Annotated in this window: 45 protein-coding genes, 8 tRNA genes, 1 other RNA gene and 2 pseudogenes (1 of these 56 running past the window's edge); 30 read left to right on the top strand and 26 right to left on the bottom strand. The window is 69.7% G+C overall.

Translation table 11 applies throughout. The features are described from left to right. Positions 1-613: tetratricopeptide repeat protein (locus ACFYOP_RS31320; protein ID WP_356898506.1), on the top strand; the 613-nt coding region annotated here is incomplete at its 5' end. 33 nt (positions 614-646) lie between these two features. Here ACFYOP_RS31320 and ACFYOP_RS31325 read toward each other — a convergent pair. Then, the gene (locus ACFYOP_RS31325) at positions 647-1,537 is read right to left on the bottom strand and encodes a serine/threonine-protein kinase (RefSeq protein ID WP_356898507.1); all 891 of its coding nucleotides are present in this window, start codon (positions 1,535-1,537) and stop codon (positions 647-649) included. A 78-nt stretch (positions 1,538-1,615) separates the two neighbouring features. Here ACFYOP_RS31325 and ACFYOP_RS31330 point away from each other — a divergent pair, with 78 nt between their 5' ends. From ACFYOP_RS31330 to ACFYOP_RS31345, 4 genes are read left to right on the top strand one after another with little or no spacing between them, the layout of a single operon-like run. After that, positions 1,616-3,205: a PD-(D/E)XK nuclease family protein gene (locus ACFYOP_RS31330; protein ID WP_356898508.1), complete on the top strand. Its 1,590-nt coding sequence runs from the start codon at positions 1,616-1,618 to the stop codon at positions 3,203-3,205. Next, positions 3,202-4,260 carry a hypothetical protein gene (locus ACFYOP_RS31335; protein ID WP_356898509.1) on the top strand — a complete coding sequence of 353 codons (1,059 nt, stop codon included), beginning with the start codon at positions 3,202-3,204 and terminating at the stop codon, positions 4,258-4,260. The genes ACFYOP_RS31330 and ACFYOP_RS31335 overlap by 4 nt, the downstream gene beginning before the upstream one ends. Continuing rightward, on the top strand, positions 4,253-7,816 hold the full coding sequence (locus ACFYOP_RS31340) for a hypothetical protein (RefSeq protein ID WP_356898510.1): 3,564 nt from the start codon (positions 4,253-4,255) through the stop codon (positions 7,814-7,816). Before ACFYOP_RS31335 ends, ACFYOP_RS31340 begins: the two co-directional genes overlap by 8 nt. Further along, positions 7,804-10,530 carry a pPIWI_RE module domain-containing protein gene (locus ACFYOP_RS31345; RefSeq protein ID WP_356898511.1) on the top strand — a complete coding sequence of 909 codons (2,727 nt, stop codon included), beginning with the start codon at positions 7,804-7,806 and terminating at the stop codon, positions 10,528-10,530. Before ACFYOP_RS31340 ends, ACFYOP_RS31345 begins: the two co-directional genes overlap by 13 nt. Before the next feature lie 25 nt (positions 10,531-10,555). Here ACFYOP_RS31345 and ACFYOP_RS31350 read toward each other — a convergent pair whose 3' ends face one another. The 7 genes and pseudogenes from ACFYOP_RS31350 to ACFYOP_RS31380 form a co-directional block, all read right to left on the bottom strand. Beyond that, positions 10,556-11,554: a thiopeptide-type bacteriocin biosynthesis protein gene (locus tag ACFYOP_RS31350; RefSeq protein ID WP_356898512.1), complete on the bottom strand. Its 999-nt coding sequence runs from the start codon at positions 11,552-11,554 to the stop codon at positions 10,556-10,558. After that, positions 11,536-12,768, bottom strand: a complete 1,233-nt coding sequence (locus ACFYOP_RS31355) for a lanthionine synthetase C family protein (protein WP_356898513.1) — start codon at positions 12,766-12,768, stop codon at positions 11,536-11,538. The genes ACFYOP_RS31350 and ACFYOP_RS31355 overlap by 19 nt, the downstream gene beginning before the upstream one ends. Beyond that, positions 12,765-15,830, bottom strand: coding sequence for a lantibiotic dehydratase (locus ACFYOP_RS31360; RefSeq protein ID WP_356898514.1), 3,066 nt, complete (start codon positions 15,828-15,830; stop codon positions 12,765-12,767). The genes ACFYOP_RS31355 and ACFYOP_RS31360 overlap by 4 nt, the downstream gene beginning before the upstream one ends. An 85-nt stretch (positions 15,831-15,915) precedes the next feature. Further along, positions 15,916-16,107, bottom strand: coding sequence for an FxLD family lanthipeptide (gene fxlA / locus ACFYOP_RS31365; protein ID WP_356898515.1), 192 nt, complete (start codon positions 16,105-16,107; stop codon positions 15,916-15,918). A gap of 55 nt (positions 16,108-16,162) precedes the next feature. After that, on the bottom strand, positions 16,163-17,398 hold the full coding sequence (gene fxlM / locus ACFYOP_RS31370) for a methyltransferase, FxLD system (protein ID WP_356898516.1): 1,236 nt from the start codon (positions 17,396-17,398) through the stop codon (positions 16,163-16,165). A 218-nt stretch (positions 17,399-17,616) separates the two neighbouring features. Continuing rightward, positions 17,617-18,036 (bottom strand): DUF6415 family natural product biosynthesis protein, encoded by a 420-nt coding sequence (locus ACFYOP_RS31375; RefSeq protein WP_356898517.1) that lies wholly within the window; start codon positions 18,034-18,036, stop codon positions 17,617-17,619. A gap of 121 nt (positions 18,037-18,157) precedes the next feature. Next, positions 18,158-18,457: pseudogene (locus ACFYOP_RS31380) on the bottom strand (ATP-binding protein); the annotation flags it as partial. 618 nt (positions 18,458-19,075) lie between these two features. Here ACFYOP_RS31380 and ACFYOP_RS31385 point away from each other — a divergent pair. From ACFYOP_RS31385 to ACFYOP_RS31395, 3 genes are all read left to right on the top strand, one after another. Further along, on the top strand, positions 19,076-19,948 hold the full coding sequence (locus ACFYOP_RS31385; RefSeq protein ID WP_356898518.1) for an XRE family transcriptional regulator: 873 nt from the start codon (positions 19,076-19,078) through the stop codon (positions 19,946-19,948). After that, positions 19,945-20,472 carry a GNAT family N-acetyltransferase gene (locus ACFYOP_RS31390; protein WP_356898519.1) on the top strand — a complete coding sequence of 176 codons (528 nt, stop codon included), beginning with the start codon at positions 19,945-19,947 and terminating at the stop codon, positions 20,470-20,472. The genes ACFYOP_RS31385 and ACFYOP_RS31390 overlap by 4 nt, the downstream gene beginning before the upstream one ends. Before the next feature lie 232 nt (positions 20,473-20,704). Beyond that, positions 20,705-21,748: a hypothetical protein gene (locus ACFYOP_RS31395; RefSeq protein WP_356898520.1), complete on the top strand. Its 1,044-nt coding sequence runs from the start codon at positions 20,705-20,707 to the stop codon at positions 21,746-21,748. 802 nt (positions 21,749-22,550) lie between these two features. On the opposite strand, the gene ACFYOP_RS31400 is transcribed toward ACFYOP_RS31395, so the two are convergent. Both ACFYOP_RS31400 and ACFYOP_RS31405 read right to left on the bottom strand, forming a co-directional pair. Then, positions 22,551-23,339 (bottom strand): HNH endonuclease, encoded by a 789-nt coding sequence (locus ACFYOP_RS31400; protein WP_356898521.1) that lies wholly within the window; start codon positions 23,337-23,339, stop codon positions 22,551-22,553. Positions 23,340-23,504: 165 nt separating this feature from the next. Further along, positions 23,505-23,592 (bottom strand) — tRNA-Ser (locus ACFYOP_RS31405). Between the two features lie 119 nt (positions 23,593-23,711). Here ACFYOP_RS31405 and ffs point away from each other — a divergent pair. The 6 genes from ffs to ACFYOP_RS31435 all read left to right on the top strand — a co-directional run bounded on the left by ffs (position 23,712) and on the right by ACFYOP_RS31435 (position 32,175). Further along, positions 23,712-23,810, top strand: an RNA gene (gene ffs / locus ACFYOP_RS31410) — signal recognition particle sRNA small type. 64 nt (positions 23,811-23,874) lie between these two features. Continuing rightward, positions 23,875-26,175 carry a DNA polymerase III subunit gamma and tau gene (locus tag ACFYOP_RS31415; protein WP_356898522.1) on the top strand — a complete coding sequence of 767 codons (2,301 nt, stop codon included), beginning with the start codon at positions 23,875-23,877 and terminating at the stop codon, positions 26,173-26,175. Between the two features lie 60 nt (positions 26,176-26,235). Beyond that, positions 26,236-27,486 carry a phosphoribosylamine--glycine ligase gene (gene purD / locus ACFYOP_RS31420; RefSeq protein WP_356898523.1) on the top strand — a complete coding sequence of 417 codons (1,251 nt, stop codon included), beginning with the start codon at positions 26,236-26,238 and terminating at the stop codon, positions 27,484-27,486. A 316-nt stretch (positions 27,487-27,802) separates the two neighbouring features. Continuing rightward, positions 27,803-29,458, top strand: a complete 1,656-nt coding sequence (locus ACFYOP_RS31425; protein ID WP_356898524.1) for a hypothetical protein — start codon at positions 27,803-27,805, stop codon at positions 29,456-29,458. 220 nt (positions 29,459-29,678) lie between these two features. Continuing rightward, a complete protein-coding gene (locus tag ACFYOP_RS31430; RefSeq protein WP_356898525.1) occupies positions 29,679-31,139 on the top strand; it encodes a N,N-dimethylformamidase beta subunit family domain-containing protein in 1,461 nt (486 codons plus the stop codon). A gap of 136 nt (positions 31,140-31,275) precedes the next feature. Then, positions 31,276-32,175, top strand: coding sequence for a phosphoribosylaminoimidazolesuccinocarboxamide synthase (locus ACFYOP_RS31435; protein ID WP_356898526.1), 900 nt, complete (start codon positions 31,276-31,278; stop codon positions 32,173-32,175). A gap of 127 nt (positions 32,176-32,302) precedes the next feature. On the opposite strand, the gene ACFYOP_RS31440 is transcribed toward ACFYOP_RS31435, so the two are convergent. From ACFYOP_RS31440 to ACFYOP_RS31470, 7 genes and pseudogenes are all read right to left on the bottom strand, one after another. Next, positions 32,303-32,375, bottom strand: a tRNA-Gly gene (locus ACFYOP_RS31440). Between the two features lie 22 nt (positions 32,376-32,397). Next, positions 32,398-33,034, bottom strand: a pseudogene (locus ACFYOP_RS31445) (response regulator). 16 nt (positions 33,035-33,050) lie between these two features. Further along, positions 33,051-33,413, bottom strand: a complete 363-nt coding sequence (locus ACFYOP_RS31450) for a hypothetical protein (protein WP_388453655.1) — start codon at positions 33,411-33,413, stop codon at positions 33,051-33,053. Between the two features lie 60 nt (positions 33,414-33,473). Continuing rightward, entirely contained in the window at positions 33,474-33,764 is a 291-nt protein-coding gene (locus ACFYOP_RS31455) for a histidine kinase (protein ID WP_388453658.1), read from the bottom strand. Positions 33,765-33,969: 205 nt separating this feature from the next. Beyond that, positions 33,970-34,042, bottom strand: a tRNA-Gly gene (locus tag ACFYOP_RS31460). Positions 34,043-34,123: 81 nt separating this feature from the next. Further along, a tRNA-Gly gene (locus ACFYOP_RS31465) sits at positions 34,124-34,195 on the bottom strand. Between the two features lie 118 nt (positions 34,196-34,313). Beyond that, positions 34,314-34,652 carry an Lsr2 family protein gene (locus tag ACFYOP_RS31470; protein ID WP_356898527.1) on the bottom strand — a complete coding sequence of 113 codons (339 nt, stop codon included), beginning with the start codon at positions 34,650-34,652 and terminating at the stop codon, positions 34,314-34,316. Between the two features lie 290 nt (positions 34,653-34,942). Here ACFYOP_RS31470 and purS point away from each other — a divergent pair, with 290 nt between their 5' ends. From purS to purM, 7 genes are all read left to right on the top strand, one after another. After that, a complete protein-coding gene (gene purS, locus ACFYOP_RS31475; protein ID WP_356898528.1) occupies positions 34,943-35,188 on the top strand; it encodes a phosphoribosylformylglycinamidine synthase subunit PurS in 246 nt (81 codons plus the stop codon). Continuing rightward, on the top strand, positions 35,185-35,865 hold the full coding sequence (purQ, locus tag ACFYOP_RS31480; protein ID WP_356898529.1) for a phosphoribosylformylglycinamidine synthase subunit PurQ: 681 nt from the start codon (positions 35,185-35,187) through the stop codon (positions 35,863-35,865). Before purS ends, purQ begins: the two co-directional genes overlap by 4 nt. Then, complete coding sequence (gene purL / locus ACFYOP_RS31485) at positions 35,862-38,144, top strand: phosphoribosylformylglycinamidine synthase subunit PurL (RefSeq protein ID WP_356898530.1); 2,283 nt, start codon at positions 35,862-35,864, stop codon at positions 38,142-38,144. Before purQ ends, purL begins: the two co-directional genes overlap by 4 nt. 126 nt (positions 38,145-38,270) lie before the next feature. Further along, a complete protein-coding gene (locus ACFYOP_RS31490; RefSeq protein ID WP_356898531.1) occupies positions 38,271-39,062 on the top strand; it encodes a sterol carrier family protein in 792 nt (263 codons plus the stop codon). Between the two features lie 77 nt (positions 39,063-39,139). Beyond that, positions 39,140-39,958 (top strand): META domain-containing protein, encoded by an 819-nt coding sequence (locus ACFYOP_RS31495; RefSeq protein ID WP_356898532.1) that lies wholly within the window; start codon positions 39,140-39,142, stop codon positions 39,956-39,958. Between the two features lie 316 nt (positions 39,959-40,274). After that, positions 40,275-41,792, top strand: coding sequence for an amidophosphoribosyltransferase (gene purF, locus ACFYOP_RS31500; RefSeq protein WP_356898533.1), 1,518 nt, complete (start codon positions 40,275-40,277; stop codon positions 41,790-41,792). A gap of 33 nt (positions 41,793-41,825) precedes the next feature. Then, positions 41,826-42,929: a phosphoribosylformylglycinamidine cyclo-ligase gene (gene purM, locus ACFYOP_RS31505; RefSeq protein WP_356898534.1), complete on the top strand. Its 1,104-nt coding sequence runs from the start codon at positions 41,826-41,828 to the stop codon at positions 42,927-42,929. A 144-nt stretch (positions 42,930-43,073) separates the two neighbouring features. On the opposite strand, the gene ACFYOP_RS31510 is transcribed toward purM, so the two are convergent. Both ACFYOP_RS31510 and ACFYOP_RS31515 read right to left on the bottom strand, forming a co-directional pair. Next, complete coding sequence (locus tag ACFYOP_RS31510; protein WP_356898535.1) at positions 43,074-43,328, bottom strand: DUF3073 domain-containing protein; 255 nt, start codon at positions 43,326-43,328, stop codon at positions 43,074-43,076. A gap of 278 nt (positions 43,329-43,606) precedes the next feature. Further along, positions 43,607-44,698, bottom strand: coding sequence for a Glu/Leu/Phe/Val dehydrogenase dimerization domain-containing protein (locus ACFYOP_RS31515; RefSeq protein ID WP_356898536.1), 1,092 nt, complete (start codon positions 44,696-44,698; stop codon positions 43,607-43,609). Between the two features lie 180 nt (positions 44,699-44,878). Here ACFYOP_RS31515 and ACFYOP_RS31520 point away from each other — a divergent pair, with 180 nt between their 5' ends. After that, the gene (locus tag ACFYOP_RS31520) at positions 44,879-45,718 is read left to right on the top strand and encodes a hypothetical protein (RefSeq protein WP_356898537.1); all 840 of its coding nucleotides are present in this window, start codon (positions 44,879-44,881) and stop codon (positions 45,716-45,718) included. 479 nt (positions 45,719-46,197) lie between these two features. Further along, a complete protein-coding gene (gene bldC, locus ACFYOP_RS31525; protein ID WP_003949541.1) occupies positions 46,198-46,404 on the top strand; it encodes a developmental transcriptional regulator BldC in 207 nt (68 codons plus the stop codon). A 361-nt stretch (positions 46,405-46,765) separates the two neighbouring features. On the opposite strand, the gene ACFYOP_RS31530 is transcribed toward bldC, so the two are convergent. The 3 genes from ACFYOP_RS31530 to hrpA form a co-directional block, all read right to left on the bottom strand. After that, positions 46,766-47,032 (bottom strand): DUF6274 family protein, encoded by a 267-nt coding sequence (locus ACFYOP_RS31530; RefSeq protein WP_356898538.1) that lies wholly within the window; start codon positions 47,030-47,032, stop codon positions 46,766-46,768. 248 nt (positions 47,033-47,280) lie between these two features. Beyond that, positions 47,281-47,355, bottom strand: a tRNA-Asp gene (locus ACFYOP_RS31535). A 94-nt stretch (positions 47,356-47,449) separates the two neighbouring features. Further along, on the bottom strand, positions 47,450-51,409 hold the full coding sequence (gene hrpA, locus ACFYOP_RS31540) for an ATP-dependent RNA helicase HrpA (protein ID WP_356898539.1): 3,960 nt from the start codon (positions 51,407-51,409) through the stop codon (positions 47,450-47,452). A 142-nt stretch (positions 51,410-51,551) separates the two neighbouring features. Here hrpA and ACFYOP_RS31545 point away from each other — a divergent pair, with 142 nt between their 5' ends. The 3 genes from ACFYOP_RS31545 to ACFYOP_RS31555 all read left to right on the top strand — a co-directional run bounded on the left by ACFYOP_RS31545 (position 51,552) and on the right by ACFYOP_RS31555 (position 53,607). Then, positions 51,552-51,956 (top strand): hypothetical protein, encoded by a 405-nt coding sequence (locus ACFYOP_RS31545; RefSeq protein WP_356898540.1) that lies wholly within the window; start codon positions 51,552-51,554, stop codon positions 51,954-51,956. A 62-nt stretch (positions 51,957-52,018) separates the two neighbouring features. Next, positions 52,019-52,786, top strand: a complete 768-nt coding sequence (locus ACFYOP_RS31550) for a thioredoxin domain-containing protein (RefSeq protein ID WP_356898541.1) — start codon at positions 52,019-52,021, stop codon at positions 52,784-52,786. Then, positions 52,783-53,607, top strand: coding sequence for a cytochrome c biogenesis CcdA family protein (locus ACFYOP_RS31555; RefSeq protein ID WP_356898542.1), 825 nt, complete (start codon positions 52,783-52,785; stop codon positions 53,605-53,607). Before ACFYOP_RS31550 ends, ACFYOP_RS31555 begins: the two co-directional genes overlap by 4 nt. A gap of 639 nt (positions 53,608-54,246) precedes the next feature. On the opposite strand, the gene ACFYOP_RS31560 is transcribed toward ACFYOP_RS31555, so the two are convergent. The 4 genes from ACFYOP_RS31560 to ACFYOP_RS31575 form a co-directional block, all read right to left on the bottom strand. Further along, positions 54,247-54,320, bottom strand: a tRNA-Phe gene (locus tag ACFYOP_RS31560). 22 nt (positions 54,321-54,342) lie between these two features. Next, positions 54,343-54,417 (bottom strand) — tRNA-Asp (locus ACFYOP_RS31565). A 38-nt stretch (positions 54,418-54,455) separates the two neighbouring features. Then, a tRNA-Glu gene (locus ACFYOP_RS31570) sits at positions 54,456-54,528 on the bottom strand. Between the two features lie 80 nt (positions 54,529-54,608). Continuing rightward, on the bottom strand, positions 54,609-56,240 hold the full coding sequence (locus ACFYOP_RS31575) for a metallophosphoesterase (protein ID WP_356898543.1): 1,632 nt from the start codon (positions 56,238-56,240) through the stop codon (positions 54,609-54,611). Positions 56,241-56,314: 74 nt separating this feature from the next. Between ACFYOP_RS31575 and ACFYOP_RS31580 the strand changes: the two genes are divergently transcribed. The 4 genes from ACFYOP_RS31580 to ACFYOP_RS31595 all read left to right on the top strand — a co-directional run. After that, positions 56,315-56,665 (top strand): metallopeptidase family protein, encoded by a 351-nt coding sequence (locus tag ACFYOP_RS31580; RefSeq protein WP_356898544.1) that lies wholly within the window; start codon positions 56,315-56,317, stop codon positions 56,663-56,665. Next, entirely contained in the window at positions 56,662-57,165 is a 504-nt protein-coding gene (locus ACFYOP_RS31585) for a CrcB family protein (RefSeq protein ID WP_356898545.1), read from the top strand. Before ACFYOP_RS31580 ends, ACFYOP_RS31585 begins: the two co-directional genes overlap by 4 nt. Further along, positions 57,162-57,524 (top strand): CrcB family protein, encoded by a 363-nt coding sequence (locus tag ACFYOP_RS31590; protein WP_356898546.1) that lies wholly within the window; start codon positions 57,162-57,164, stop codon positions 57,522-57,524. The genes ACFYOP_RS31585 and ACFYOP_RS31590 overlap by 4 nt, the downstream gene beginning before the upstream one ends. 105 nt (positions 57,525-57,629) lie before the next feature. Next, a protein-coding gene (locus tag ACFYOP_RS31595; protein ID WP_356898547.1) for a hypothetical protein crosses the window boundary here: on the top strand, positions 57,630-57,671 show its beginning. The gene runs 594 nt beyond the window's last position; the window shows 42 of its 636 coding nt (coding positions 1-42); its start codon is at positions 57,630-57,632; its stop codon lies off the right edge, out of view.

Here is a 57,671-nt window from a genome sequence, read left to right on the forward strand (position 1 = left end):
GGCCCTCACCATGCCCAAGCACCGAAACCGCGTCCCCTACCCGAAAGCTGACGACCAGCGACGTCTCATCATCCCAACTGAAAAGCGGAGGCTAGGTGCTGCCCTCGGGAGGCACATCCTGGGCGTTCTACTCCGTGAGAGCGGAGCCCCGGGTGAAGCGTTGGAGCATTTCATCGCTGCTCTGTCCGCCTTCGAGCAACTTGGTGATCTCCTCGGCCAAGGAGCCGCGCTGAACGGCATCGGAAGTGCCCGCTACGACCTCGGTCAGTACGACGCGGCTCTGGAGTACTGCCGGCGTTCGCTGACGCTGTTGGAAGGAACGGACGATCTCAACGGCCTGGCGCATCTGCTGTTCAGCATGGGCCGAGTTCGGCTCGTATTGAGAGATCACGAGGCCGCCATTGCCGACTTCGAGCGCGCTCGTAATCTGTACCGCTCCTTGACCTACGGCAGTAGAGAGGCCCGGACGCTGGTCTGGCTTGCGGCCGCCCTCCGCGGAGCCGGTCGGCCTCTGGAAGCCGAGGAGGCGACTCAGCGAGCCCAGGCACTGTTACGAGAACTGGGTGAGAGCGACCTGGACGCGGCTGTCGAGCGTATGAGGTGCCTCCCGTGACGGCCGTTCGACAAGGTGCTGGCTCCGTCCCGGTTACGGCAACGACAAGCCAAGCCGGTATGGGGTGGTCGGGTCCGGCCGGGTGGCCTTCGGGGAGGCGGGGCAGCGGGGGGTGGGCAGCATTGGCCGCAGGTAGTTCCGCAGCGCAGCCAGATCGGGGCGTTCACCTGGGTCGATGGAGACCATGGCGAGCGCGAGGCTCTGAAGCGTATCGGACATGTGAGCACGAAATCCGTTCGGGAAGGCTGGGGTGGTGGCATCTGGCGGGCCTTCCAGGCCGCTGTAAGGAAACTCGGCGCCGACCATGGCGAACAGCATGGTGCCGAGGGAGAAGACATCGACCTGCGGAGTCAGTAGTGCTTTATTGTCGTACTGCTCCGGCGGTGCATAACCCGGAGTGCCGCGAGGATCTGAGTTGATTTCCCCGATCGGCCCGGAAATGCCTACGTCTAGCAGTCTGACCTTCCCATTGGGCTGCATCATGGCATTCTTCGCGGAGACATCCCGATGTACGTAACCCTCCTTATGTACGCCGTGCAGAATATCGCAGAGCTGCGCGACGACTGAGACCGCCGCAGCCGCTGGAACTGGATGGTGGTCGCTGATCCAGGACGCAATCGTATCGCCTTGGACCAGTTCCATCACAATGTACCGGCCCCGGTGCCGCCCATAATAGCCGTCTCCCAGTACCTCAGGAATTCCTGGTACATGCCGCATGAATGTGAGCCGTTCAAGCTCGTCTTCCAAAGCGAAGGCGGCAGATGCATAGGTCTTCGTTGATTCGAAGGTGCGGGGGAATTGGGCTTTGACCGCCACTTCGCAACGGTCCAACTCGTCCCGGGCGACGAAGAGCTCACCCTCGCCGCCGTGGCCGAGCTTCCGCAGCACCCGGTAACGCCCGTCGAGAAAAGTCCCGGGAAGCACTTCATTCGCTCCGTAGTCAAAAGAGGATCACCAGCAGGTTCGACAACCTGTTCCGGGGCCTAGAGAAACGAGAGGATTATGGCAGAGACCTGGCCACCCGACGGACTGATCGGGGGATCCACCACCGTCACCCTGCGGCTAAGCATGTTCGGCCCGGAGCGGTACCGGTGCCCGGCATCCGACGTGCTGAAGGCACGAGGGATGCGGCCTCGCGTACGGCCCGCCTGGAAACCTGAGGTGCTGGATCCGTTCCCCAACGGCCCGTTCATGGCTGCGGCCGGCGAGCTCGATCGGCCAGCGGACGAATCGTCGTCGAACCCGCCGAGCGGAGGTCGACAGCGTCCGCTGCACGATGGGGTGCGCCAGTGGACCGAGCATGCGCTACTGATGTACCGGAAGGCTTTTCCCACCGACTCGGAGCCGAATTCTGCCCTGCGCCTCGCTCCCAACCCCTGGGTCTACAAGCATCAGCGAGCGGCCGGCGACGGTCAGGCCGCCGTGGAATACCGGATCACGGCTTGGGGTCGCTGCTTGGAATCCCCCGACGGTCGCCGGCGAGAGCTGCGCCTGCCGGTGGTCAAGCGCCTCCGTACGCGCAGCGACACAGAGCGCGCGATAGCCGCCCTCGTCGCGGCCGAAGGGAACCCTGATCCACGACTGGAAGAAGTCAGGGTCGTTCAGTTCGCCTTGTCCGACGGTCACACGGCTCCGATCTTCGAAGGCAGCCGGGCCGAGGCACTGACCTTGTACCGGAAGGACGGGGCGCCCGCTGTCCGCGCTCTGCTCGGCAGCCAGGAATACCGCCCCGGTACCGCCTGCGTCTCGTGTGCTATCGCGCCAGTGTGCCCGACGCTTCCGAAGACCGCGGGCTTATTGGGGACGGCCGACCGAAGTCAGCCGCGGCGCAGTTGGTCCTCGACCACCGGGCGTGGCCACCAGAGTTGCCCGGCCCGCGGCTACCTGCGCGGTCTGCGGCTCCCAGCTGACGACACCGTGGAGCGGGGCGCCGCTGCCGAGCGTGGGCGGGCGTTGCACGCCTTCCTCGCCGAGCGGCACGACCGGCAGTCGCGCACGCCCTGCACACCTGAGATCCCGACGGACTGGGTGCCCGAGGGGTACCGGCTCCCCGATGAGGAGCGGCAGCTTGGTGCCGATCTGCTGCGGCACCATGCTGAGGTCTGCCCGCTGCACACGGCCGAACCAAAGTCGGAGATCCGGATCGAGCCCAGGATGGCCTTCGACGACACCGCAGCCGACCTACTCGTCCTGGCGGAACCCGACCTGCTCTACAGAAGCGAGGGTTCATGGGTCTGGCGGGAGACTAAAACTTCTGCCAGTGACCGGCCTCGCCGCGACCTCTTGGCTGCCTACCCTCAGTTGGCCCTGGCCGTGAAGATCATTGGCAGCGGCGTACTTTCCGGCCCGCAGGCCCGGGGGCGGGTCGAACTGGAGCTGCTGCGCCCCGCCGGAGCCGATCTGCGCACCATCGATCCCTTCGCACCCGCGACCCTTGCCGTCGCCGAAGCGGTGCTGCGCGAACAGGTCGAAGGCTGGCATACGGAGACGCTGTTCGAGGCAGTGCCCGGCCCGGAGTGTGCCCACTGCGAGGTGGCGAGGTGGTGCTCGGTGCGGCAGTCGCAGCAAGTGGGCTCAGAGGAGGGCCAGTGACCGAGGACAGACAGGCCATTGCTTTGCTGGCCGCAGTGACCCGTGGCGTGCTCGAACTGACCTCGATCAACCGGTCCGCAGCACTCCGGCTCCCTTACCCACCAGGAATTCAACTTGTCTTGGACCAAATGGTGTTGTCGGGAATGACCCGCAGCCATCCGATTCCCGCCGGAGTACCGGACCTGATGCGTTGGTGTCGAGAACGAGGGCCGGAAGAATGGGTGCCAGGGTTACCGGACGAATTCCTGACCGTTGGCACCCGCCTGATTCACCCCGAGGCGGGTGAGCCTACGCGGACCTGCGTCGAGCTGGCCTCCCTCGGCCCGTACGGTGTGCCGGAGCGGGAAGCCGAAACACTGCTCGCCGAACTCGCCGCTGCCTGCGGCACCGTGGAGCGATTCGCGGTGTGCCGAGACTTCCTCATCGACCGGCCGGTCATGCTCCGTCCTGATCCGATGCAGCTGATGCAGCCGGCCGTGGCTCAGGTCTGGAATCTGGTCAAGGGACTCTACGGTCCTGTGCCCGACCGCTTCCCGGACGCCGGGCTGGTGCACTGCTGTCGCGATTGTGGGCTGCTCGCCAAGTACACCACGGCCGGGCGCCCTTGGTGTGAGGGCGGCTGTTCATCCGGAGACCGTGAACTCGAAACGTCCCAAGACTCCCAGTCGGCCCTTGCTCTTCCCTTGGCGCTCCGGCTTTTCCTGGCACTTCCCGGTCGCACCGAGCAGACAGTCCGCTCCCGGCTCACAGATCAGGTCCAGCTGCTCCCACTGGGTCTGGGCGTCCATCGCGTCACCAGCCCGGACGGAACTCTCCGGGTCTTCCAGGTCTATGACCGAGAACAACCGGGCCTGGCCGCTCTGCGGGCGGCGGAGATCGCCACGCTGCTCGACGGTCCCCTGGACATCGTGATGCCGGACGCCATGGCAGGGCGCCCCGGATGTCGCCGGCGCTTCGACCTTGCCCTACCGGTGGGAGCTCAGGTGCGCCTCGTGGCCGCGAGCGATTTCACAACACCGGGACCAGCCCATCGATCGAGGAGGAACCGTGCGTAGTACTTCCCAGTCCCTGCGCGAGGTGGTCGTCCCACTGTCGGATGCCGCCCCGAAGATGAAGACTGCCCGGATCGTCTCCTTGTGCGAGATCGAGGTGGGGCTCCTCCTCCAAGAGACATTCGCGGCAGAAGCTCCGGCAGAGGACGCCTGGACACTGTTCAGCGGGTACCCGTTCGCACGGGCTTGGCGAGCCGTCGATGCTGTTGGCGAGCGGACTCTCCGCACAGCCCGGCACACGGTGTGGACCTGGGGTCGGCGTAGGGCGTGGACCGAGGCACTCCAGGATTACCAGCTGCTCGACCGGCAGCTCAGAGGCTATGAGGTCGCCGACCTGAGTCTTCCAGCCGTCCGTCGGCGTTCGCTATCGGTGGCGCCGGACCGCTGGGACGCCTACGAACGGCTGCTGCGCGAGGCACCTGCTTTCGCCGGACGGCCCATGGTGATCGCGGCGGCCGGAGGGCACACCTTCCCGATCGGACGGCATCAGGCCACCGTTCAGCTGCCCGAGTCAGCCCTTCCCTCACCGGTCGAACATGATTTCGCGACACTGCCGGAGAACGGCGGTAAGCCACTGTCCTTCCTGTGGGGCAACCTGCTGGAGACAGCGGCGTTCATGGATTCCGTGAAGTCCGAGAACTGGGCAGGGCGGCTTGGGGCGGTCCACCTCTTCACCCGCCAGGCGGACGCGTTCCGGTGCGCGGACCGCTTTGAGGTGCGACGGATCCAGCACCTGCTGGGCATCGTCGGCGCCGGTAAGAGCACCCTGCGAGACGTGCTGGCGGTGCACATGGCCCGGCAGGGCATGCGGGCGACCATCGTCGTCGGGGACGTCGCGGAACAGCTCAAGATGGTGGAGCGGTACAACACATACGTGCCCCGATCTGCCGCGCCGGTTCTTGGCGCTTCGGGTCGCCAGCGGCACGCCGAGCGACTGCACCGGCGGTTGGCTGGCCGTGGCAGACGCAACCTGCTCGCGCACGACGATCCGGCGTTCGCATACCTGAGCACGTCCTGCGCTCTGAATGCACTCCGATACGCAGAGGGGCAGCTCGCCGACGATCTGCTGGGATTCGGCGAGGCGCCTTGCGCCCGATTGCAGAAGCCCAGCCGCCGCGATCTCGCCGGTGACCTTTGGGAACGGCGGCAGTTGGCCTGTCCTTTCTGGTCCGCCTGTCCCCGCCACCACGGAGCCCGAGAGCTGGTCGGCGCTGCCCTATGGGTTGCCACACCGCCCAGCCTGGTGGATTCCAAGGTGCCGCACCCACAGAACCCGGAACGCGTCCGGTACCTCGAACTCGCCTGTCGGCGCAGTGACCTGGTGATCATCGATGAGGCGGACCGGGTCCAGATGCAGTTGGATCGGATGTTCGCGCCGGCCATCCCGCTGATCGGCGGCGGCTCCGACACACGGTCCTTCCTGCACGATGTCAACCAGCACCGTATCCGTGAGTTGGCCGGTGCCGGCGGTATCCAGTTGTCCGACCGCGACGTGGAGAACTGGTCGGCGGCCGTCAACACCACGCAGACCGCCGCCGACCGCCTGGTGGCCATGCTCGTCCGCGATGTGGAACTGCGGAACTGGGTCAGAACTGGGTACTTCAGCGCGTGGACGCTCCAACTCCGCCTGGTGGAGGAGCGGTATCCGCTCCCGGAAGATCGTGAGGGGACGCCGGCCGAGGCATTGGGACCTGCGGTCGGGCATCGGCACCGCGCTCCGCGGCTTCGACTCACCGAGATCCTCGACGCCTTCCGGGAGAATCCGTTCGGCGACCGGCAGCGATACACCGAGGACGGCGTGGAACTCACCGCCTTGCTGGGCGAACTCCTGCACACCAACCGGCGCGAAACAACCCGCGAGCGGCTGGAGGAGATGGTATGCCGCCTTTTCGCCCTGGACCCGCTGCTGGAGCCCACGGCCGAAGCCTCTGAGCAGTACGAGGAGCTGCGCCACCTCGCGGCCGCCGAGCGGCCCCGGGCGCCGCAGCCTCCTGGAAAGAGCCGCAAGAGGGCGAGGCGGCTGAAGAAGGAACCTCTTCCGGAGAACTCTGACGACTGGCTCAAGCTGCTCGTGACCCGCTTCGAGTTCACCATGCTCCTCAGCGCCCTGGAGCCCAGACTTGCCCTGATCAACGCCATGTGGCCGCGTGTCGCGTCAGCACTCAACCTGGGCTTCAACGAGATGTACCGCAGGCCGCTCGACTACGGACCCATGGTGCCCGAGGCGCCGATGGGCAATGTGATCGGCTTCCAGTTTCTGATGGACAGCCCGGATCACGGTGGAGTGCGCACCGGGGAACTCAGGTTCTTCCGGTGCAGCGGGGTCGGCCGGGAACTACTTCGGGAGATGCCCGACCTGCCGACGGTGGATGGTCGCCCCGGTACCAACGTCCTGTTGATGTCGGGTAGCAGTTGGGCAGGCAAGTCCAGCCGCTATCACATTCCGGTGGAAATAGGCGTGATCATCGAGCCAGGCCCGGAGGACCTGGACCGGATCGCCGAACAGAGTGATTTCCGCTTCGAGTTCATTCGCAGCGGCTGCGGATGCCGCGCGGGCTGCACCTGCGATGGACAGTACGACGCGCAGCGACTCTCCGGCGAGCCACTCGATCAACGGCAGGAGATCCTGCGCCGGATGGCCGTCGCCCTCGGCGACGAAGACGCCGGAATCAGCCGTCTCCGGGAGGAGTTACAGCGCCTTCCGGAGAGTCGCCGCCACATCCTGCTGCTCGTCGGCAGTTATGAGGAATCCAAAGTCGTGGCGGACACCCTGCACACCCTCAATAGGCGGTGGAAGTGCAGGGTCCGCCGGCTGGTGTCGGACGACGATCCCGAGGCCGGCGTTTTGGGGGAGGGCGACGAGCACCACGCGCCCATCCTGCGCCGTGGCGACGTCGAGACGCTGGCCAGTACCCGCGCCGAGATCCTGGTGGCGCCACTACTAGCTGTCGAGCGCGGACACAACATCCTCGACCTAGACCGCGAGCACGCTGCGATCGGGTCGATCTACTTCCTCGCCCGACCCAACCCGCGCCCCGACGACCTCGGCCTCGCGGTACACGCGATCAACGACTGGATTGTGCGGGCCATGAGGGGCGGGGCGTTCGACGAATGGGTACGAAGCGAGCCCAGCCTCGGTCTCGGTGCCCGCAAGGTCAGGGATCTCGCTCGATCTCAGTGGTACCGGGTGCTCGCCCGGAGCATGGCATGGAGCTCCCTCGGAGATGACCGGGAAGCGATCACCTGGGACCTGCTCGTACTGATCTGGCAGGTGATCGGCCGTTCCGTGCGTGGTGCGGTGCCTACCAGGGTCGCCTTTGTCGACGCCGCATTCTCCCCCCATCTGGCCGCTGGAGGGGCGTCCCAGGAACCGGACACTCCCAAGAGCAGCCTCCTGCACAGCATCCACTCCGTCCTTGAGCCCTACTTCACCCCCGGGACCGACGTGCCTGCCGACGATCGTCACATCGTCCGGGCGCTCTACCGCCCGATGTGGACAGCCCTCGACCGCTGCCTCCATCCATCCCCCACTGAAGGGAACACCGCGTGTATCACCTGATCAGTACCACAGCCTATGAACCGGATATGGACAGGGAACCCTGGGCTGAGCAGTACCGGGTCATCAGCTTTCCCGAAGAGTGGCGGGCCGAGTTCATGGACCTCTACCGGCGGCGATGGCGCCGCCGGGAACAGCCGACGGCCTTGCCGATCAGCAAGCTCAACGACCTACTCCGAGCCACCGCTCCGGGCCTGGTGGCCACGGGCAGGGGGGCCGGCAGCAACGCCGAGGTCCCGTGGTTCTATGCGTCCGAGAAGATGCCCGCGGAGCTGATCTCCCCGCTGCTGGCTTCCTGGGCGATGACCCTGCCGCCCGGCACCGATCCCGACCCTGAGCGCATGGCCGACCATCGGGCAGCCCTCGACCGGGCCCTTGCACTGATCGACGACCACACCCCGCAGTGGCGCACTGAGTCGGTGGACCTCACGGCTGCGGATCACTCTCTGGGCGGCACCGCCCACCCCGACCGCAGGCTCTATCAACTGCTGCCCGAGCGGATCGGCGCCAGGCTTGCCTCCTCCCCGCTTCGCCTCAACGGCGTCGACCTGTCCTTCCGGCTGGTCACCCGCGACCAAGGAGTTGAGCTGGTCAGCTGGCCACCACGGTCGTACACGAAGGGAAAACGCACATGGTTCTACTCAGGACTGGTGACCGTCACCGTTCAGACGGTGCCCTTCGCCCCACGGTTCCGCGTACATGTCTCATACGGGATCCGTCGCTGGGCCACAGGATCGCCCGTATGGCTGCCGGAAGGGCATAGTGCGACCGTACTGCTCGACGCGCCGCTGCCGTGGCCAGGTGTCCACGGCCCGCGCCGACGGCTCACAGCCAATTCCCTTGCCTACGACCGCAGCCTCGGGATGCTCGCCTGGAGTCGGCAGAGTCTGGTCGGCCTGCTGCCCGAACTGGACGTGACGCGCGCCTACCCCAAGCCGTCTGATCTGGTTGCCGAACCGGTCGGGTGGATCGAAGGACAGAACGGGGTTGCAGCTGGCATCCTGCACAGCACCGCGATGGGGCGGCATGGTGTCGGCGCCGGGCTCATGCCGTTGGAACGCTCGCTGCTCGACCACTGGGTCGAGGAAGGCATCAGCCCCTTCCTGCGCCGGGTACCCGAGCTTGAACGCGTGCACCGGAAGTCCAAGCCCGTCCTGCTGCCCACCTCCCCGACGAAAGACCAGGCGGAGCAGGAGAAGCGGGCCCGGAACCGAATCCAAGCCCGCCGGGACGCGGTGCGCGCGACCCTCGACGGGCGGCCGCTGTTGGTGGACGTACTCTGGCAGACCGAGGAGACCCGGGACGCTTTGGTCGCGGCGCTTCGTGAGTGGCTGGGCCTCTCTGCCGGATCCTGCGGAGTGGATGGTGAACACGACTGGCAGGACGGCGAGCTGCGAGTCAGGTTGCGTACCCGTCCGCTCGGGACCCTGGGCGCCCCACTTGAGGTCATCCGGAAGTCCGGCCACAAACGAGCGCAGGCGCTCGCTCAGGCCGTACGGGAGCGCGCTGCACGGACGGCTGGCCACTTCGTCCCCCCATCGGCCTCGGAAGGGCTGGTGATCGTGGAGACGCTCGGTCCCGAGCGCTTCCCAGTCCGGGACTCCGATCCCAAGTCTGCACTCCGGCTCGGTTGCGCCGTGGCCCGTCGAGTCAGCCAGTTCATCGTGGTTCCGGAAGACTCTGACGGGGCCGTGGCCCATCGCGCCAAGTCCGCCGTAGCCGACGGGATGCGCCAACTCGGTGCTGTGGTCCCGCCGGACCAGCGGCTGGACGACAAGCTGGCGGATGGCCTTCAGTACCTGGAGCTCTGGTACGTCCGGTGCCAGGCAGACGGTCCGACCCGACAGGCGGGACAGCGCTTGGTTGCTCTCCGCATCCGGCCACGCGATCCTGTACATCCGGTGTGTGGCTGGGACGACACCCGCAAAAAGTGGCTCCCATACGCCCAACTATTGCTTGCCCTCGCTGCTGACGAGTTCACGTCGGACCACCCGACGCAGACCCGATCAGCCCGGGCCTTCTCCACCCAGGATGAGTGGCGTGACGAGGTCGAGCGCCAGGTCAGGTCACTGCTCTACCAAGTACGCGATCGACCGACCCTGCTCCTGATAAACAGCGGCAACCTACGTGGGGTATGGCCCGGCCTGAACAACGGACAACTGGTCAGGGACATGGTGACTTTGCACGGGGAACAGCTGACGCGGCTCGCGCTCTATGGAGGCGGCTTGCGAGCGGTGTTGATTCGGGACGCCAACAGTCGTGGCGAGACGCCCGAGTGGTATGCGCCCGGCGAGACCGACGAGGAGCCGCCAGGGTTCTCCGCTGGCCTCTGGGCCGCCCGCGAGGCGAGCCCGGACAACCGTGTGTTCGTCAGCACCGTCGGTAAACCGCCGACGGCAGGCACGGTGCGGCGCGACCTACGCAAACTGGTACCCGACAAGGACTGGCCCCACGGCCCTGCGGCTACGGCCTGGAATCCACAGGCATTGGAACTCACCGTGCTGGGATGTCTGTCGGAGGCAGCTCTGGCTGCGGGGGGAAGCCCCGGCGCGACGCCAGAACGACCCGCAGTAATTGCGGCAGCCGTCCACCAGCTGCGCTTCCACGACGAGTACCACCCGCTTGCCCGGCCGCTCCCGCTGCACCTGGCGAAACTCGCCGAGGAGTACTTCTTACCACTGGCTCCAGCCCCGGCAACCGAGCAGGTCGACGAATAGACGTTGCTGAGCCGGAGGTGCCGTGCTAGCCCTCCTTGTGCCCATTGCCGCACAGAATCGCTGCTCTGGCTGCCCAAGCCAGAATGCTCTGCCCTCGCATTGATAGCCCGAGTCGATTCCAGTGAAAAATCACGTGGTAGCTGAGCACCTGTCGCAGCCCGCGGTCGAGTGTTCCGTCTCGGACGCCGTCGGCGAGGGCTTGGCCGGCGTTGTGAAATGCGGCGACCCACTCGGCGACAGGTTCCAGTGGGCCCCCGGGGCGCAGCAGGACGTCACTGTGGGCGAGAAGCAGAGGACGGATCTCCTGGACTCGGGCGTCGAGCTGTTCCGGCGGAACGTCGCTGACGGCCGAGCGGTGCTCCGTCGTAATGACGCGGTCCCAGACATCGCCCTGCTCGTACCACTCCAGTCGGGCGGCGCGCATCATGATCGTGCACAGGAGGACGGACAGTTCCCTGGGCCCGACGGTGAGATCGTCGCGCTGGCGCAACAGCTGGATCTCTCGGCTATCGGTGACGAACAGGGCGTGCGCGGCCGTCATGCTGGTCTTCCCGCCGAACGCTGGAGTCTCCGGTTCGTAGATGCCGGGCCACCAGCGCTGAAGGTGTCCGTCGGAGACGAGGCGGTCGAAGCCGTCCCCGATCGTCAGCTTGGCGCCGCCCGCAGGCTGGACCCGGAGGCGCAGCCGCCAGCAGGGGTGCTTTCTGGTGTACCACCAGTCGTCGATCGCGCGGGCGGCTTCCGCCTCGCGCAGGATGGGCAGGACGTGCGTGGTGAAGGTGGTGTCGGCGTTCGGCCAGTCGGTGAAGTGGAGGTACGTCTGCCACCAGTCGGTGATGGCTGCGTGGCGGGCCAGGGCTTCTCGGCCGGCCTGGTCGTAGACCGCGACCGCGTCGGAGAGGACCACAGGGTCTATCCGGTACTGCTGCGCCGCGTCGGCGAGCGGCAGGCCGGTCAGGACGGCGAGGACGGCGTGCTGCGTCGGACTCGGCTCGGTTGTCTGGATCAGTTGATCAAGAGACATGTGTCCCATCCAGTGCTCGGCGCCTGCTGCGAGGCGAGCGTGGTGAGGGCGAGTGCGGTGCCGGCGGCACCGTTGATCAGGCCGGGATCCGAGAGGGAGCTGGGCCGGCCGGATGCGGCGAGGGCGTCACCAAAGCGTTCCGGGAGGGCGTGAAGCCGCGGGTCGAGAGCGTCTGCGGCTGCGCGGTGAGCGGTCTGGTAGATGCCCGCCCATCCATGGCAGAGACCGCTGTCGGTGACCAGGGCGAGTTGCGCGGGATCGGACAATGTCCGGTACAGGGCGTCCTCGTAGAACTTCTGGAGCGTGGGTGAGCGCAGGGCGATCCCCGCGAGCTGCCCTGCCCGTGCGATGCCTGTCGTGCCGTAGCACCAGCTCGGACGGGCGGGGGCGTCGTGATGTGGCTGACTACGGTCGAGGTCGCGCCGGCAGATGTGCTCTGGCCACCACGGGCCGGAAGCGCCGTGCTGACACCAGGCGTCGAGGTGGGCGCAGATGGTGAACATGGCGTCCCGGTGGCCATGGACGGTGACGCCTCGGCGCATGGCCTGGGCCAGGAGGAGGAGCGGGCCTGCGATGCCGTGGGCCGCGCCGAAGTTGCCGTGCCCGCCCGGGAAGTGGGGCGACTCGCCGCGCGCCGGGTCATGGCGGACCCACCAGCCGGGCAGCCCGCGCCCGTCAGCGGCGAGCGGCCGGGTAAGGGCGACGAGGTACTGCAAGGTCCTCTCCAGGGCTGAGCCCTCGGGCTCGGTGCGCAGGAGGTAGGCGCCGATCCCCGTGAGGCCGTAGAAGAGGTCGTACTCCGCGAAGGTCGGCAGGTCTCCCTTGCCGATGCGGGCGAGCGCGGCGTCCACGCGGCGGTTGGCGAGGTCGGTGATGTGCTGGTGCAGGGTCGTGCGCGCCGAGGCGTACAGATGCTGGTATGCCGGAGGAACGGCGGTGAGGACGAAGCCGACGGCCGGGGCGCCGAGGAACAGGCCCGTCTGGTCGTCCGCGCTGATGGGTCCGGAGGCCGCACTCGTGATCCACCGGTGGGCGGAACGCCAGGAGCCGCCGTACCTGCTGGCGATCTCGATGTGCAGCAGGCTGATTCCGGCAGCGCCGTCGGCGAGCGACTGCACTGTCCAGGGCTCCTCCGGGGGCGGGGGAGGAGGCTCAGCCAGATCAGCTGTGTACTGCTCCAAGATTGTTGCGGCGGTGGTTGCCAGCGTGGTCATCGGTCCGCCATCCGGTGCTGGAGGGCGGCTGTTCGCACGAGTCGAATCGTGGTCTCCTCGGCGCGCGGATTGACGCCAAGAGCTCGGACGTGGTGTTGGTGCAGCAGTGACCGGGCGACGTCGAGCGGATCGCGCTTACCGACCAATGCCGTCCGGTAGGCGTCCACGGCGGCGGCGCGGGCCCGCCACGCATCGGTGACCTGCCTGCCCCCGGGGAGGGACGCGAGCGCAGAGGCACCGTTCGGCCCGGTGAGTTCGAGCACTTGGCCGCGCAGGGTCCGGTCCAACCGTCCGGTGCCCTGGGGAAGGTTGCCCACCAGCCACTCTTCGGCTGCCGCAGCGTTCGATGCCAGGCGAGTCACGAGGTGTAGGGCGCTGGCGGCAGCGAGGGCCTGTGGGGCGAAGGCATCGGTGCGTTCGGCGAGCTGAATCTGCGCAAGGGCGGCGGCGGAGTCTGCGGCGAACACCTGGTGCGCGGCATCCATGGCCGGCCCGTGGCCGAAGCGTCCGGTCTGCGGCTGGTACGGGGCCAGGGCGAGTCCGGACGCGAGTCCCATCGTGTGCAGGCTGTCGGCCCACGCACGCACGTGCCGTGCGCCGACTCCGTACGAGTCCGGCGACAGGAGCAGGGTGAGGTCGAGGTGCTGATCGGCGTCCGGCCGGGCCATCTTCCGGTGGCGGGTGAACCACCAAGTTGGCGGCTCCTCCCCGAACGCGGCGAGCAGGTGCGGGAGATGGTGGCTCAGGATCTCGTCGTGGCGGCCCGGATGGGAGTGGAGCTGTGCGTGAAGAGCGTCGCCGCCGCCCGGCAGATGCCGCTCGGCGCCCGGCGACGTAGTGGAGCGCGGCCGGGGCACGTACGGGGTGTCCGGCTCGGAACGGCGCACCGAGAGCCAGATCTCGTGTGCCCGTCCGATCCAGCCGTGGGCGTCTGCGTCCGGTACCTCGCGCAGCTCCACGCGCCGGGCGTTGTCGAGGTGGGCGCGCAGGACCCGGAGGTGGACCGGGTGGGACAGGTCGAGCGGGAGGCGCTGGTCGTACTCGATGACGGCGACCTGCATCGGGACCCGCAGCCGGTCCCGCCAGGCAGTGAAGGCGTCCTCCCACTCCTGCCTCGGGGCTTTCCGGGCGGGCAGGTCTTCCGCCACCAGTAGCCATCGCGCCTGCGTGAGGATGGTACGGCGGTAGCGGACCCGAGGGAGGTACGGGAGCCGAGAACCGGCGCCGAAGTCGAACGGCTTGTATGCGGCGTACCGTCCGTTGGCCACCTCGGCCAGGAACCGGGCCAGCGGCGGGGTCTGGGTTCCGCCTTCCAAGGCGTGCAGGACCCGCACGTCGATGAGCCGGCCGGTGGAGAGCTGCACGAGATGGAAACTGCGCGGGTCGGCGGTGACGGCGATGTCGGCGAGCTGGATCGTCGTCTCGTCGCGCTCCTGGGGCCCGGACAGCTCGATGATGTGCGGCAGGAGTCGCGATGTGCGGGTGACGTTCTCGTTGCGGTGCCGACGCGGTGGGAACACGAGCTGCGCCGTGAGGCGGTCCGGTGCCCCGCGATAGCTGGTGGCGAGGGCGTCTTGGTGCTCGGGCGGCAGGACGTGGGCGAACCGGCCCGCCATGCTGCTGCCGGGGCGGGGCGCCGCCGTGAGAAGGAGGTCGAACGTGCCGCTGGACAGCGCCCGGGTGCTGGAGGCGTGGATCTCGAAGGCGGCCTCCACTCGGGGCACGAACAGCCGCTCGTCCGTTCCGGCGGCCTTCTCCAGGGCGTGGACCATGTCGTCTGTCAGCCGCAGTTCGTCGCGGCCGTCGAGGAGGACTTGCTGCATCAGCGAGAGCAGCAGCTCGTCGCGGTCGGTGCGCACCTTCAGGGAGGCTCCGCGTTCGGAGCCGACGTATCCGGCGGGCAGCCCGAGGCCGCTGTCGGCGACCAGGTCCATCACCGGCACCAGGGCGCCGACGCCGTACCGGGCCCGGAACCGGCGATGGTAGTCGCGCCAGTGCTGATAGCCGTAGGGCTGCGGGGTGGTCCGGTAGAGAGCTGACACGGCTGCCTGCGCTTCCGCGATCACGGCCTGCGGAAGCTGGGTCTCGCAGTCGAGGGCGGTGTCAATGAGCAACGGTGTCGGCGTGACGGTGGTGAGGGCGCGCATCCGCGCGACGATGGCGCTCACGCTGGCGTCGGAGAGCGTCGGCTGGTGGGCGGATACCTCGTCGCGTAGCGCGTACAGCTCGTGGACCAGGTCCCGCACGTCGGGGATGCTGTCCGCGTCGTGTTGTTCCAGTTCGTGGCACAGGTGCTGGAGGGGGTCCACCGTGGTCATGGGTGCCCACAGGCTGGTGATGAGGAACTGCTGCTCGACCAGGCTGGTGAGAAGTGCGTCGATCTGTTCCAGTGTGGCCCGCGGGAAGTTGTCGCGCAGGTGGCCGTGCAGGGCGCCGTAGGGGATGGGAGCGCGGGCGGCGTCCATGGCGGCGGCCACTGGCCTGGCATTACGGACGGATACCTCGACCGGGGCCAACAGGACGGCGTGCCCGTCGGAGGGCGGGCCCGGCGCCACGAGCCGATCGCCCCGCGTGTGGGCGGCGTTGTTGGCGACGAGCGGGAGCCGCGCCAGTAACGCGGGGATGCGCTGGAGTCGGAGGACTATGTCGGTGACCCATTCGGAGTCCGGCCGGATCAGCACGCGGTGCTTGTCGCGCCACCGCGCGCTTGCCCTGGGCCCGACCGTCACCGGAGCGGTGCCGGCGAACAGGCCCAGCGGGGTCGGCCGGTGTTGCCACCGCAAGAGGTAGGAGACCGTCGATACCGCGGTGCGGCGGACGTGACGCGGCTCGGACTGCCGGCCTTGGACGACTGCTTCGATGGCGTCGGACAGGACGGGGGTGGCCAGTTCCAGTGCGTTGCGGAAGCCATCGCATTCCCAGACGCGGTTCAGCCACCCACGAGTGACGGCCACGTTGTCCAGGTCGAGAGTGCGGGGGAGGTCTGCCGGTCCGGTGCTGGTGGTGGCGCGCAGCATGGCGGCGCCCTGCCATCGGTAGTCGGCGACTGCTCGGGAAACCATGGGCCCTCCGTCTGACGGGGCGAGTGAGGGGCCGATGGGCCGAGCGGAGCACTTCGCTCGGCCCATCGGCAGGGAACGGCCTGGATCAGGCCGGGTCCTCCGTGAAGGAGCCGCAGGCGGAGGCGCCGGTCGCGCAGGTGGTGCCGCAGCCGTCGCCCGTGGAGCACATAAGCTTGCCGTACGCGTGCTCGGCGATGACGACCTTCACGTCCAGGGGTGCGAAGTCGTCGTCCAGGCCCGCCAGCGGGGCGGGAGGGGCCAGAGCGGCGCTCGTCATGTTCGTGCCCTTCTTCTTGGTGTCCGGATGGTGTGGAACAACCTGGCTTCCGGCGTTACGCCGAGGGCCAGGAGAGCGAGACCCGGCTGTGCACCTTGTCGATGACCCGGTCGGCCGGGATCTGGTCATCAGAGGTGTTGGCCGGATAGACCCGGATGACCGGGCTGGGGCCCCCGCGCCGGCTGGCCTCCCAGTCGCGGAGCACGTCGGCGACCTGGTCGGCGAACTGCTTCGCGTTCGGGCCGAGGGCGTGCACGCCGTATTCGATGTGCTTGTTGTCCTCGGTGCGGCGGGTGACGAGGTAGGCGAAGGTGTCGTCCTCGACGGCGGCGAGGGCGAACCGCTTGTTCACGGGGGCGACCAGGCCCGTGTCCAGGTCCTCGTCGACGGCCATCGTGCAGAAGCCGGGCAGGCTGATGGCCATGGCCATTTGGAGGGTGTCGATGAGTTCCGAAAGGCCGATGACGACCCCTGTCCACAGCTCGTGGCGCGGGAACGTGACCGCGTTGTCCAGTCGGTGTGGGTCGGCCGGTAGCCCGTCGTCGAACTTCAGCCCGATCTCCGGTGTGCCGTTGACGAGAAGAAGTTCTTCCCGGTGGGCTGTCGAGCCCTGCATCGGGACGAAACCGCAGATGAGCGCCGACACGCTCTCCAGGTAGGGACCGTGTTCGCCCGGGATCTGGGTGAAGGCGACCGACCGGGTCAGGCCACGCATCCGCAGCGGCACCACAAGCCGACCGCCCTGCTTGAGCTGCGCGGTCCACGCCGGAGCGATGTCCCAGGCTCCGGCAGTCACCATGACGACGTCGACCTCGCCGAGCTCCGGAATGGGCTCGGCGGCGTCGGCGGTAAGGACGCGTACCCGGTCGTAGCCGTGCTCGTTCAGGAGCCGGTGCGCCCGCTCGGTGACTACGGGGTCGATGTCCACGGTGACGACCTCGCCGTGCTCGCCCACGAGCTCGGCGAGGTAGGCGGCGTTCAGCCCGCCCGAACCGATCTCCAACACGCGCATGCCGGGCTTCACCTGGGCCTGCTCCAGCATCATCGCCTGGATCTGCGGGGCGGAGACGGAGCTGAGCTGCACACCGTGCTCGTCCGTCTTGGTGATCACTGCCGCGTACGTGTCGTACGCCTTGTCCAGCGGGGTGTCGGGAATGAACGCGTGCCGAGGCACCTTGCGCATGACGGCTTCGATCTCCGAGGAGGAGATGTCGCCGCCTGCGCGCAACTCGTCCACCACCTTGTTCCGGAGACGGGTCGCTTCGTCGGGCTCGACGGTCGTGTTCGTCATGGACTTCCTTCAGTCGTGCGTATGGGGGATGCAGGCCGGCGGTCGCGTGCCGGATGGGTCGGGTAATCCAGGGGAGAGCGCGCTCGGTTCTCGTCGGCTGACCGACAGGGCCGCGCTGGACGGCGAGCTGGGAGGCCCACGCCCGCGGAGGGCTGCCCGGCGGGCCGGTTCGTGTCGACCAGCCCGCTGGGTGGCTCGCGGGTGGCAAGGGGCGTACGTCACTCGATCTCCTTGATGTAGCGAGCCTCGATCAACACTTCGATCAGGTCAGCGGTCACGAAGGCGAGACGGCGGGCGAGTCCAACAGCCTGTCGATAGATAGCCGGAGTGGGCTCCTCCAGCAGAGGAACTCCTCGCTCGACAAGGCGGGTCATCTCGGCACTGGGCGGGAAGCTGTCGTCAGCCACCGTGATGTCGCTGAGCTGCTTCAGGTGTCTGCGGAGGCGGCCGAGCAGGGCGACAGCCGTTGCAACAGGTGGCGGCTGACTGCCGATCGCCGCGTCGAGGTCGTCGAAGACCTCCTCGATGTCGAGGGGTTCCCACGCCCGGAACCGCTCCAGCACGAGCCGTAAACCGTCCGCGTCGAGCGGTGGCGTCCACTCCTGGGCTGGAGGTTTCGGAGCCACTGCGGTGCTCACCGCTCCTCCCCCACCGGAGTCTCGACCACAGCCCAGGTGTCCTTGCCCACGAGTGCATGTCGTAGCCCCACTGCGAACTCATCGCCGCGACCAGACTCAGACCCCGGCCGCTCTCAGCGTTCAGGTCGGCCGTTTTCAGATGGGGAGCGTCGTGCGAGCGGTCGGAGACTCCGATGCGGACGGCACCGTTGCTCGGTCGCTCGATGTGGATTCGCGACACCGGGGTCTCGGTGTGCTCGACGGCGTTGGCCAGCAGTTCAGTGACGATGATTTTTCCCCAGCCGGTCACGTCGTCGTCCATGCCCCAGACCGCCAGCACCTGGGAGATGAAAGCGCGGGCGAGGCTCACGGACTCACGTACGCAGGGCACCTCTGCGGCGTAACCCGGGGAGTCGATCGCATTCGGTTGAGCGACGGTCATGGTCACGAGGTCTTTCCCTCCGGCTGGGGTTCCCGGTCCGGACAAGCAAGGCAGGACCGGGCTTTCCTCCGTGCCGCCGCACCAAACTCGGCTTGGCGACCGATGACCAGTCAACGAGCGACGAGCGCAGCGCAACAGGAAGAGTCCCGGATCCGTACACGCCACCAACCGGAAGACTTTGCGTTTCCATTACCCAAGCTCTAGGTGTCAGCGTGACGGTGGAGCTACGTTCGGTGCATGGGAGGAAATCTCGTTCTTCAGGACCGGCTTGATCAACTCGGTCTGACGCAGGAGGAGTTGGCGGCACGCCTGAACGCCGCGCTACAGGAGATCACCGGTCGGCCTGGCGACATCTCCTCCCGGACGGTGCGCAACCTGCTTAACGGATCAAGCCGACGCCCAATCGGACGCACTTGCGCCGCACTTGAGCGTGTGTTCGGCTGCCCCGTGGCGGACTTAGGGTTCAGCGCACCCAGCTCCATGCAACATCCCCCGGAGGGCCCCGTGCGGCGTCGCGACTTCATCGCTTCCACCACCGGGACGGCAGCCGCAGTCGTTCCCGTGGTCAAGCAACGTCGGTCGGTGGGCATGTCGGACGTGGCCCGAGCATCGGCCGGCATGAACCAGCTCGTGGAGGCCGACGACCGTCAAGGCGGGCACGCCTCCCTGGCGACCGCAGCCCTCGAAGCTCGCGCCAAGGTACTGGAGCTTCAGCAGCGGAACGCCAGCGAACGTGTACGCCGTGCCCTGTACGCCCTCGCGGCCGAGTTCACCACCGTCGCCGCCTGGTCGTGCATTGATCTACGTGACCTGGACAAGGCTCGGACGTACCTGCATGAGTCGTCCACGTTCGCCGGCCTCTCCCAGGACCCACCCACGGTCATGCGCGTGTGGGTCAACATGGCCATGCTCGCCTACCAGCGGAAGAACTGGCCGGAACAACTCGCGGCAGCTCAGGCGGCCAACGCCTCCCCAGCCGCCCGTAGAGACCCGTTCTTCGGCTCCATGGGCCGCGTCCGTCTCGCGCTCGCCCACTCGTCGCTGGGAGACCTGCGGGCCGCTCGCCGGTCCCTGGGCGCAGCGCAGGAGAACTACCGGAAGGCGGCCGAGGACGAGCGTCCTCGATGGACCGCGTTCTACGGGCCGGCGGAACTCAACCACCTCGCGGCGATCATCCTCAACCACAACGGGGAGCCCGCCGACGCCGAGGCGATGGCTCACCGGTCCCTGGCCAAGATCCCGGCGGAGTTCCAGCGCAACCGCGCGCTGGCCACCTGCCAGCTCGCCCTGGCGCAACTCCGCCAGGGCGAGCCCGAGCAGGCTACGGCGACCGCGGGCACCGTCTTCACGATCATGGAGGGAGCTCCACTGCCGGGGCGCATGCGCACCCTGATCGGAGACTTTCACCGAGACCTGTTCCGGCTGGCGCCGTCCACGACGTACGCCCGCGACTGGGCAGACCGCATGCGAGATGAATGGAGCCGAACGTGACCAGGGTGATCGACCTGCGGCACTACGGACAGGAAAGCCTCCCCGAGGGCTTCAAGCAGATGCTGATCGACGTGCACGCCGACGCCTACGCCGACGCGATGGGCAACGAGTTCAACCAGCGGTTCCCGTGGTTCGTCGATCACTGGTCAGGAATGGACGGCTTCACCTGCGTCGTCGCCTTCGAGGGCGACGAGCCGACCGGCTTCGCGTACGGCGCCCCGCTCCAGCCGGGCCGTGAGTGGTGGCGTTCCACGGCGTTCGCGCCGAACAACGGCTACACCGCGACCTACGCCGTCTCCGAAGTCATGGTGCGCCCGCAGTGGCGGGGGCAGGGGATCTCGGAGCGGCTCCACGAAGCCCTGCTGAAGGAACGCGGTGAAGACCTTGCGGTGCTCCTGGTCGACGTGACGCACCCGAAGGTTCAGGGTCTGTACGAGACGTGGGGCTACGAGAAGGCGGGCGAGCAGCAGCCCTTCGCCGACTCCCCGGTTTACGCGGTCATGGTGAAGAGGTTGCACCCGTGAGCAGTTCCGCTCCAGAGTCGCCCACGTACGACATCATTTTTTAACAGTTCGTGATCGCTGCGGCAGGGGCGAGCATTGTCGGTGAGTTCGGATTGGCCGATGGAGAGGCGACCATATAGTGGCCGTATACGTAAGCCGGAACCGGACGGATGCATCGCCAAAGCGAGCTGCGGAGCCGGACAGTGAGTTCTTCGAGAGAATTGCCGGGCCTTTTTGGGATCAGGTAAGGGATGTGATCAACGAGTGGTGGTCGCATCTTCCGGCCCAGTCTCGCCCCGGCATGCGTAGTAGGCTGCTGGACCGTAACTCTGGCACGAACCTCTTCTCGGCGTTGTGGGAGCTCTACCTGCACGAAATGCTGATCGGCTCCGGCTGCAAGGTGGCGATCGAGCATAGTGTCGGAACTACGGGTAAGAACCCCGACTTCCTTGTTAGTCGAGAGGGTGAACGATTCGTCGTCGAGGCGATCTGGTCGGCCCAGCGCCTGGCTGACATGGGTGAACAAATCCCACCCCCGTTGATCGACGCCATCGATAATGTGCCCAGCCCCAACTTCTTCCTGTCGTACTCCGTTCACGCGATGGGTGCGGCAGCGCCTTCGCAGAAGCGGTTGAAGAACGGCTTGGTGCAGTGGCTCAGCAGCCTGGACCCCGACCAAGTCATCGCAGACTGCGAGCGTAAAGTGCCACTGCCAAGGCATACCTGGCAGGAAGCCGACTGGAGCCTGTCATTCGAGGCGATACCCCGAAGTCCTGGAAAGCGAGACGACCCGGCAGCCAGGGCAATTGGGGTTTACCCCTCGATTAGCTGGCTCGATGTCGGGTCGGATCGGGTGCTCGACGCGGTCAAGAAGAAGGGGAGCAGGTATGGTGACTTGGGGATGCCATTCATCGTGGCGGTGGGCCACGCGGCTTTCTTTCCTGAGAACCGAGATGTCGAGACAGCGCTATACGGGGCCTCGGTCGAGTATGTCCACACCGGCACTCCGGTCGTCGGTCGTCTATCCAACGGCTATTGGAACTCCACCTATGATCACGCCCACGGAAAAGTCAGCGGCGTTCTCACCGTCGACAACCCAGCACCGTGGACCTGGGCAAAGAACACTCCCGTTCTTTGGCACAGCTCGGATCCCGCCTCGCTTCCGGCCCCCGTCCTGCCCTCCTGGGCTACTGCACAGCTCGCCGACGCCCAGGTCGAAAGGCACATGCCAACCTGCCCCATCCAGGATGTCCTCGGCCTCCCCCAGCTTTGGCCAGTCGGTGATGCCTTTCCCTGACGGCTGCCGGGGCAGCACAGCAACCGGTCTCGCCAGCTCATCCGGCCGCCGGATCCCGAGTCCATCCGGCTGACAGGTAAAGGCGCTCGTGAAGATCCGCCTCACGAGCGCCTTTCGTAGTTCCGGACGGGGAAGTGCACGTCAGTGACCTGGACGCAGGCGTTTCACGTCCGTCGGCTGGAGTTGAACGGCCGGAACGGACGGTGCGCCCGTCTCCGTCGTCAGACGGTTGTTGCGAGCACTACGGGTTGCCGCGCTCCGAGCTCGCTGGCTGACTTGCCCGGCCGTGGCGGTCCGCCGGCGCCAGACCAGGACTTCGGCCGGTCGGTCCGCGGTGTCGAGCTCCCGTTGCTCTGACAGGACGGCCAAGGCCCGGCGCGGCGCGGCGGGTTGCCGGCGGACTCGGCTTGGGCGAGGGCAGTGGACAGCGCGGGCCAAGCCGGGTCGGCGAGGATGCGATGCGCGTGCTCGGGGATCGTGGCTCGGACGGCTGCGGCGAGCCGATCCTGTGCCTGGGGACTCGGGGCACGTGCAGCGAGCTGAGCGAGGGCCGGCCGGGCGGCGTGCTGTTGGGCGGCTCGAAGGTGGACGAGGGACTGCTGGGCCGCTGCCGCCTGCTGCGCGTGACCACAACCGGGTGCTCACGGACACCGCCGACAAGATCGGCAGGCTTCTTTGGCCGCTGCCTGAGGAGCCGCCCGTCGCTTGACCGGCCCTGGTCTCAGCCGGGCAAGGGGGCGGCCCGAACGCATCTGAGTTCGGGCCGCCCCCTTCGAGCTGGCTGTAGACACCCCCCGGAGTCCTACCTTTCGGCGGGCTGCTCTTCGCCTTGCTCGGTGGTGTAGGGCCGACCGGCCTGATCCGTGACGACGGCGACTGACGTGGGCAGAACCTCGACCCGGAGCATGGGCCATGCCAGGGGATCGCCACGACCATCAACGTAGATCAGGTGACGTACGTAGGCGCCCACGAGGAAATCCTGTTCGGCAAGCTCGCGGACGTAACCCTCAAGTGTCTTCTCCGCGTCTCGGTTGTCGCGCACACTGTGAAGCTCCGGGGCGATGTCGAGGTAGTCCCGGAGCAGGTCCAGGAACTCCACGATCAACGACTCTTCGTCGTCAGGAAGATCGTCCGGCAGGGCGTACTCGAACGCCAGACTCGCCTTGATCATGTTCCATAGAGGGTTGCCCCGCGTGATCAGCGCCAACGCCCTGGGCTGAGGGAAAGCCGGGTCGGGAACGAGCCTCACGCCGCCTGAGGCGTTGTCGTCCAGTGAGCGCCGGACCCAAGCGGCATGCCGCTCCTTGATCTCCCGGAGTCGCTCAACCGTGAAATGGGTGGGTTGGTCATCTATCTGCTTGTGGTGCCTACTGCACAGCAGCAGCAGATTGGCGTGGCTGTCCTTGGAGGCGTCGTCCAGGTCCTCCGCCCTCGGGCCGCCTTTGGAACGAGCCACGATGTGTGCCTCCTCGCCGAAGACCGACGGATCATCACAGTCCGTCCCTGGGGTGATCACCTCCCCACGGCAGATTGCACACCTCCCGCCGGCTTCAGCCCACACGATCTTGCGCGTCTTCTCGGAGACCCCCATGGGTGGCACCTTGTCAGAAGAGCTCAGGTGGTCGCAGAAGAACCAGACCGGGCTCTTGCGCGTGCAGGGAGCCGTTGCGGCCTGGTCGAAGCAACTGCAACCCTCAACGCCGAAGGGCCCCACCGCGAACGGTGGGGCCCTGCGACATCGTGCCCGGTGAGGCACTGGCGGAGGATACGAGATTCGAACTCGTGAGGGGTTGCCCCCAACACGCTTTCCAAGCGTGCGCCCTAGGCCACTAGGCGAATCCTCCGCCGCAAACAATACAAGACGTTGAGGAGTGCTCGCGAACCTGTTCGCGATCTCCGTCCGGGGAGGCCGGACATCCCGCCCCTGGCGGTTCGACCACCCTCGTGCATCGGGTAACCTGGGCTCAGCCCCTCACGTGGCGCTATCTGACTGAACTCCCCCAGGGCCGGAAGGCAGCAAGGGTAGGTCGGCTCTGGCGGGTGCGTGAGGGGCGCTTGCGTCTGCGGGGGCGGCGGGGAGTACGGGGCGGGTCCGGTTGTCGGTGGGCCCCGATAACCTCGTAGGTGTGTCGTCCCTTGCGCTGTACCGCCGCTACCGCCCCGAGTCGTTCGCAGAGGTCATCGGTCAGGAGCATGTCACTGACCCGCTCCAGCAGGCCCTGCGCAACAACCGGGTCAATCACGCGTACCTGTTCAGCGGGCCGCGGGGCTGTGGCAAGACGACCAGTGCCCGCATCCTCGCCCGCTGTCTGAACTGCGAGAAGGGGCCGACGCCGACGCCCTGCGGGGAGTGCCAGTCCTGCCGTGACCTGGCGCGCAACGGGCCGGGCTCGATCGACGTCATCGAGATCGACGCCGCTTCGCACGGTGGCGTGGACGACGCCCGCGAGCTGCGCGAGAAGGCGTTCTTCGGCCCCGCGAGCAGTCGTTACAAGATCTACATCATCGATGAGGCCCACATGGTCACCTCGGCGGGCTTCAATGCCCTGCTGAAGGTGGTCGAGGAGCCGCCGGAGCATCTGAAGTTCATCTTCGCGACCACCGAGCCCGAGAAGGTCATCGGGACGATCCGGTCGAGGACGCACCACTACCCGTTCCGCCTGGTGCCGCCCGGCACCCTGAGGGAGTACCTGGGCGTCGTGTGCGGCCAGGAGGGCATCCCCATCGAGGACGGCGTGCTGCCGCTGGTCGTGCGGGCGGGCGCCGGTTCCGTGCGTGACTCCATGTCCGTCATGGACCAGCTGCTCGCCGGCGCCGCCGACGACGGTGTGACGTATGCCATGGCGACGGCTCTGCTCGGCTACACGGACAGTTCGCTCCTCGACTCCGTCGTGGACGCCTTCGCGGCGGGCGACGGAGCCGCGGCCTTCGAGATCGTCGACCGCGTCATCGAGGGCGGCAACGACCCGCGCCGGTTCGTCGCCGACCTGCTGGAACGGCTGCGCGACCTGGTGATCCTCGCCGCCGTCCCGGACGCCGCCGCCAAGGGGCTGATCGACGCTCCGGCGGACGTGGTCGAGCGGATGCAGGCCCAGGCGTCGGTCTTCGGCGCCGCCGAGCTCAGCCGGGCCGCCGATCTGGTCAACACAGGGCTGACGGAGATGCGCGGAGCCACGTCGCCGCGCCTCCAGCTGGAGCTGATCTGCGCCCGGGTGCTGCTGCCCGCGGCGTTCGACGACGAGCGGTCGGTGCGGGCCAGGCTGGACCGTCTGGAGCGCGGTGCGTCGTTCTCGGCCGGCGGGCAGGGGCCCGCGGTGGGGTACGTACCGGGGCCGGACGTCCAGGCGCACGCGCCGGCGCCCCTCGGTGGAGGGGCGGCCGCCGCCCGTGCCGCGGCGCGCGGCGACGCGGCGCAGCCCGGCCCCGCCCAGCCCCCGGCCGCGCCGCAGCCGCCGTCCGCTCCCGCGCCCACAGCGCCCGCCCCGGTACCCGCGGCTGCGGCGCCGCCCGCCCCGCAGCCGCAGGCAGACCAGCCTCAGCCGCAGCCCCAGCCGCCCGCCGCGCCCCGCCCCGGCGCCTGGCCCGGTACCGCCGCGCCAGGCGGAGCCGCCGGTCCCGCCGAGCCGGCACGCCGGCCCGGCGGCTGGCCCACGGCCTCCACGCCGGGTCAGGGCGCGCCCCAGCCCGCCCCTGCCGCGTCGGCCCCTGCCCCGGCCGAGCCCGTCCCGTCCGCTCCCGCTCCGGGGCCGGGCCCCGCTCCGGGCATGGCGCAGGGCGCCGGCCAGGTGCGGAACATGTGGCCGGAGATTCTGGAGGCGGTGAAGAACCGCCGCCGCTTCACCTGGATCCTGCTCAGCCAGAACGCGCAGGTGGCCGGCTTCGACGGGACGACTCTCCAGCTCGGCTTCATCAACGCCGGCGCCCGGGACACGTTCGGGAGCAGTGGCAGCGAGGACGTCCTGAAGCAGGCGCTCGCCGAGCAGTTCAACGTGCAGTGGAAGGTCGAGGCGATCATCGACCCCTCCGGTGGTTCCGCCGGACCGGGCGGCACCGCTCCGACCCCCTCGTCGGGCCCCGGCAGCTACGGAAACCAGCCCGCTGCCGGCCAGGGCGGCTACGGCCAGAACCGGCCCCAGCCCGCCTCCCCGGCGTCCGCTCCCGCGGCTCCGCCGGCGCCGCGTCCCGCCCAGCCCGCGTCCCAGCCGTCCCACCGGTCGGCCGCCGCCCCGGCCGACACCGCCCCGGGATCGCAGAACGGGGCGGAGCCGCCCCGGCCCCCGGAGGCGTACGCGCCGCCCCCGGTCTCCCTCGAGGACGACGTGCCGGAGGCCGACGACCCGGACATGGTCGACTCCGCGCTCTCCGGTCACGACCTGATCGTGCGCGAGCTCGGGGCCACCGTGGTGGAGGAATATACGAACGAGTAGCGGGCCGCTCCTCGGAGGCCCGTACGAGACTCCGGCGCGTCGGCGGTTAGGCTGGCTGCCGTGAAGGTCCTCGTCATCGGCGGCGGCGCCCGCGAACATGCCCTGTGCCGCTCTCTGTCCCTCGATCCCGACGTCACCGCTCTGCACTGCGCGCCCGGAAACGCCGGCATCGCGGAGGTCGCCGAGCTGCACCCGGTCGACCAGCTGGACGGCGCTGCCGTCGCGGAACTGGCCACCGGGATCGGTGCCGGGCTCGTCGTCGTCGGCCCCGAGGCGCCGCTGGTCGCCGGTGTCGCCGACGCCGTGCGCCGGGCCGGCATCCCGTGCTTCGGCCCGTCGGCCGAGGCCGCGCAGCTGGAGGGCTCGAAGGCCTTCGCCAAGGACGTGATGGCGGCCGCCGGAGTGCCCACCGCCCGCGCCTACGTCTGCACGACGGCCGAGGAGATCGACGAGGCGCTGGTCGCCTTCGGCGCCCCTTACGTCGTCAAGGACGACGGTCTCGCGGCCGGCAAGGGCGTCGTCGTCACCGACGACGTCGCGGCCGCCCGTGAACACGCGCTGGCCTGCGACCGGGTCGTGATCGAGGAGTTCCTCGACGGCCCCGAGGTGTCGCTGTTCGCCATCACCGACGGCGAGACGGTCCTCCCGCTCCAGCCCGCGCAGGACTTCAAGCGGGCCCTGGACGACGACAAGGGGCCGAACACGGGCGGCATGGGCGCGTACTCGCCGCTGCCGTGGGCCGGCCCCAAGCTGGTCGACGAGGTCATGGCGAGCGTGCTGCAGCCGACCGTCGACGAGCTGCGCCGCCGCGGAACGCCCTTCTCCGGACTGCTGTACGCAGGGCTCGCGATCACCTCGCGCGGTGTGCGGGTCATCGAGTTCAACGCCCGCTTCGGCGACCCCGAGACCCAGGTGGTCCTGGCCCGCCTCAAGACCCCGCTGTCGCGCGTCCTGCTCAACGCCGCGAAGGGCACCCTGGACGCCGAGCCCCCGCTCAACTGGCACGACGACGCGGCCGTGACGGTGGTGATCGCCTCGCACAACTACCCCGGCACCCCGCGCACCGGCGACCCGATCGAGGGCCTGGACGCCGTCGCGGCCGAGGACGCGCCGCACGCGTACGTCCTGCACGCCGGCACCAAGCGGGACGGCGACGCGGTCGTGAGCGCGGGCGGCCGGGTCCTGTCGGTCACGGCGACCGGCGAGGACCTCGTCGAGGCCCGCGAGCGTGCGTACCGGGCCGTGGACCGGATCCGTCTCGACGGCTCCCAGCACCGCACGGACATCGCGCGCAAGGCCGCGGAGGCCTGACCCGTCCGGCCCGGCCCGGGTCTGCCCGAAGCGCGCCGAACAGGAGCAGGACCACTCCCGAGAAGTGCCCGCGCGGCCCTCTCGAGTGTGGTTTTCCACGCCCGCCCCGACGTTCCGTCCGGGCGGGCGTTCCTTTGCCCAAAGCCATTCCATCGAGTGACGGGCGCCCCATCCGGATGACGGCCGTGGAAGCCCCAACTAGGGTGCGGCGCAAGCATTCCGGCACTTGGCCCACCGGCATTGCGATGTCGGTGGGCGGTGCCACAGTGGGGGAGTGACCAACACCGTCGCAGGGCAGAGGGGGTGAGTTCCGGCCGTGTCCGATACCGGTATCGGAGAGTCGATGGGCGCCAGGGGCGCGCGAGCCATGGCGCTTGCGGTGCTGCGGGTCCGCAGCAGAGCGGTCGCGGTGGCGCTCCTCCCGGCGGCCGTCGCCGTCGTCCTGTTCGCCGGTGGCGCGGCGGGTCACATGGAGGGCGCCGGCTGGGACGTCGCCCGCTGGGTCGTGTCGGTCTGCGCTCTGATCGTGCTGGTGACCGCCGCCGCGGTCACCGCGGTGATCGTGCGCGCCTCGCCGGCGCTCAGTCCGACCGTGGAACTGCCGGAGCGGTCCGCCCCGGACCTGTACCGGCTGGTGCGGGATCTGGCGGAGCGTCTCCAGGTGCCCGCGCCGTCCGCCCTGGCGCTGACCCCTGACTGCGACAGCTGGCTCGAGGACCGGTCCCATCCGGCGCACTCGATATCGGGAGCCCGGCGGCGTACGGAAGAGGCGCCGGTGCTGGTGATCGGGTCGCCGTTCCTGTGGTGGATGCGGGTGGCCGAGCTGCGGGCGGTGCTCGCGCCGGTCGTCGCCGGCACCGGATCCGCCGCCGATCCCGACATAGCCGCCGCCCGCCGTTACGTACGAGGGCTGGACGCGGCGGTGGCCGATGCCGCCCGCCCCGGCCGAGGGTTCGTCGGAAGGGTGCCGGCCGGCTTCTTCGGCAGAGTCGCGCGGCTGTTGCTGCGCGCGTGTCAGGAGCAGGCGGCGGGGATGGAGCGCTGGGTCGCGGTCGCCGCCTCGGAGCGTGCGCAGGCCGTGGACCACGGGCTGCGGATCGTCGCCCAGGAGCAGGTCGGCCTGGCGTACGCGGGCTGGGACCGGCTGCTGACGAGGGTGGCGCTGCCCGCGTGGCGGATGGGCCGCTGGCCGTCGCGGCTGGACGCGGGGGTCGTGTCGGCGCTGACGGAGCTGTCGCGCCGGGACCGCCTGGCGGAGGGTTTCACCTCGCGGCTGGGCGAGCGCCCCGCCTGTGACCTGCTGGAGGAGCCGGGGGTTGTGGACGAGGCGGCGTCGCTGCTGGCGGCGCGGCTCTTCCACGGCGGTCCCGCCGGGAAGGGTCCCGACTGGGCGCCGGTCGACTGGCAGCAGTATCCGGAGGAGGTCGTCGACCGTAAGTGGCGTACGGAGGCGGCCCGTATCCACCGGGTCCTCGACGAGCTGGGCGTCCCCCCGTCGAGGGGGCCGCAGGGCCCGACGCTGGCGCGGGTCATCGACCATCTCTCGGCACGGCCGGGCGGCGAGGCGGGCGACGCGCTGGCCGCCGTGCTGACGGCCCGGATGGCACGTGAGGAGGCGGCCGTCGAGCCCGCCCCGGCCGCCGAGCCGGTCGCGGACGGCTCCGAGGGCGCCCTGGCGCTCTGGGGCGGTGGCGACCCGCTGCCGCTGATGCCGCTCCAGCCGCCCCGCACCGGCCGTGAGCTGCTCGCCGACCATGTCGTCGCGATGGTGTGCTGCACCGCGGTCGACACGGTGGGTGCGGTGCCCGGCCTGGACTGGTTGGACGGCCCGGCCCTGATGGTCGACGGCGAGCGCCTGGCGGACCTGGCGTCGCCGGTGCTGAGCCTGGTGGAGGACGGTGACGCGCAGCCGCTGCGGGTGTGGCTCGGTTCGCTCGGGGTGCGCCCCGAGAAGCCGGTCCGCCTCGTCTGACGGGCGGCGCCCGCGCCGAGGCGGCGTTCCGCGCGTGACCGCGGGGGCGGCCGCGCCCGGCCCCCCGATGCGGAACGATCTCTTCCGACTACCGCCTCCTTGCCGTCAATTAGCGACGAACGGTGACGGACTGCATGCGTAATGTGATGTGCTGGAGACCGGCGCTGAACAGGTCGGCGCCGTCGCGGTTGTCACAGAGGCACCGAGGGAGGGGGCAGGCATGGGGGCGGACCAGATCCGGCGATGGGAGTCGGGTGCCCTGGCGCACGCCGTCTCCGACCCCTTCGGTCAGGGCCCGCTGCCCTGGCTGCGCGGCAGTGAGCAGTACTTCGACGACACCGGCCAGGTCGTCCCCTGGTACGCCGACCCGGGCCTGGCCGGGGGCGGTTCCGGCGGTCCCCGTACCGCGGACGACGTGCGCCGTCAGATCAAAGGGTTCGCCGGTCCGGGCGCGGCCGCCCCCGGCGAGGCGATCGACTTCCACATCACCGTGGACCCGCCGCAGCAGTTCTCCGTCGACATCTACCGCATCGGCCACTACGGAGGGCACGGGGCCGCCAAGATCACCACAAGCCCCCGGCTCTCGGGGATCGTCCAGCCGCCCCCGCTCACCGCCGACCGCACGGCCTCGTGTCATCACTGGTGGCTCTCGTGGCGGCTGCAGATCCCGTCCTACTGGTCGGTCGGCGCGTACGTCGCCGTGCTGACCACCCTCGACGGGTACCGCTCCCACATCCCGTTCACGGTCCGCGACGACCATCCCGCGGACCTTCTCCTCCTGCTGCCCGACATCACCTGGCAGGCCTACAACCTCTACCCCGAGGACGGCCGCACCGGCGCGAGTCTCTACCACGCCTGGGGCGAGGACGGCAGGCTGCTGGGCGAGGAGGACGCCGCCACCACGGTCTCCTTCGACCGCCCGTACGCGGGCGCGGGCCTCCCTCTCCATGTGGGTCACGCCTACGACTTCGTCCGCTGGGCCGAGCGGTACGGCTACGACCTGGCCTACGCCGACGCCCGTGATCTGCACGCCGGCCGGATCGACCCGGCGCGGTACCGGGGCCTGGTCTTCCCGGGCCACGACGAGTACTGGTCGGCGCCCATGCGGCGCGCCGCGGAGCTGGCCCGCGACCGGGGGACCTCACTGGTGTTCCTCTCCGCCAACACCATGTACTGGCGGGTGGAGCTCGCCCCCTCGGCCTCCGGGGCGCCCGACCGGCTGCTGACCTGCCGAAAACGCCGCGGCCCCGGCAGGCCCGCCCTGTGGCGGGAGGTGGACCGGGCGGAGCAGCAGCTGCTGGGCATCCAGTACGCGGGCCGCGTCCCGGAGCCGTCCCCGCTGGTCGTACGGAACGCGGACCACTGGCTGTGGGACTCCACCGGGGCCGGCGAGGGCGACGAGCTGCCGGGCCTGGTCGCCGGCGAGGCCGACCGGTACTTCCCGCGCACCGCGCTGCCCGAGCACGAGGGCCGGATCCTGCTCGCCCACTCCCCCTACCGGGACAGTGACGGAGCACTCCGCCACCAGGAGACGTCCCTGTACCGCGCCCCCTCCGGTGCGCTGGTCTTCGCGTCGGGCACGTTCGCCTGGTCCCCCGCCCTGGACCGGCCCGGCCATGTCGACACCCGCATCCAGCGCGCGACCGCCAATCTGCTGGACCGCATCTGCAAGCGCGACTGAGCGGTCGTGTCCGGCGAAGGGGACCGGGCGGTGGCCGGCCAGGCACGGGCGCCTCAACGCCCCCGACCCCTGATCGGGTGGCCTCTGCCCGCGTACGGGACAATCGGAGCTGTTGTTCACAGCCACGGGAGGAACCGTGTCCGGATTCGTCGAAAAACCCGAGCCGTTGCAGGTGCCCGGACTGGTGCATCTGCACACCGGCAAGGTGCGCGACCTGTACCAGAACGAGGCGGGCGACCTCGTGATGGTCGCCAGCGACCGCATGTCGGCGTACGACTGGGTGCTCCCCACGGAGATCCCCGACAAGGGCCGGGTCCTGACCCAGCTCTCCCTGTGGTGGTTCGAGCGCCTGCAGGACCTCATCGGCAACCACGTCATCTCCACCGACGTGCCCGACGGGGCGCCCGCCGACTGGTCCGGGCGCACCATGGTGTGCAAGTCGCTGCGCATGATCCCGGTCGAGTGCGTGGCCCGTGGCTATCTCACCGGTTCCGGGCTCGCCGAGTACAAGGAGTCCCGCACGGTGTGCGGTCTGGCGCTTCCCGAGGGGCTGAGCGACGGCTCCGAGCTGCCGGCCCCGATCTTCACGCCGGCCACCAAGGCGGCCGTCGGTGAGCACGACGAGAACGTCAGCTACGAGGAGGTGGCCCGCCAGGTCGGTGCGGAGACCGCCGCCCAGCTGCGTCAGTCGACCCTCGCGGTCTACTCCCGGGCCCGCGACATCGCGCGCGGCCGGGGCATCATCCTGGCCGACACCAAGTTCGAGTTCGGCTTCGACGGCGACGCGCTGATCATCGCCGACGAGGTGCTCACCCCGGACTCGTCCCGGTTCTGGCCGGCCGCGAGCTGGGAACCGGGCCGCGCCCAGCCGTCGTACGACAAGCAGTTCGTACGTGACTGGCTGACGTCCCCCGACTCCGGCTGGGACCGCACGAGCGAGCAGCCGCCGCCCGCCCTGCCCGAGGAGATCGTGGCGGCGACGCGCGCCAAGTACGTGGAGGCCTACGAGCTCCTGACCGGCACCGCCTGGCAGTAGCGGCAGCAGTGGCTGATCCGGCGGACACGTCCCGCGTCCGCCGGATCGGTCCCGGCGGCATATGAAGCGGCTTACGACACGGCACAACGAAGAAGCCCCCGGCGAGATCGCCGGGGGCTTCACACTGAGCGGACGACGAGATTCGAACTCGCGACCCTCACCTTGGCAAGGTGATGCTCTACCAACTGAGCCACGTCCGCATGCGCCGTAGCGCGGACACCACTATACCCAACCCCGGCGGCGTGCGAGACGCACCGCCGTGTGCCGGTTCTCCGCACCCGGCTTGGCGGCGGCCGAGGAGAGGTAGTTCCGCACCGTCCCCTGGGGCAGCGAGGCCCGCCCAGCGCTCTCCGCGATGGGGGCTCCGTCGGCCGCGAGGACCAGCACCCCGGCTTCTCGCGCGGTCAGCGGCGAGTCCCCGGCCGGGGTCGGCGTCGGCCGCCAACTCCGGGTCCGCGTAACGGTTCCCCGCGTGCACTGTCCGGATGATCTCGGCGAGCCGCTGGGCGCTCACGGTCTTCGGCACGAAGCCCCGCACCCCCGCAGTGAGCGCCCTCTTCAGGTGTCCGGGCAGGCCGTGGCTGGTCACGATCATGGTTCGGCAGCCGGGCAGCTCGTCCCGCAGGACTGTGGCCACTGTCACACCGTCGCTGTCGGGCATCTGCAGATCCAGCACGGCCACGTCCGGTCGGTGCGCTCGTGCCCTGGCCAGGGCCTCGGCGCCGGTGGCCGCCTCCGCGACGACGACGAGATCCTCCTCGAGGGCGAGCAGCGCGGCCGGCGCTCCCCTGATCAGATGCTCGTCGTCGGCGAGCAGCAGCCGCACGGGTGCGGCCGGGTCCGGCTCCGTCAAGGTCATCGGGGCACCTCGGCCGTCAGCCGGAACAGCCGGCCGCCGATCGGTCCGGCGTCGAGGGTGCCGCCGAGCACGGCCAGGCGCTCCCGCAGGCCCGCGATTCCGCAGCCGCTGCCTCCGGCGGACTCAGGGGCGGCCCGTCGTCCTGGGCGACCGGTCCGTCGTGCAGTCCGTCGTTCAGCCCGTCGTTCTCCACGACGAGGACGGCGGCGGTCGGCGACAAGGAGAGGCGTACCGCACAGGTGCGGGGGTCGCCGTGGCGCAGCACGTTGGTCGCCGTCTCGCGGACGACCCAGCCGAGCGCCGACTGGGTGCGGGCGGGCAGTTCGTCCTCGGAGTGTGTGCCGGAGACGGCGCAGTTGATCCCGGCAGCGGCCGGCACGCTCCGCGCTCCCTCCAGTCGACGGCGAGATCGGCGCCCGGTATCCGCGCACCACTTCCCTCAGCTCTCTCTGCGATTCCTGGGCGATGCGCTGGGCCTCCAGCATCTGCGCCACGCCTCCGGTGGTCCGCGCCGGGCCAACTGCACGGCCGGCTCGCTCTTCAGGGCCACCACGGCCAGTTTCCGTCCCAGGATGTCGTGCACGTCCCGCCCGAACCGCAGCCGCTCCTCGGCGACCGCCGGCCGTGCCTGCACGTCCCTCGCCTCCTCCGCCTGCCACATGGCCCGCGGGCTCCAGGCGCACGGCCGTACGGTGACCAGGGTCAGCGCGCAGGTGATCAACGCCATCATCACCAGTCCGGCCAGCTCGCCGCCGCGGTGCGCCGCAGGTCCTCGGCCTCGGTCACGTAGTCGCCGTCGGTCATGCCTCAAGGCTTCCGCCGGCGAAAGGGCGGGGGCAGTGCGCGCTGTCATCGTCGGCGATGGCAAATGTCATGGGCGCCGGGACCGGGAACGACGAAGGCCCCGGTCGTATCGACCAGGGCCTTCGATCTTGAGCGGACGACGAGATTCGAACTCGCGACCCTCACCTTGGCAAGGTGATGCTCTACCAACTGAGCCACGTCCGCATTGCTGCCGCTCAGCTCTCACTGGGCGGTGCGAACACCACTGTACCTGATCCACATCGGTGGACGGTAATAGTGATGCAGAGCGGGTGACAGGAATTGCACACTGCGCCTTCCCCCTGGAAGGGGGATGTTCTACTACTGAACTACACCCGCACGCTGCCCGGGGCGGCCTTTCGGCTTGCCCCTCGGCGTGCTCCAGACTGTAGCCGATCACCAGGGGTGGAGTGCAACTCCGTTCGGCCGCGGCGCGCCCGGGCGCGCCGCGCGTGGCTCAACTGGCCTCGCGGAACGCCTCGTAGACGCGCTTGGGGATGCGGCCGCGGGCCGGCACGTCCATCTTGTTGGACTGGGCCCAGGCCCGGACCGCCGCCGGCGCGGCCTCCACCGAGGTGTGCCGGTAGGTCACGGCGCGGGACTTGTCGCGCTTGCCGCCGGTCACCTGCCGGCGGGCGGCGGCCGTGTACGGTGCCAGTGCCTTGCGCAGTTTCTTTGCATTCGAGGGATTGAGGTCGATCTCGTACGACTTACCGTCGAGGCCGAACTCGACCGTTTCCGCCGCTTCTCCGCCGTCGATGTCGTCGGAGAGCGTGACCACCACTCGCTGAGCCACGGATATCGGTCCTTTCCCTGCGGTATCACCGGTCACGGTCAGGTTCTGACGTGCGGTGATACCGGCTATTCGGCCGTCGAGGAGGAATCCTGCTTTCCTCTGTATTCCTTTGTACAGCGGTCGGTGGCGCATTGTGAAGCCCTGGCAATTACCTCCGCGTGTCCTTCGCTTTGGCGACCCTGATTCTTAACGTCGTTTTTCTTGGGTGACGTCCGCATATCTACCCGCGTAGATTTTCCAGCCGGGTACGCTGAGGGAACCGCCCTCGCAACACACCACCGGGAGTGCCCGTGGCTCGCGTCGTAGTCGACGTCATGCTCAAGCCCGAGATCCTCGACCCCCAGGGACAGGCGGTGCAGCGTGCACTGCCGCGTCTGGGATTCGCCGGGATCGCGGACGTCCGTCAGGGAAAGCGCTTCGAACTGGAGGTGGACGGGCCGGTCGACGAGGCCGCCCTCGCCCGCATCCATGAGATGGCTGAAACGTTCCTCGCCAACACCGTCATCGAGGACTTCGTCGTGAAGGTGGAGTCGTGACCTCTCGTATCGGAGTCGTCACCTTCCCCGGAACGCTCGACGACCGGGACGCCCTGCGCGCCGCCCGTCTCGCCGGCGCGGAGCCCGTTCCGCTGTGGCACCGCGACAAGGACCTCCAGCAGGTCGACGCGGTCGTCCTCGCCGGCGGTTTCTCCTACGGCGACTATCTGCGCGCCGGAGCGATCTCCCGCTTCTCGCCGGTGATGGAGACGGTCATCGAGCAGGCGAGGGCCGGTATGCCGGTCCTCGGCATCTGCAACGGCTTCCAGATCCTCACCGAGTCGCATCTTCTGCCGGGCGCGATGCTGCGCAACAACCACCTGCACTTCATCTGCCGCGACCAGAAGCTGCGGGTGGAGAACGCGGACACCGCGTGGACGGCCGACTACGCGTCGGGCCAGGAGATCTCCGTACCGCTGAAGAACATCGACGGCCGTTACGTCGCCGACGAGCACACGCTCGACGAGCTGGAGGCGGAGGGCCGCGTCGCCTTCCGCTACCTCGACGGCAACCCGAACGGTTCGCTGCGCGACATCGCCGGCATCACCAACGCCGCGGGCAACGTGGTCGGCCTGATGCCGCACCCCGAGCACGCCGTGGAGCCGCTGGTCGGTACCGGCCGCACCGACGGGCTCGGATTCTTCACCTCGATCCTGAAGAAGTTGGTCGCAGCATGACGACCGAGCGAAGCGAGGGCACCATCAAGCACAGCCTGGACACCGTCAAGCACGCGACCGGTACCCCGGAGGCGGACCAGCCCTGGAAGGAGCTCGGCCTCAAGGAGGACGAGTACGCGCGCATCCGCGAGATCCTGGGCCGCCGTCCCACCGGCGCCGAGCTCGCGATGTACAGCGTCATGTGGTCCGAGCACTGCTCCTACAAGAGCAGCAAGGTCCACCTGAAGCAGTTCAGCGAGAAGGCCCCCGTCAACGACGCCATGCTGGTCGGCATCGGCGAGAACGCGGGCGTCGTCGACATCGGCCAGGGCTACGCGGTCACCTTCAAGGTGGAGTCGCACAACCACCCCTCGTACATCGAGCCCTATCAGGGCGCGGCCACCGGCGTCGGCGGCATCGTCCGCGACATCCTCGCGATGGGCGCCCGCCCGGTCGCCGTGGTCGACCCGCTGCGCTTCGGCGCCGCCGACCACCCCGACACCAAGCGGGTGCTGCCCGGCGTCGTCGCCGGCATCGGCGGCTACGGCAACTGCCTCGGTCTGCCGAACATCGGCGGCGAGGTCGTCTTCGACTCCTGCTACCAGGGCAACCCGCTGGTCAACGCCGGCTGCATCGGCGTGATGAAGCACGAGGACATCCACCTCGCGAAGGCGTCCGGACCCGGCAACAAGGTCATCCTGTACGGCGCCCGCACCGGCGGCGACGGCATCGGCGGCGTCTCGGTCCTCGCGTCCGAGACGTTCGAGTCGACCGGCCCGGCCAAGCGGCCCGCCGTCCAGGTCGGCGACCCGTTCCAGGAGAAGCTCCTGATCGAGTGCACCCTTGAGATCTTCAAGGAGAAGCTCGTCGCGGGCATCCAGGACCTCGGCGGCGCGGGTCTGTCCTGCGCCACCTCGGAGCTGGCGAGCGCCGGCTCCGGCGGTATGCGGGTCGAGCTGGACAGCGTTCCGCTGCGCGACGCGACGCTCTCGCCCGAGGAGATCCTCATGAGCGAGTCGCAGGAGCGCATGTGCGCGATCGTCGAGCCGGACAAGGTCGAGCGCTTCCTGGAGATCTGCGAGAAGTGGGACGTCATCGCCACCGTCATCGGTGAGGTGACCGAGGGTGAGCGCCTGGAGATCTTCTGGCACGGTGAGCAGATCGTCGACGTGCCGCCGCGTTCCGTGGCGCACGAGGGCCCGACGTACCACCGTCCGTACGCCCGCCCGTCCTGGCAGGACGCGCTGCAGGCCGACGACGCGAACAAGCTGGCCCGCCCGGGAGACGCGGAGCAGCTGCGCGAGCAGATCCTCAAGCTGGTCGCCTCCCCGAACCAGGCCTCCAAGGCGTGGATCACCGACCAGTACGACCGCTTCGTGCAGGGCAACACCGTGCTCGCCCAGCCCGAGGACGCCGGCATGGTCCGGGTCGACGAGGAGTCGAACCTGGGTGTGGCCATGGCGACCGACGGCAACGGCCGGTACGCCAAGCTCGACCCGTACACGGGTGCGCAGCTCGCGCTGGCCGAGGCGTACCGCAACGTCGCGGCCTCCGGTGCGAAGCCCCTCGCGATCTCGGACTGCCTGAACTTCGGCTCGCCGGAGGACCCGGACGTCATGTGGCAGTTCGCCGAGGCCACCCGCGGTCTCGCGGACGGCTGCCTCCAGCTGGGCACGCCGGTCACCGGCGGCAACGTCTCGCTCTACAACCAGACGGGCGAGAACGCGATCCACCCGACGCCGGTCGTGGCCGTGCTGGGCGTGATCGACGACGTCAACCGCCGCACGCCGATCGCGTTCGCCGAGGAGGGGCAGCTGCTCTACCTGCTCGGTGACACCCGCGAGGAGTTCGGCGGGTCGGCCTGGTCGCAGGTCGTCCACGACCACCTCGGCGGCCTGCCGCCGAAGGTCGACCTCGACCGGGAGAAGCTGCTGGCCGAGATCCTGATCGCGGCCTCCCGCGACGGCATGGTCGACGCGGCGCACGACCTGTCCGACGGCGGCCTGGTCCAGGCCGTGGTCGAGTCCTGCCTCCGCGGCGGCAAGGGCGCGCGCCTGGTCGTCCCGGACGGTCTTGACGCCTTCACCTTCCTGCTGAGCGAGTCGGCCGGCCGTGCCGTCGTCGCCGTCCCGCGCAGCGAGGAGCTCCGCTTCACCGACATGTGCGGCGCACGCGGTCTGCCCGCGACCCGTATCGGCGTCGTCGACGGCGAGGCGGTGGAGGTGCAGGGCGAGTTCAGCATCCCGCTGAGCGAGCTGCGCACGGCCCACGAGGCGACGATTCCGGGTCTGCTCGTCTGACGCACTCGTCGGACCCCGTCCCAGAAGCCCTCGTCCCGGTCCGCCGGGGCGGGGGGCTTCGCCGGTCCGCGTCAGGTGTCCACGAACACCGTGCCCGACGGCCCCCGCACCCCGTAGGGTCGGGCCATGCCACCGGCCAGGAAGCGCCTTCGCGCCTACGATCCCGACATCACGCGTGCCGCCGTCCTCGCCCAGTTCGGGCAGGTGCGGGAAGCGGTGGGCAGGCTCACCGAGGAGCAGTTCGCGCTGCCGACGCGGCTCGGTGACTGGACCGTGCGGGAGCTCGCCGCGCACATCGCGATGGTCTCCGGGCTCGTCGCGCGGTATCTGCGGCTGCCGGAGCCGGACCATCAGGACCTGGCGCTGCTCGACTGGCCCTTCTCGACGGTCACGGCGGCCGGGCAGGTGGACGAGGACACCAGGGCGTTCGCCGACGGCGGCGCGGTCGTCGAGCTGTTCGACCGTACGGCCGCGGACCTCGAGGAACTGCTGCCGGGCGCGTCCGCGGAGCGGCTCGTGCCGATGCGGTTCGGGGGGATGCGGCTCGGGGACTTCCTGGTCACCCGCACCGTCGAGTTGATCGTCCACACCGACGACCTGAACGACGCGACCGGGCTGGGCATTCCGTACGACCGCCGGGCGCTGGCCGCGTGCACCCGGCTGCTCGCCGATGCGCTGGCGGTCAAGGCGCCGGGCGCGTCGACGGAGGTACGGGTCCCGCCGTTCGCGGTCGTGCAGTGCGTCGAAGGCCCCCGGCACACCCGGGGCACCCCGCCCAGCGTCGTCGAGGCGGACCCGCTGACCTGGATCCGCCTGGCCACCGGCCGTACGGGGTGGCGGGACGCGCTGGAGGCGGCGAAGGTCAGCGCGAGCGGGGAGCGGGCCGACCTCGGGGCGCTGCTGCCGATCCTGGGCTGAGAGCGGGCCCCCGCCGCGCACTCAGCCGTACGGGTGATGGGGCGGAACCGGCCCGGAGGCCGCTCCGTCCCATCGGTATGCGCACCCAGCTGAGCATCTCTGTCACCGCACTGGCCGTCCTCGCGCTCGCCGCCTGCGGCGCGGAGTCCGGTCCGGGATCCGGTTCCGGCGGCGGGTCCGTGCAGCCGGACGTGCCCGTGACCGGCGTCCACTGGTCCGTCGACAGCGTCACCGTCGACGGCAGAAAGACCGCGGCCCCGTCCGGCGCACACGTCGAGATCACAGACAAGGGCCGGGCGCAGGGCAACTACGGATGCAACCACTTCGGCGCCGATGTCTCGGTCGAGGGCGACACGATCACCGTGCGGCCCGCCGAGATGACCGAGATGGCCTGCGAGGAGAAGGTCCAGAACTTCGAGGACGCCCTGCGCGCCGCCCTTTCCGGCCGGCTGAAGGCGGAGCTGACCGACGGCAGGCTGACCCTCACGACGGAGAAGGGCGACACCATCGCCCTCACCTCGCAGCGGCCCGCGCCGCTGGTGGGCACCAAGTGGTCCGTGAACAGCCTGGTCTCCGGCGGGACGGCGGCGTCACTGCCCGCCGGCGCGGAGGACAAGGCGTATCTGACCTTCGGCAAGGACGGCTCCGTCCGCGGCAGTCTCGGCTGCAACCGCTTCACCAGCACCGCCGAGGTCTCCGAGGACTCGATCACCTTCGGCCGGCTGGCCTCCACCAGGAAGCTGTGCGACGGCCCCGAGATGGACGTGGAGCGGAAGCTGGTCAAGGTCCTCGAAGGGACGGCGACGTACGAGCTGAACCACCGCTCCCTGACGCTCACCGGGCCCGACGGCGAAGGCTTCGCCGCGGTCGCCGCGGAGATCCCCGGCGAGAAGTGACCGTGTGAACTAGCACACTCCCGCACCGGCTGTCCGCGGCGTCGTGTTCCGGCCGGACGCGGGGCCGTTTTGACGCAGGGTGATCAAGTCGATGCGGCCGGGCCGGGGCGTCGAAGCCCTGGCCCGCGCGGGATACGGGCCGTTGTCTTGGATCGTGGACGCGTCGCTGGACGGATTTCCAAACGTCCGGGGAGGTCGCGCGCACCTCGGCGGGCGGCCGTCATCGTGCCCGAAGTGCGCCCTGTGCACCCCCGGGGCCCGGCCGGGCGCTGTCCCCAATTCGGACCAGTGGTCGATCTCGCCTACACTCGGTGGCGTGCCACGTGGTGACGGACGACTCAACCACGACCTGCTCCCCGGTGAGAAGGGCCCCCAGGACGCTTGCGGCGTCTTCGGTGTCTGGGCTCCGGGAGAAGAGGTCGCGAAGCTCACTTACTTCGGGCTCTACGCCCTCCAACATCGAGGCCAGGAATCCGCGGGAATCGCGGTGAGCAACGGCTCCCAGATCCTCGTCTTCAAGGACATGGGCCTGGTCTCCCAGGTCTTCGACGAAACCTCCCTCGGCTCCCTCAAGGGTCATATCGCGGTCGGTCACGCCCGCTACTCGACCACGGGCGCCTCCGTGTGGGAGAACGCGCAGCCGACCTTCCGGGCCACCGCCCACGGCTCCATCGCGCTCGGCCACAACGGAAACCTGGTCAACACGGCGCAGCTCGCCGAGATGGTCGCCGGACTCCCCAAGGAGGACGGCCGGGCCACCCAGGTCGCCGCCACCAACGACACCGACCTGATCACCGCGCTCCTCGCCGGCCAGGTCGACGAGGACGGCAAGCCGCTGACCGTCGAGGAGGCGGCCGCCAAGGTCCTCCCCGAGGTCCGGGGCGCCTTCTCGCTCGTCTTCATGGACGAGGGCACCCTCTACGCGGCCCGCGACCCGCAGGGCATCCGCCCGCTGGTCCTCGGCCGCCTCGACCGCGGCTGGGTCGTCGCGTCGGAGACCGCCGCGCTCGACATCTGCGGCGCCAGCTTCGTCCGCGAGATCGAGCTCGGCGAGCTCATCGCCATCGACGAGAACGGCCTCCGCAGTTCGCGATTCGCGGAAGCGAAGCCCAAGGGCTGTGTCTTCGAGTACGTCTACCTGGCCCGCCCCGACACCGACATCGCCGGCCGGAACGTGTACCTCTCCCGTGTGGAGATGGGCCGCAAGCTGGCCGAGGAAGCCCCGGCCGACGCGGACCTGGTCATAGCGACGCCGGAGTCGGGCACGCCCGCCGCCATCGGCTACGCGGAGGCCAGCGGCATCCCGTACGGCTCCGGCCTGGTGAAGAACGCCTACGTCGGCCGCACCTTCATCCAGCCGTCCCAGACCATCCGCCAGCTGGGCATCCGTCTCAAGCTGAACCCGCTGAAGGAAGTCATCCGGGGCAAGCGGCTGGTCGTCGTGGACGACTCGATCGTCCGCGGCAACACCCAGCGCGCCCTGGTCAAGATGCTCCGCGAGGCCGGCGCCGCCGAGGTCCACATCCGGATCTCGTCCCCGCCCGTGAAGTGGCCCTGCTTCTTCGGCATCGACTTCGCGACCCGCGCCGAGCTCATCGCCAACGGCATGAAGATCGAGGAGATCGGCACCTCGCTCGGCGCCGACTCCCTGGCGTACATCTCCATCGACGGCATGATCGAGGCGACCACCATCGCCAAGCCGAACCTGTGCCGCGCCTGCTTCGACGGCGAGTACCCGATGGACCTGCCCGACCCCGAGCTGCTCGGCAAGCAGCTTCTGGAGACCGAGCTGGCCGGCGGCTCCGACGCCGCCGACGCGCTCCGTCGTCCGTGATCCCCCTGCAGTACGACACGAAAGTTCTCCAGCATGTCTGCTGAATCTTCCGAGCGTGCTCAGCACGCGGACACCGGCGCCAGCTACGCGGCCGCGGGCGTCGACATCGAGGCGGGCGACCGCGCGGTCGAGCTGATGAAGGAGTGGGTGAAGAAGACGCAGCGCCCCGAGGTCGCCGGACTCGGCGGCCTGGGCGGCTTCGCCGGCCTCTTCGACGCCTCCGCCCTCAAGCGCTACGAGCGTCCGCTCCTCGCCTCCGCCACGGACGGCGTCGGCACGAAGGTCGACATCGCCCGCCAGCTGGGCGTGTACGACACGATCGGCCACGACCTGGTCGCCATGGTCATGGACGACATCGTCGTCTGCGGCGCCGAGCCGCTGTTCATGACCGACTACATCTGTGTCGGCAAGGTCCACCCCGAGCGGGTCGCCGGCATCGTGAAGGGCATCGCCGAGGGCTGTGTGCTCGCCGGTACGGCGCTGGTCGGCGGCGAGACCGCCGAGCACCCCGGTCTGCTCGGCCCGGACGACTTCGACGTCGCGGGCGCGGGGACCGGCGTGGTCGAGGCGGACCGGCTGCTGGGCCCGGATCGCATCCGTAAGGGTGACGCGGTCATCGCGATGGCGTCGTCCGGGCTTCACTCCAACGGGTACTCGCTGGTCCGGCACGTGCTGTTCGACCGGGCGAAAATGTCCCTGGAGCAGCGGGTGGAGGAGCTCGGCCGGACGGTCGGCGAGGAGCTGCTCGAGCCCACCAGGATCTACTCGCTGGACTGCCTGGCGCTCACCCGGACCACCGAGGTGCACGCGTTCAGCCACATCACCGGCGGCGGTCTCGCCAACAACCTGGCGCGGGTCGTCCCCGACTCGCTCCACGCGGTCGTGGACCGGTCGACCTGGACCCCCGGTCCGGTGTTCGATCTCGTCGGCAGGGCCGGCCGGGTCGAACAGCTCGAGCTGGAGAAGACGCTGAACATGGGAGTCGGCATGATGGCCGTCGTCCCGCAGGAGTCCGTCGACGTGGCGCTGACCGCGCTGGCCGACCGCGGGGTCGACGCCTGGGTCGCCGGCAGCATCGTCGAGCGGACCGACGCCGGACACACGGGCGCCGAGCTGACCGGAACCTATGCGTCGTAGCGGCCGGGAGGCCGCCGGCGACGGGGCCCTCTCTTCCGGACCAGGCCGGCGAGCCCGGCAGGATCCGGCAGAGCGGGCCCGGAGCTGAACAGCACAGAACCCGGTCCGGGGTCGCCCCAGGACCGGGTCAGTGTCAGTACAGCGTCAAGCGCCGCGGCGTTGTCGCGACGACGGGCCGGACTCTTCGTCCTCGTCCTCATCGTCGTTGTACAGATCCGCGTACTGTGCGTACGGGTCGTCTTCCTCGTCGTCGTCCTCGAACGGCTCGCCGTTCGGAGGCTGACTCGAAGTCGAAGCGCCCAGCTCGTTGGCCAGACGCGACAGGTCAGTCCCGCCGCTGTTGTACTTCAGCTGGCGGGCGACCTTTGTCTGCTTGGCCTTGGCCCGGCCGCGCCCCATGGCTCGACCCCCTCGGTGACGGGGCTCGACGGCCCCAGAGTCTTGACACGCGTTCATGAGTCGGAACGGGCTCTCCTCGGAGAGACCGGTCCGTAGGGCTTCAACGGTACCTGCTTCCGCGGCCATACGGTACGCCGCCCGCATCACGTGCCCCGTCGCAGGACCGGCGAGGAGCCCTGTCCTCGCTGGTCAACAGCGATTTTAACCCTTTCGCGACGGTCGACCCGCCGACCGGGGTGAGTCATGTCTCCCCGCGGCCGGCGGGCCGGCCCCCACGGTCAGCGACCGCGGGCCTCCGCCATGCGCTGTTCAGCGATCCGGTCGGCCGCCGCAGCCGGCGGAATCCCGTCCGCCTTCGCACGTGCGAATATCGCCAGCGTGGTGTCGAAGATCTTCGACGCCTTCGCCTTGCACCGGTCGAAGTCGAACCCGTGGAGCTCGTCGGCGACCTGGATGACACCGCCCGCGTTCACCACGTAGTCCGGCGCGTAGAGGATCCCGCGGTCCGCGAGGTCCTTCTCGACGCCGGGGTGGTCCAGCTGGTTGTTGGCGGCGCCGCAGACGACCTTGGCCGTGATGGCCGGGACGGTCGCGTCGTTCAGGGCCCCGCCGAGCGCGCAGGGGGCGTAGACGTCCAGGCCCTCGGTGCGGATCAGGGCGGCCGTGTCGGCGGCGGCGGTGACCTGGGGGTGGCGGTCGAGGATCCGGCGCACCGACTCCTCGCGCACGTCCGTGATCACGACCTCGGCGCCGTCGGAGACCAGATGCTCGACCAGGTGGTGGCCGACCTTGCCGACGCCGGCGATGCCCACCTTGCGGCCCCGCAGGGTCGGCCGGCCCCACAGGTGCTGGGCAGAGGCCCGCATGCCCTGGAAGACGCCGTAGGCGGTCAGCACGGACGAGTCGCCGGCGCCGCCGTTCTCGGGGGAGCGGCCGGTGACCCAGCGGCTCTCGCGCGCGGCGACGTCCATGTCGGAGACGTAGGTGCCGACGTCGCAGGCGGTCACGTAGCGGCCACCGAGGGAGTCCACGAAGCGGCCGTAGGCCAGCAGCAGCTCCTCCGACTTGATCTGCTCGGGATCACCGATGATCACGGCCTTGCCGCCGCCGTGGTCGAGGCCGGCCATGGCGTTCTTGTACGACATCCCCCGCGAGAGGTTCAGCGCGTCGGCGACGGCCTCCTGCTCGGACGCGTACGGGTAGAAACGGGTGCCGCCGAGGGCCGGGCCCAGAGCGGTGGAGTGGATGGCGATGACAGCCTTCAGGCCACTGGCGCGGTCCTGGCACAGCACGACTTGCTCGTGCCCCCCTTGTTCCGATCGGAACAGGGTGTGCAGTACGTCGGCATTGGCGCCGGTCACATCGGTCACGGTGGTGACTCCCAAGTACGAAGCGGCGGGTGCGGTCCCTCCTCGATCATCCCGGTCGCTTGTGGCAGGGGAGGCCGGGAAGGTCCGGTTGGGCAAGAGAGTAAGTCCTACGCGTGCGTAGATCCGACCCCGTGCCCGAGATCACCCTCTCGCGGGGTGCCGGCGTGGAAGGATCGCGGCATGCCGGCGCTGTCCTCTGTTCTCGTCCCTTACGCGTCCTATCTGCGGATCTATGAGCCGCTGGCGGCCTTCCCGGAGCCGGAGCGCGGCCACTGGGCCCGCTACGCCCGCCGGGACGCCACGCCGACCGCACAGGACGAACTGCGCCGCTCCCTGGCCGACTTGCTGCCGACGCCGCCCGTCCCCGTCCCGGTCCACGAGAGCGCCGACGCGTTCGTGGCCGACGTGGACGGTGTGGTCTGCGTCTGCCCGTGGCGGACCCGGCTGCGCGGCTGGCTGGCACTCGGCGAGCTCGCCCAGCAGCTGCCGGCGCCTCTGCTGGACGCGGCGCTGCCGCCGGTCGTGCGGGGACAGGCGGAGGCGGACTTCGATCAGTGGCGCGCCCGCAACCCGGACGCCCGGCCGTGGATCAGGACGGCGGTCTGGCATGTCCCGGTCGGCTGGTTCGCACTCTTCACCGACGAGGAGCGCGAGTACGAGCCAGCGGGGACGAGCGCCCCCGTGCTGCGCTACCGGACGCCGATGGTCCAGGCGCGCCGGCGGGTGGCGCGGGCCCTGCGGACGCTGCGGGAGACGATCGACGAGGGCCCGCTGACCGACGCCCTGGTGGACGTGGGCCGCTGGCTGGAGGAGTTCCATCCGCGCTCGCTCGTCGAGCTCGACTACGGCGGCCTGGTGCACGCGCTGCCCGGGGAGCAGCTCGCCGAGGACCGGTCGGCGGCGGATGTGACGGAGGGCATCTCGGCGCTGCGGGCCGGCGACGGCGAGGGGGCGGCCGAGGCGTACGCCCGGCTGACGGAGCGCTGGCGGGCCGTCAGGGACCGTCAGTTCGCCAATTGAAGGCCGACTTCGTTGTCCGGGTCCCGCTGCGTACACGACGTAGGTCCCGATCCGGGCACTTGCCTCAAGCGTGACGGACTGCACTAACCGCGCCCTTGCGCCCATCACCCACCCTCGTGTCAAAATAGGACAAGGAGTCCGGGGAGGGTTCCTTCCGCCCAAGTGTGGGCGGAATGCTCAGCATTGCACTCTATGGGGGGTCTGGCGACTCCTGATCACTCTGTGACTGATCGTTACTGTGACGTGACTGTCCGTTATGGCATGGTCCATCGGGCTTCGGCCGCTGATGGACACCTGAGAGGGCAATTCCATCGGTTTGGCCGACGTCGCTGGACAGATGGTGTAGTTGTAGTGCCGAGGACAAGCCGTTCGTCCTATAACCGACTCGGCCTGCGTCCGCCATTTCGGGCAACGTGGGTCAAGGTGCAGAATTTAGAGGAAAGAACCGAGAAGGTTCGGTTCTCCCGAGGAGGCCGCTCATGACCGCTCGCACCCCTGATGCCGAGCCGCTGCTGACCCCGGCTGAGGTCGCCACCATGTTCCGCGTGGACCCGAAGACGGTCACCCGCTGGGCCAAGGCAGGCAAGCTCACGTCCATCCGCACGCTCGGAGGACATCGCCGGTACCGCGAGGCAGAGGTCCGCGCACTGCTTGCGGGGATCCCGCAGCAGCGCAGCGAGGCCTGAACACACCCCGTTTGACCGGGCATTTCCGGGGCCCCCACCTCGGAACGCCCACCCCTAGCTCCATGTGGCGGAGTCTGCCCCAACAGGCCTCGTCATCGATCGCGCTGGACTCCGCCGGGTCCAGCGCGATTTTTTGTTGCCCAGGGGCTGCTGGGGCTGCTGGGGCGGCGAGGGCGCCTTGTGCCGACCTGTGCCGGACCGTCCTGAAGGGGAGTGCAATGGCACATATTAAATCGGACGGTTGTAGGGAGGGGCTAAGTACCGGGGTTCTGAAATCCGGTTCGGTGACACCCGTCACACTGCCCAACTCTTGCCAAACCCCAGCCTGTCACGGAAAGGAGCGTCACAGGGCGGCCGTTGGTCACTCCTTGGTGGGACCTTTGTCATCGGCCGGCGCCGGCTCGCGCGGCGGATCGTGTGGCGCCTCGCGTGTCGGCTCGACAACCGGGGGCAGGAATGCCCTCGGTACGCGGGTCCGGGGCTCGTTCTCCGGGCGCTCCATGGCGAGCCGCAGGAGGCGATGACAGATGGGGCAGGACCTCGTGAGGTGCCGGTAGCCGGAATAGGCCGACAGATGGGCGCGCAGCAGCGCCCTGGTCTCGTACCGCCTTGCCGTGGACGCCGCCATGCACGTCACCTCCAGGTGTGTGCCGTCCCCTAGTGACTGAGTACCCGCGGCAGATGACGCCGTCAAGACGGCCCGGCGCACGGGGCTCCGCGCCGGACAGGCGTGTGACGCACGACAGCCTTCGTTACTTCACGCGGTCCTGACGGGATTTGCTGTGTCGACGGCGGCTTCGCCGCGGGCGCGGCCTGCGGCGGGGGTTGTACGACGAAGGCCCGCATCGTGTTGATGCGGGCCTTCGTTACTTCACGCGGTCCTGACGGGATTTGAACCCGCGGCCTCCACCTTGACAGGGTGGCGAGCACTCCAAACTGCTCCACAGGACCAGGTTTCGCAGCCGGTTACTGCTCCCTTGGCTGCGTGGACGACTGTACAGCAGGTGCGACCATCAGGTCGAACTCACTCCCGGCGACGGGCCCGTCACGGCGCCGCCGCGTCGATCGCCTTCACGATCCGCTTGTCGGACACCGGGTACGCCGTTCCCAGCGCGTGCGCGAAATAGCTCACCCGCAGCTCCTCGATCATCCAGCGGATGTCCAGGACAGCCTGCGGCACGGGACGCCCCTGCGGCATCTGCTCGAGCAGCCAGGCGTACTCGTCCTGCATCTCGTGGACCTTCTCCATGCGCGTGGTGTCGCGCTGGACGGCCGTCGGCATCTGCTGGAGGCGGCGGTCCACGGCGATCAGGTAGCGCATCAGGTCCGGCAGCCTGCGCAGCCCCGTGCGGGTCACGAAGCCGGCGGGCACGAGGGCCGCCAGTTGCTCGCGCACGTCCTGGACGTTGTTGATCAGGACCAGGCTGTTCGTGGCCTTCAGACGGCGCTCACAGGCCTGCCAGGCCGCCAGGATCTGCTGCACCTGGTCGATCGTGCGCACGGTGAGGTCGACGAGGTCGGCGCGGACCTTGTCGAACAGCTTCCGGAACGACTCCTCGTCCCACGCCGGGCCGCCGTGCTCCGCGATCAGCCGGTCGGCCGAGGCCAGGGCGCAGTCCTCGAAGAGCGCCTGGATCGAACCGTGCGGATTGCGGGACAGGGCCAGCTTCTGCTGGTTCGTCAGCTTGTCGGACGCGAACTTGGCCGGGTTCACCGGGATGTTGAGCATGATCAGGCGACGGGTGCCCCGCCACATGGCCTGCGCCTGCTCGGCCTCGGTGTCGAAGAGCCGTACGGAGACGGAGGAGCCCTCGTCGACCAGGGCGGGGAACGCCTTGACCGGCTGGCCGGCCCGCCGGGTCTCGAAGACCCTCGTCAGCGTGCCGATCGTCCAGTCCGTGAGGCCGGTGCGCTCCAGGGACTCCCCGGAGCCCGCCGGGCCCGCGGTGGCCGCCGCGGCGGCCTTGGAGAGCGCCTGACGGGCCTTCGGCTTCAGCTGGAGCCGAAGCGCCTCCAGGTCCTTGTCCTCGGCGAGCTTCTTGCGCCGCTCGTCGACGATCCGGAAGGTGATCTTCAGGTGATCGGGTACGCGGGAGAGGTCGAAGTCGTCCGCGGAGACGGGCACGCCGACCATCCGCTGGAGCTCGCGCGCCAGGGTGACGGGCAGCGGCTCCTGGAGCGGCACGGCTCTCTCCAGGAACGCCTTCGCGTAGTTCGGCGCGGGGACGTAGTGGCGGCGGACAGGCTTCGGCAGGGAGCGGATCAGCTCGGTGACCACGTCCTCCCGCAGGCCCGGGATCTGCCAGTCGAAGCCCTCGTCGGTGACCTGGTTCAGCACCTGCAGCGGGATGTGGACGGTGACGCCGTCCGCGTCCGCGCCCGGCTCGAACTGGTACGTCACACGGAACTTCAGCCGGCCCTGCCGCCAGGAGTCCGGGTAGTCGTCCTTGGTGACCTCGCCGGCCTTCTCGTTGATGAGCATCTCGCGCTCGAAGTCGAGGAGTTCCGGCTGCTCACGCTGCTTGTGCTTCCACCACGAGTCGAAGTGCGCACCCGACACGACGTGTTCGGGCACCCGCTGGTCGTAGAAGTCGAACAGCGTCTCGTCGTCGACGAGGATGTCGCGCCGGCGGGCCCGGTGCTCCAGCTCCTCGACCTCGGTCAGCAGCCTGCGGTTGTCCGCGAAGAACTTGTGGTGCGTGCGCCAGTCGCCTTCGACCAGCGCGTTGCGGATGAAGAGGTCGCGCGAGACCTCCGGGTCGATCCGCCCGTAGTTGACCTTCCGCTGGGCGATGATCGGCACGCCGTACAGCGTCACCTTCTCGTACGCCATCACCGCCGCCGCGTCCTTCTCCCAGTGCGGCTCGCTGTACGTACGCTTCAGCAAATGCTGCGCGAGCGGTTCGATCCACTCCGGTTCGATCCGCGCGTTGACCCGGGCCCACAGGCGGGACGTCTCCACCAGCTCGGCGGACATCACGAACCGCGGCGGCTTCTTGAAGAGGGCGGAGCCGGGGAAGATCGCGAACTTGGCGTTGCGGGCGCCCACATACTCGTTCTTCGCGCCCTCCTTCACATCCTTCATCCCGACGTGCGACAGCAGGCCGGCGAGGAGCGAGACGTGCACCGACTGCTCGGGCGCGTCGTCCTCGTTGAGGTTGATCCCCATCTGTTTCGCCACCGTGCGCAGCTGCGAGTAGATGTCCTGCCACTCGCGGATGCGCAGGAAGTTCAGATACTCCTGCTTGCACATCCGGCGGAAGCTGGAGGAGCCGCGCTCCTTTTGCTGCTCGCGGACGTAGCGCCACAGGTTGAGATACGCGAGGAAGTCCGACGTCTCGTCCTTGAAGCGGGCGTGCTGCTGGTCCGCCTGCGCCTGCTTCTCCGCCGGGCGCTCGCGCGGGTCCTGGATGGAGAGGGCGGCCGCGATCACCATGACCTCGCGGACACAGCCGTTCTTGTCGGCCTCCAGGACCATGCGCGCCAGCCGCGGGTCGACCGGCAGCTGCGAGAGCTTGCGGCCCATCTCCGTGAGCTTCTTGCGCGGGTCCTTCTGCCCGGGGTCGAACGCGCCGAGCTCCTGGAGGAGCTGCACACCGTCGCGGATGTTGCGGTGGTCCGGCGGGTCGATGAAGGGGAACTTCTCGATGTCGCCGAGACCGGCCGCGGTCATCTGCAGGATGACCGACGCCAGGTTCGTCCGCAGGATCTCGGCGTCCGTGAACTCGGGACGGGAGTTGAAGTCGTCCTCCGAGTACAGCCGGATGCAGATGCCGTCCGACGTACGGCCGCAACGGCCCTTGCGCTGGTTGGCGCTGGCCTGGCTGACCGGCTCGATCGGCAGCCGCTGCACCTTGGTGCGGTGGCTGTAGCGCGAGATGCGGGCGGTGCCCGGGTCGATCACGTACTTGATGCCGGGGACGGTCAGCGACGTCTCCGCGACGTTCGTCGCCAGCACGATCCGGCGGCCGGTGTGCTGCTGGAACACCCGGTGCTGCTCGGCGTGCGACAGACGCGCGTACAGCGGCAGCACCTCGGTGCCCTGCCGATCAGCCCCTCCGGCGCGGGTGTACTGCTTCTTGTTGAGCGCGTCCGCCGTGTCGCGGATCTCGCGCTCACCGGAGAGGAAGACGAGGATGTCGCCCTTCCCCTCGCCCATCAGTTCCTCGACGGCGTCCGTGATCGCGGTGATCTGGTCACGGTCGCTGTCGTCGGCGTCGTCCTCCAGCAGCGGCCGGTAGCGCACCTCGACCGGGTACGTACGTCCGCTGACCTCGACGATCGGGGCGTCGCCGAAATGCCGGGAGAAACGCTCGGGGTCGATCGTCGCCGAGGTGATCACGACCTTCAGGTCGGGACGCTTCGGCAGCAGCTGGGCGAGATAACCCAGCAGGAAGTCGATGTTCAGGGACCGCTCGTGCGCCTCGTCGATGATGATCGTGTCGTAGGCGCGCAGCTCGCGGTCCGTCTGGAGCTCGGCGAGCAGGATGCCGTCCGTCATCAGTTTGACGAAGGTGTCGCCGCCCACCTGGTCGGTGAAACGGACCTTCCAGCCGACGGCCTCGCCGAGCGGGGTGTCCAGCTCCTCCGCGACCCGCTCCGCGACCGTGCGGGCGGCGATCCGGCGGGGCTGGGTGTGGCCGATCATGCCGCGCACGCCCCGGCCGAGCTCCAGGCAGATCTTCGGGATCTGGGTCGTCTTGCCCGACCCCGTCTCGCCCGCGACGATCACCACCTGGTGGTCCCGTATCGCCTCCAGGATCACGTCCTTCTTCTGGCTGACGGGCAGCTGTTCCGGGTACGTGATCTCGGGCACGCGGTCGGCGCGCCGGGCGATGCGGGCCGCGGACTTCTCCGCCTCCGCGGCGATCTCGTCCAGCACGGCCTGCCGTGCCTCGGGCTTGCGGATGCGACGGGCGCCTTCGAGACGGCGGCCGAGCCGGTGGGCGTCCCGCAGCGACGCCCCGGTCAGCAGGGTCTGGATCTCGGCGAGGGAAGTAGACATACGGACTCCAGGATCGCACCCCCGGGAAACCACTGGCGAACCCATTTCGCCCGCGAGCTGGTGCAGTATGGAGCGATCCTCCCCCGTCCGGTCCCGTCCCGCCCCACCTGTGCATCCCGAACTCCGAAGGGACAGCGCGTCCATGCTGATCGGCCGCGACAGCCGGCACCGCCTTGTGGTGACGGCGAGCCTGCTGCTGGGTTTGGTGGGAGCGCTTCTCGGATGCGGTGCGAGCACGGCGGCGACGACGTCCGGCCCCGTCGGCGGGGCCGGTCCGCACGCCGCTGTCACGGTTGTCGCCGCGGCCGCCGGGCCGGTGCAGTCCCCTGGCTGCGGTCCGCGCAGCGACGCCGACGACAGCGGCGTGCGTCCCGGGACACCGCCGCGCGGCTCCTCCGCGTACGAACTGCTGCCCGCGCTGCACCGGACGGGCGGGCCCGTCTCCCCGGCGGCGCCCGGCCAGGCGTTCCTCGACGTGTCGCCGCTGCCCGTGCTGCCGCCGCCTGCGCCGCCCTCCCCGGTCGAGCTCTCCGTCCTGCGCGTCTAGTCCGACGGCCCCAGCCCTCTCACCAGCTCGGACCCGCCAGACCTTCGCCCAGGAGCACCACCATGTCTTCTTCCACCGCTCGCCCCTCGCGCCCCTCGCGCAAGCCCCTCGCCATCGGCACGGGCGTCGTCGCCGCGGCGCTGCTGCTCGGCTACGCCTCCTACACGGCGACCAAGCCGGACGCGTCGCCGGCCGCCGGCTCCTCGTCCGCGGCCTCGTCCCCCTCCGACGCCTCCGCCTCCGCCCCGCAGGCCGGCGCGTACCCCGCGCTCGAGAAGCTCGCCCGCCGCGACGGCGACGACAAGCTGGCGCAGGGCCGTACCGACGCACCCGTCGTGATGATCGAGTACGCCGACTTCCGCTGCGGTTACTGCGGCAAGTTCGCCCGCGACACCGAGCCCGAGCTGGTGAAGAAGTACGTCGAGGACGGCACCCTGCGGATCGAGTGGCGCAACTTCCCGATCTTCGGGGCGGAGTCGGAGGCCGCGGCGCGTGCCGCCTGGGCGGCCGGGCAGCAGGACCGCTTCTGGGAGTTCCACGCGGCCGCGTACGCGGAGGGCGCCAAGGAGAAGGGCTTCGGCAAGGACCGGCTGCGGGCCCTCGCCGGCGAGGCGGGCGTCGCCGACCTCGACCGTTTCACCCGCGACCTGGACAGTGAGGCCGCCCGTGCGGCCGTGAAGAAGGACCAGGAGGAGGCGTACGGGCTCGGCGCCACGTCCACACCCTCCTTCCTGATCAACGGACGGCCCGTCGCCGGCGCGCAGCCGACCAGGACGTTCACCGAGGCGATCGAGGCGGCGAAGAAGGCCGCGGGCGGGGCCGGCCGGTGAGCGACATCGGCTATCTGGCCGCCTTCCTCGGCGGCCTGCTCGCGCTGATCAGCCCGTGCAGCGCGCTGCTGCTCCCGGCGTTCTTCGCGTACTCCATCGATTCGGCGGGCAGGCTGCTGGCCCGCACCGGGATCTTCTACGCGGGCCTGGCGACCACGCTCATGCCGCTCGGCGCGGCAGGGTCGTTCGCCGGGCGGCTGTTCTACGGCCACCGTGACCTGCTGATCGCCGTGGGCGGCTGGCTGATCGTCGCGCTCGGCGTCGCGCAGATCCTCGGCATGGGCTTCGCCTCGCGCCGTATCGCCTCGCTCACCGGCCGCATCCGGCCGACGACGGCGATGTCCGTGTACGCCCTCGGCCTGGTCTACGGGCTGGCCGGCTTCTGCGCCGGCCCGATCCTGGGCAGCGTGCTGACCGTGGCGGCGGTGAGCGGCAGTCCCGTCTACGGCGGTCTGCTCATGGCGGTCTACGCCCTGGGCATGGCGGTGCCCCTCTTCCTGCTGGCCCTGCTGTGGGAACGCTTCGATCTGGGGCGCCGGGGGTGGCTGCGCGGGCGCGCGCTGCGGGTGGGGCGTTTCGAACTGCACACGACGTCGCTGCTGTCGGGGCTGTTCTTCATCGTCCTCGGCACGGTCTTCCTCGCCTTCGACGGGACGACCGCGCTGCCGGGTCTGCTGTCGGTCGACGACTCGTTCGCGGTCGAGGAATGGGTGTCGGGAGTGGGGGCGGCGGTGCCGGACTGGGTGCTGCTGGGTCTTGTGGTGACGGGGGTGGGCGCGGGGTTGGCGGCGCTGGGGTGGGGGCGGCGGGACCGGGTCTGAGGGCGGATGCGTTGCCGCCTGCGGCGGGCTTGTCCCGTATCCGCCCCTTCCCGCTGCACCGGATGTGCGGCTCCGCCGCGTGGCGGGGCGGACCCCGGACCGCCCTCCGGGGGGCGTGCCGGGCTTCGCCCGGACCCGGCACCGGCCTCCGCGGGGTGGCCTCGATCTCCCTCTACGGCCTGGCGGCGTGGGTGGGGGCACCCTCCCCCACGCCGCCAGCCGTAGGGGAGCACCCCCCAGGCCGGGCCGGAAATGCCGCTGCGCGGCAACCAGCCCGAGCCGTGCACATCCGGCCCCGCCGGGCTCAAGGCGGTGGGCCTGGCACGTCCAGCCCCGTCGGCGCTTGAGGCGGTGGATCCGGCACATCCGGCCCCGCCGGCGATTGAGGCGCGGGGCATGTGGCCCGGCAACTTCAGCCTCGCTGGGGCCCCGCCACGGCCGCCAGGCCGTAGGCAAGTTTGAGGCGCGGCGTTCGGGGCGGAGCCCCGGCATGACCGGCCGGCCCAGCCCCGCCCCGGGGGCGACTCCCACGGCCGTCGGGCCGTAGGGGGAGATTGAGGCGCGAGGGCCCGGGGCAGTGCCCCGGCAGGCTCGGACACGGCGATGGCCCCGGCTCGGGGAGCCGGGGCCATCGGGTTGTGGCTGGGGCCGGGGTCGAACCGGCGACCTATCGCTTTTCAGGCGATCGCTCGTACCAACTGAGCTACCCAGCCACGAGACTCTTCCGAGCCTCAGCGGTCCTGACGGGATTTGAACCCGCGGCCTCCACCTTGACAGGGTGGCGAGCACTCCAAACTGCTCCACAGGACCAAGCAATGTGCGAGACAAGTCTCGCACACAGTGTTGCGTGCCCCCAACGGGATTCGAACCCGTGCTACCGCCTTGAAAGGGCGGCGTCCTGGGCCACTAGACGATGAGGGCTAAGGGCCCGCCTGGGCGCTTCGCAGCGCGTCGGGGACGTGAGAAGCATATGGGATGCGGGGAGCTATCGCCAAAACGGTTTACGGCGTGGGGTTGGGCGTGGGACTGGGCGCCCCGGGCGAGGGCGTCCCGGAGGGGGTTCCCGACGGGCTGCCCGAAGGTGAGGGGTCCGGTTCGGGGTCCTCGGCCAGATGGCGGCTGACCTCCGCCGTGGTCAGTCCGAGGCCGCCCAGGGTGATCTCGTCCCACGCCTGCATCCGGCGGGTGTCCCGGTCCAGGTAGAGGACGGATGCCCGGACCTGCTCCGGCTTCTGGTTCTGGACCGCCCGCAGGCCGCCGCCGCCCGTGGAGCCCTCGATCTTCAGGCGGGTGCCGTGCTCGAGGATCTCGGTGTGGCGCCGGTGGACGTGACCGGCCAGGACGAGGGGGACCGTGCCGTCGGTCTCGCGGGCGGCGACCGGGTTGTGCGCGACGGCGATGTCGACGGGTGTGCCGGCGCGTTCCTGGTCGCGCAGGGCCGAGGCCAGGCGGATGCCCGTCATCCGTTCGGCCGGGTCGCCCAGGGCGACGACCGAGCGGTCGGGGGTGAACTGGGGATCGCCGCTGCCGGCGATGCGCAGCCCGCCCACGGTCACGGCCCTGCCCTCGTCGAGGACGTGGACGTTCTCCAGGCGGCGCAGGTACTCCTGGGTGACGGCGGAGTCGTGGTTGCCGCGCACCCAGACGTACGGCGCGCCGAGGTCGGAGATCGGGTCGAGGAAGCCGTTCTCGGTGGCCGAGCCGTGGTCCATCGTGTCGCCGGAGTCGATGATCACGTCGATGTCGTACTGCTCGACGAGCGAGGCGATGATGTGCCACGCCGCCGGGTTGAGGTGGATGTCGGAGACGTGCAGCACCCGCATCGTGCCCGGGTCGGGCCGGTAGGCGGGGAGGGTGGACGTCGCCTCGTACAGCTTGGTGACGTTGGTGACGAGTCGCGCCAATTCTTCCTGGTAGACGCTGAATTCGGTGACGATCGAGCGGGCGTTGCCGACGACGGAGGGGGCGGAGATCAGCAGCCCGGAGAACCTCGGCTCCAGGACGGACTTCGGGTTCCAGGTGGCGTACGCGCTGATGCCGGACGCGGCCAGCAGGGCGAGCGCGAGGCCGCCCGCGGCGAGGGCCCGGCGGGGGCGGCGGTACACGGCGAGGCCCAGCGCGGTCGCTCCGGAGACGACGGCGACGCAGGAGCGAACGGCCAGCTCGGTGGTGCCGTCCCGGACGTCGCGCGTGATCTCCTCCTCGAGGCCGGAGATCAGTTCCGGGTGCTCGACCAGGAGCTGGGAGCGGACCGGGTCGAGGCGGTCCACATCGACGTCGAGACGTACCGGCGCGGTGTGGGAGTCGAGTTCCAGAGCGCCCAGCGGGGACACGTTGATCTTCGTTCCGCCGGTCAGGTCCGGGCGCAGCGTCATCGTCGTGTCCATGGGGCCGACGGGCGTACGGACGTTGCCGACGACGAGCAGTCCGAGCCACGCTCCGACGATGACGACGGTGATCAGGCCGAGCGCCCGGAGCCACGGCCGCGGGGTGCGCGCGAGGGGCGCGGGCGCGCTTCCGGCGCGCGGGGAGCGGCCGCGCCGGGGCAGCCGGCGCCAGAGACGGGCGAGTGCGGAGCGGATCGGGGACGGCGACGTGAGCGAGCGGGGCGGTTGCGGGGCTTCGCGGGCCATTCGACCCGTATGCCCGCGCGGACGGGCGGCCATGCCGGGGCGACCACTCGCACGGCGTACGGGACAATGGCCGGGTGCTGGAGATGACGCGCGAGGAGTTCGAGGAACTGGTCTCCGAGGCCCTGGACAGGATCCCGCCCGAACTGACGCGGCTGATGGACAACGTCGCGGTGTTCGTGGAGGACGAGCCCGCCGCGGACGGCCCCGATCTGCTCGGGCTCTACGAGGGGACTCCGCTGACGGACCGCGGCGAGTGGTACGCGGGCGTGCTGCCGGACCGCATCACGATCTACCGCGGCCCGACGCTGCGGATGTGCGAGTCCCGCGAGGACGTCGTCGCCGAGACCGAGATCACCGTGGTGCACGAGATCGCCCACCACTTCGGCATCGACGACGACCGGCTGCACGAACTGGGTTACGGGTGACCTCCGGTCCGGCGGCCGGCCCCGGCGGCGACGCGGAGGCGATCGACCCGGACGTCGACCTCCATGTGCCCGCCCAGCGGGCGGAGACCGCCGGCGCGCACAAGTGGCCGGTGCTGGCCGCGATCTCGGCGGGCGGCGCGGTGGGCGCGTCCGCCCGCTACGGCGCGTCCCTGCTGTGGCCGGCGTCCGAGGGCGCCTTTCCGTGGGCGGTGTTCTGGGTGAACGTCCTCGGCTGCGGGCTCATCGGCGTGCTGATGGTGTGCGTCAGCGAGGGCGGCCGCTCGGCCCCGCCGCTGCTGCGGCCGTTCCTCGGGGTGGGCGTGCTGGGCGGGTTCACGACCTTCTCGACGTTCGCGCTCGACTTCTCGGAGCTGCTGGAGCGCGAAGAGGCGGGCACCGCGCTGGCGTACGCGGGCGGCACGGTCGCCGGGGCCGTGGGGGCGGTGTGGCTGGCGGCGTCGGCGGCCAGGGCGCTGGCGAAGCGGGTGGCGCCGCGGTGAACTGGCTGATGGTGGTCGTGGGCGCCGCGATCGGGGCCCCGCTGCGGTATCTGACGGACCGTGCGGTGCAGGCGCGCCACGACTCGGTGTTTCCGTGGGGGACGTTCGTGGTCAACGCCGTGGGGAGCCTGGTGCTCGGGGCCGTCGCCGGTGCGTCGGTGTCCTCGGGCACGTACGCGCTGCTCGGCACGGGGCTGTGCGGGGCGCTGACGACGTACTCCACGTTCTCGTACGAGACGTTGCGCCTGGCCGAGCGGGGGTGGCGGTTCCTGGCCGCGGCGAATGTGGCGGCCTCGCTGCTGGTGGGGCTGGGATCGGTCCTCCTGGGGCTGGAGTTGGCGCGGGCGCTCACCGCGTGACACGGGCGGCCGGCGCGTTCGGGTACCGGGATCCCGGGCGTGTCCCCCGCGGGGTGCCGGGAGTTGGGCAGTGAGACCCGCGTCCCCTGCCCCGGAGGTGCCCCCGTGCGCCAGTTGTCCACCCCTGGCCGCCGTACGGCCGTCTGG

The sequence above is a fragment of the Streptomyces sp. NPDC006294 genome (genome assembly GCF_042870895.1).
GTDB lineage: Bacteria > Actinomycetota > Actinomycetes > Streptomycetales > Streptomycetaceae > Streptomyces.

Excerpts from the sequence above, each read along its gene's own strand:
- ACFYOP_RS31330 (WP_356898508.1), top strand. The coding sequence starts at position 1,616 with ATGGCAGAGACCTGGCCACCCGACGGACTGATCGGGGGATCCACCACC.
- ACFYOP_RS31350 (WP_356898512.1), bottom strand. The coding sequence starts at position 11,554 with ATGTCTCTTGATCAACTGATCCAGACAACCGAGCCGAGTCCGACGCAG.
- ACFYOP_RS31355 (WP_356898513.1), bottom strand. The coding sequence starts at position 12,768 with ATGACCACGCTGGCAACCACCGCCGCAACAATCTTGGAGCAGTACACA.
- ACFYOP_RS31360 (WP_356898514.1), bottom strand. The coding sequence starts at position 15,830 with ATGGTTTCCCGAGCAGTCGCCGACTACCGATGGCAGGGCGCCGCCATG.
- fxlA (WP_356898515.1), bottom strand. The coding sequence starts at position 16,107 with ATGACGAGCGCCGCTCTGGCCCCTCCCGCCCCGCTGGCGGGCCTGGAC.
- fxlM (WP_356898516.1), bottom strand. The coding sequence starts at position 17,398 with ATGACGAACACGACCGTCGAGCCCGACGAAGCGACCCGTCTCCGGAAC.
- ACFYOP_RS31385 (WP_356898518.1), top strand. The coding sequence starts at position 19,076 with ATGAACCAGCTCGTGGAGGCCGACGACCGTCAAGGCGGGCACGCCTCC.
- ACFYOP_RS31400 (WP_356898521.1), bottom strand. The coding sequence starts at position 23,339 with ATGGGGGTCTCCGAGAAGACGCGCAAGATCGTGTGGGCTGAAGCCGGC.
- ACFYOP_RS31430 (WP_356898525.1), top strand. The coding sequence starts at position 29,679 with ATGGGGGCGGACCAGATCCGGCGATGGGAGTCGGGTGCCCTGGCGCAC.
- ACFYOP_RS31455 (WP_388453658.1), bottom strand. The coding sequence starts at position 33,764 with ATGATGGCGTTGATCACCTGCGCGCTGACCCTGGTCACCGTACGGCCG.
- purL (WP_356898530.1), top strand. The coding sequence starts at position 35,862 with ATGACGACCGAGCGAAGCGAGGGCACCATCAAGCACAGCCTGGACACC.
- ACFYOP_RS31490 (WP_356898531.1), top strand. The coding sequence starts at position 38,271 with ATGCCACCGGCCAGGAAGCGCCTTCGCGCCTACGATCCCGACATCACG.
- ACFYOP_RS31495 (WP_356898532.1), top strand. The coding sequence starts at position 39,140 with ATGCGCACCCAGCTGAGCATCTCTGTCACCGCACTGGCCGTCCTCGCG.
- purM (WP_356898534.1), top strand. The coding sequence starts at position 41,826 with ATGTCTGCTGAATCTTCCGAGCGTGCTCAGCACGCGGACACCGGCGCC.
- ACFYOP_RS31510 (WP_356898535.1), bottom strand. The coding sequence starts at position 43,328 with ATGGGGCGCGGCCGGGCCAAGGCCAAGCAGACAAAGGTCGCCCGCCAG.
- ACFYOP_RS31520 (WP_356898537.1), top strand. The coding sequence starts at position 44,879 with ATGCCGGCGCTGTCCTCTGTTCTCGTCCCTTACGCGTCCTATCTGCGG.
- bldC (WP_003949541.1), top strand. The coding sequence starts at position 46,198 with ATGACCGCTCGCACCCCTGATGCCGAGCCGCTGCTGACCCCGGCTGAG.
- ACFYOP_RS31530 (WP_356898538.1), bottom strand. The coding sequence starts at position 47,032 with ATGGCGGCGTCCACGGCAAGGCGGTACGAGACCAGGGCGCTGCTGCGC.
- hrpA (WP_356898539.1), bottom strand. The coding sequence starts at position 51,409 with ATGTCTACTTCCCTCGCCGAGATCCAGACCCTGCTGACCGGGGCGTCG.
- ACFYOP_RS31545 (WP_356898540.1), top strand. The coding sequence starts at position 51,552 with ATGCTGATCGGCCGCGACAGCCGGCACCGCCTTGTGGTGACGGCGAGC.
- ACFYOP_RS31550 (WP_356898541.1), top strand. The coding sequence starts at position 52,019 with ATGTCTTCTTCCACCGCTCGCCCCTCGCGCCCCTCGCGCAAGCCCCTC.
- ACFYOP_RS31575 (WP_356898543.1), bottom strand. The coding sequence starts at position 56,240 with ATGGCCCGCGAAGCCCCGCAACCGCCCCGCTCGCTCACGTCGCCGTCC.